Source organism: Crateriforma conspicua (genome assembly GCF_007752935.1).
In the GTDB taxonomy this organism is placed as follows: Bacteria; Planctomycetota; Planctomycetia; order Pirellulales; family Pirellulaceae; genus Crateriforma; species Crateriforma conspicua.
This window is the reverse complement of record NZ_CP036319.1, coordinates 6915839-6973509: the sequence shown is the minus strand read 5'-3', so window position 1 is coordinate 6973509 and position 57671 is coordinate 6915839. Positions and strand designations below refer to the sequence as shown.

45 protein-coding genes and 1 tRNA gene (1 of these 46 cut by a window edge) are annotated in these 57671 nt (G+C 55.8%); 27 read left to right on the top strand and 19 right to left on the bottom strand.

Going from position 1 to position 57671, the window contains the following annotated elements:
• Positions 1-44: 44 nt before the first annotated feature.
• Both hisA and Mal65_RS25375 read left to right on the top strand, forming a co-directional pair.
• Positions 45-773, top strand: a complete 729-nt coding sequence (gene hisA / locus Mal65_RS25380; protein WP_145305197.1) for a 1-(5-phosphoribosyl)-5-[(5-phosphoribosylamino)methylideneamino]imidazole-4-carboxamide isomerase — start codon at positions 45-47, stop codon at positions 771-773.
• Entirely contained in the window at positions 773-2920 is a 2148-nt protein-coding gene (locus Mal65_RS25375; RefSeq protein WP_145304200.1) for a prolyl oligopeptidase family serine peptidase, read from the top strand. The genes hisA and Mal65_RS25375 overlap by 1 nt, the downstream gene beginning before the upstream one ends.
• A gap of 50 nt (positions 2921-2970) precedes the next feature.
• On the opposite strand, the gene Mal65_RS25370 is transcribed toward Mal65_RS25375, so the two are convergent.
• Positions 2971-4116, bottom strand: coding sequence for a helix-turn-helix domain-containing protein (locus tag Mal65_RS25370; RefSeq protein ID WP_145304198.1), 1146 nt, complete (start codon positions 4114-4116; stop codon positions 2971-2973).
• A gap of 332 nt (positions 4117-4448) precedes the next feature.
• Between Mal65_RS25370 and Mal65_RS25365 the strand changes: the two genes are divergently transcribed.
• From Mal65_RS25365 to Mal65_RS25330, 8 genes are all read left to right on the top strand, one after another.
• Entirely contained in the window at positions 4449-7967 is a 3519-nt protein-coding gene (locus Mal65_RS25365; protein ID WP_145304196.1) for a hypothetical protein, read from the top strand.
• Positions 7968-8031: 64 nt separating this feature from the next.
• Positions 8032-9390, top strand: a complete 1359-nt coding sequence (locus Mal65_RS25360; RefSeq protein ID WP_145304194.1) for a dihydroorotase — start codon at positions 8032-8034, stop codon at positions 9388-9390.
• Positions 9391-9590: 200 nt separating this feature from the next.
• Positions 9591-10322, top strand: a complete 732-nt coding sequence (locus Mal65_RS25355; RefSeq protein ID WP_145304192.1) for a 3-keto-disaccharide hydrolase — start codon at positions 9591-9593, stop codon at positions 10320-10322.
• A gap of 660 nt (positions 10323-10982) precedes the next feature.
• Positions 10983-11924: a cysteine peptidase family C39 domain-containing protein gene (locus Mal65_RS25350; protein ID WP_145304190.1), complete on the top strand. Its 942-nt coding sequence runs from the start codon at positions 10983-10985 to the stop codon at positions 11922-11924.
• Between the two features lie 295 nt (positions 11925-12219).
• A complete protein-coding gene (locus tag Mal65_RS25345) occupies positions 12220-13146 on the top strand; it encodes a sugar phosphate isomerase/epimerase family protein (protein WP_165701529.1) in 927 nt (308 codons plus the stop codon).
• Between the two features lie 104 nt (positions 13147-13250).
• Positions 13251-15068 carry an arylsulfatase gene (locus tag Mal65_RS25340; RefSeq protein WP_231131248.1) on the top strand — a complete coding sequence of 606 codons (1818 nt, stop codon included), beginning with the start codon at positions 13251-13253 and terminating at the stop codon, positions 15066-15068.
• Positions 15069-15311: 243 nt separating this feature from the next.
• The gene (locus tag Mal65_RS25335) at positions 15312-16079 is read left to right on the top strand and encodes a TrkA C-terminal domain-containing protein (RefSeq protein WP_145304187.1); all 768 of its coding nucleotides are present in this window, start codon (positions 15312-15314) and stop codon (positions 16077-16079) included.
• Between the two features lie 123 nt (positions 16080-16202).
• The gene (locus tag Mal65_RS25330) at positions 16203-17084 is read left to right on the top strand and encodes a serine/threonine-protein kinase (protein ID WP_145304185.1); all 882 of its coding nucleotides are present in this window, start codon (positions 16203-16205) and stop codon (positions 17082-17084) included.
• A 105-nt stretch (positions 17085-17189) separates the two neighbouring features.
• Here the strand turns inward: Mal65_RS25330 and pnp are convergent, their stop codons facing one another.
• From pnp to Mal65_RS25310, 4 genes are all read right to left on the bottom strand, one after another.
• Positions 17190-19454, bottom strand: a complete 2265-nt coding sequence (gene pnp, locus Mal65_RS25325) for a polyribonucleotide nucleotidyltransferase (protein ID WP_145304183.1) — start codon at positions 19452-19454, stop codon at positions 17190-17192.
• Between the two features lie 356 nt (positions 19455-19810).
• Complete coding sequence (gene rpsO / locus Mal65_RS25320) at positions 19811-20080, bottom strand: 30S ribosomal protein S15 (protein ID WP_145304181.1); 270 nt, start codon at positions 20078-20080, stop codon at positions 19811-19813.
• Positions 20081-20200: 120 nt separating this feature from the next.
• Positions 20201-20881, bottom strand: a complete 681-nt coding sequence (cysC, locus tag Mal65_RS25315; protein ID WP_145304180.1) for an adenylyl-sulfate kinase — start codon at positions 20879-20881, stop codon at positions 20201-20203.
• Positions 20882-21004: 123 nt separating this feature from the next.
• The gene (locus Mal65_RS25310; RefSeq protein ID WP_145304178.1) at positions 21005-22162 is read right to left on the bottom strand and encodes an SMI1/KNR4 family protein; all 1158 of its coding nucleotides are present in this window, start codon (positions 22160-22162) and stop codon (positions 21005-21007) included.
• A gap of 425 nt (positions 22163-22587) precedes the next feature.
• Here Mal65_RS25310 and Mal65_RS25305 point away from each other — a divergent pair, with 425 nt between their 5' ends.
• Positions 22588-24210 carry a sulfatase family protein gene (locus Mal65_RS25305; RefSeq protein ID WP_196784443.1) on the top strand — a complete coding sequence of 541 codons (1623 nt, stop codon included), beginning with the start codon at positions 22588-22590 and terminating at the stop codon, positions 24208-24210.
• Here Mal65_RS25305 and Mal65_RS25300 read toward each other — a convergent pair.
• Positions 24177-25256 carry a carbon-nitrogen hydrolase family protein gene (locus Mal65_RS25300; protein ID WP_165701528.1) on the bottom strand — a complete coding sequence of 360 codons (1080 nt, stop codon included), beginning with the start codon at positions 25254-25256 and terminating at the stop codon, positions 24177-24179. The two genes, Mal65_RS25305 and Mal65_RS25300, sit on opposite strands and share 34 nt — an antisense overlap.
• A 179-nt stretch (positions 25257-25435) precedes the next feature.
• Between Mal65_RS25300 and Mal65_RS25295 the strand changes: the two genes are divergently transcribed.
• Both Mal65_RS25295 and Mal65_RS25290 read left to right on the top strand, forming a co-directional pair.
• Positions 25436-25509 (top strand) — tRNA-Arg (locus tag Mal65_RS25295).
• A gap of 171 nt (positions 25510-25680) precedes the next feature.
• The gene (locus Mal65_RS25290; RefSeq protein WP_165701527.1) at positions 25681-26892 is read left to right on the top strand and encodes a tyrosine-type recombinase/integrase; all 1212 of its coding nucleotides are present in this window, start codon (positions 25681-25683) and stop codon (positions 26890-26892) included.
• 91 nt (positions 26893-26983) lie between these two features.
• Here Mal65_RS25290 and Mal65_RS25285 read toward each other — a convergent pair whose 3' ends face one another.
• From Mal65_RS25285 to Mal65_RS25265, 5 genes are all read right to left on the bottom strand, one after another.
• Entirely contained in the window at positions 26984-27502 is a 519-nt protein-coding gene (locus Mal65_RS25285; RefSeq protein WP_145304172.1) for a helix-turn-helix transcriptional regulator, read from the bottom strand.
• 198 nt (positions 27503-27700) lie between these two features.
• Complete coding sequence (locus Mal65_RS25280; protein ID WP_145304171.1) at positions 27701-28246, bottom strand: hypothetical protein; 546 nt, start codon at positions 28244-28246, stop codon at positions 27701-27703.
• Between the two features lie 1069 nt (positions 28247-29315).
• Positions 29316-29594 carry a hypothetical protein gene (locus Mal65_RS25275; protein ID WP_145304169.1) on the bottom strand — a complete coding sequence of 93 codons (279 nt, stop codon included), beginning with the start codon at positions 29592-29594 and terminating at the stop codon, positions 29316-29318.
• On the bottom strand, positions 29591-30202 hold the full coding sequence (locus tag Mal65_RS25270) for a hypothetical protein (protein WP_145304167.1): 612 nt from the start codon (positions 30200-30202) through the stop codon (positions 29591-29593). The genes Mal65_RS25275 and Mal65_RS25270 overlap by 4 nt, the downstream gene beginning before the upstream one ends.
• A gap of 59 nt (positions 30203-30261) precedes the next feature.
• The gene (locus Mal65_RS25265; protein WP_145304165.1) at positions 30262-30585 is read right to left on the bottom strand and encodes a hypothetical protein; all 324 of its coding nucleotides are present in this window, start codon (positions 30583-30585) and stop codon (positions 30262-30264) included.
• A 641-nt stretch (positions 30586-31226) separates the two neighbouring features.
• Between Mal65_RS25265 and Mal65_RS25260 the strand changes: the two genes are divergently transcribed.
• A complete protein-coding gene (locus tag Mal65_RS25260) occupies positions 31227-31496 on the top strand; it encodes a hypothetical protein (protein WP_145304163.1) in 270 nt (89 codons plus the stop codon).
• A gap of 42 nt (positions 31497-31538) precedes the next feature.
• Here Mal65_RS25260 and Mal65_RS25255 read toward each other — a convergent pair whose 3' ends face one another.
• The 4 genes from Mal65_RS25255 to Mal65_RS25235 all read right to left on the bottom strand — a co-directional run bounded on the left by Mal65_RS25255 (position 31539) and on the right by Mal65_RS25235 (position 35065).
• Complete coding sequence (locus Mal65_RS25255) at positions 31539-32057, bottom strand: DUF6876 family protein (RefSeq protein WP_196784442.1); 519 nt, start codon at positions 32055-32057, stop codon at positions 31539-31541.
• A 217-nt stretch (positions 32058-32274) separates the two neighbouring features.
• Positions 32275-33446 (bottom strand): IS3 family transposase gene (locus Mal65_RS25250; protein WP_145295673.1). Its coding sequence is split into 2 segments (ribosomal slippage): positions 32275-33197 and positions 33197-33446, totalling 1173 coding nucleotides; the frame shifts between segments, so codons are not numbered across the junction.
• A 46-nt stretch (positions 33447-33492) separates the two neighbouring features.
• Positions 33493-34263 (bottom strand): hypothetical protein, encoded by a 771-nt coding sequence (locus Mal65_RS25240; RefSeq protein WP_165701526.1) that lies wholly within the window; start codon positions 34261-34263, stop codon positions 33493-33495.
• Positions 34264-34267: 4 nt separating this feature from the next.
• Positions 34268-35065 (bottom strand): hypothetical protein, encoded by a 798-nt coding sequence (locus Mal65_RS25235; RefSeq protein WP_145304159.1) that lies wholly within the window; start codon positions 35063-35065, stop codon positions 34268-34270.
• 307 nt (positions 35066-35372) lie between these two features.
• Here Mal65_RS25235 and Mal65_RS26745 point away from each other — a divergent pair, with 307 nt between their 5' ends.
• The gene (locus tag Mal65_RS26745) at positions 35373-35552 is read left to right on the top strand and encodes a hypothetical protein (RefSeq protein ID WP_165701525.1); all 180 of its coding nucleotides are present in this window, start codon (positions 35373-35375) and stop codon (positions 35550-35552) included.
• Positions 35553-35751: 199 nt separating this feature from the next.
• On the opposite strand, the gene Mal65_RS25230 is transcribed toward Mal65_RS26745, so the two are convergent.
• Positions 35752-35967, bottom strand: coding sequence for a hypothetical protein (locus tag Mal65_RS25230; protein WP_145304157.1), 216 nt, complete (start codon positions 35965-35967; stop codon positions 35752-35754).
• Between the two features lie 18 nt (positions 35968-35985).
• A complete protein-coding gene (locus tag Mal65_RS25225; RefSeq protein WP_145304156.1) occupies positions 35986-36669 on the bottom strand; it encodes a hypothetical protein in 684 nt (227 codons plus the stop codon).
• Between the two features lie 203 nt (positions 36670-36872).
• On the opposite strand from Mal65_RS25225, the gene Mal65_RS25220 reads away from it, so the two are divergent.
• The 5 genes from Mal65_RS25220 (at position 36873) to Mal65_RS25200 (ending at position 43074) form a co-directional block, all read left to right on the top strand.
• Positions 36873-37907 carry a tyrosine-type recombinase/integrase gene (locus tag Mal65_RS25220; RefSeq protein WP_145304154.1) on the top strand — a complete coding sequence of 345 codons (1035 nt, stop codon included), beginning with the start codon at positions 36873-36875 and terminating at the stop codon, positions 37905-37907.
• 86 nt (positions 37908-37993) lie between these two features.
• Positions 37994-40072 carry an AAA family ATPase gene (locus tag Mal65_RS25215; protein WP_145304152.1) on the top strand — a complete coding sequence of 693 codons (2079 nt, stop codon included), beginning with the start codon at positions 37994-37996 and terminating at the stop codon, positions 40070-40072.
• Between the two features lie 85 nt (positions 40073-40157).
• Complete coding sequence (locus tag Mal65_RS25210) at positions 40158-41495, top strand: hypothetical protein (RefSeq protein ID WP_145304150.1); 1338 nt, start codon at positions 40158-40160, stop codon at positions 41493-41495.
• Positions 41496-41545: 50 nt separating this feature from the next.
• Entirely contained in the window at positions 41546-42433 is an 888-nt protein-coding gene (locus tag Mal65_RS25205) for a restriction endonuclease (protein ID WP_231131247.1), read from the top strand.
• Between the two features lie 188 nt (positions 42434-42621).
• On the top strand, positions 42622-43074 hold the full coding sequence (locus tag Mal65_RS25200) for a hypothetical protein (protein WP_145304147.1): 453 nt from the start codon (positions 42622-42624) through the stop codon (positions 43072-43074).
• Positions 43075-44489: 1415 nt separating this feature from the next.
• On the opposite strand, the gene Mal65_RS25195 is transcribed toward Mal65_RS25200, so the two are convergent.
• Positions 44490-45944 carry a replication initiator protein A gene (locus Mal65_RS25195; protein ID WP_145304145.1) on the bottom strand — a complete coding sequence of 485 codons (1455 nt, stop codon included), beginning with the start codon at positions 45942-45944 and terminating at the stop codon, positions 44490-44492.
• Between the two features lie 550 nt (positions 45945-46494).
• On the opposite strand from Mal65_RS25195, the gene Mal65_RS25190 reads away from it, so the two are divergent.
• The 7 genes from Mal65_RS25190 to Mal65_RS26740 all read left to right on the top strand — a co-directional run bounded on the left by Mal65_RS25190 (position 46495) and on the right by Mal65_RS26740 (position 55296).
• Positions 46495-47322, top strand: a complete 828-nt coding sequence (locus tag Mal65_RS25190; protein WP_261343503.1) for a ParA family protein — start codon at positions 46495-46497, stop codon at positions 47320-47322.
• Complete coding sequence (locus Mal65_RS25185; RefSeq protein WP_165701524.1) at positions 47322-48218, top strand: ParB/RepB/Spo0J family partition protein; 897 nt, start codon at positions 47322-47324, stop codon at positions 48216-48218. The genes Mal65_RS25190 and Mal65_RS25185 overlap by 1 nt, the downstream gene beginning before the upstream one ends.
• Positions 48219-48352: 134 nt before the next feature.
• The gene (locus Mal65_RS27585) at positions 48353-48598 is read left to right on the top strand and encodes a MerR family transcriptional regulator (RefSeq protein ID WP_390621930.1); all 246 of its coding nucleotides are present in this window, start codon (positions 48353-48355) and stop codon (positions 48596-48598) included.
• Positions 48599-48641: 43 nt separating this feature from the next.
• On the top strand, positions 48642-50453 hold the full coding sequence (locus Mal65_RS25175; protein WP_145304137.1) for a type I restriction-modification system subunit M: 1812 nt from the start codon (positions 48642-48644) through the stop codon (positions 50451-50453).
• A complete protein-coding gene (locus Mal65_RS25170; protein WP_145304135.1) occupies positions 50450-51799 on the top strand; it encodes a restriction endonuclease subunit S in 1350 nt (449 codons plus the stop codon). The genes Mal65_RS25175 and Mal65_RS25170 overlap by 4 nt, the downstream gene beginning before the upstream one ends.
• Positions 51796-54906, top strand: a complete 3111-nt coding sequence (locus Mal65_RS25165) for a type I restriction endonuclease subunit R (protein ID WP_145304134.1) — start codon at positions 51796-51798, stop codon at positions 54904-54906. The genes Mal65_RS25170 and Mal65_RS25165 overlap by 4 nt, the downstream gene beginning before the upstream one ends.
• 9 nt (positions 54907-54915) lie before the next feature.
• Positions 54916-55296, top strand: coding sequence for a hypothetical protein (locus tag Mal65_RS26740; RefSeq protein WP_165701523.1), 381 nt, complete (start codon positions 54916-54918; stop codon positions 55294-55296).
• Between the two features lie 647 nt (positions 55297-55943).
• Here Mal65_RS26740 and Mal65_RS25160 read toward each other — a convergent pair.
• Positions 55944-57671: the 3' portion of a serine/threonine-protein kinase gene (locus Mal65_RS25160; protein WP_261343550.1), read on the bottom strand. 1896 nt of this gene lie beyond the right edge of the window; 1728 of the gene's 3624 nt are visible here — the last part of the coding sequence; the start codon falls outside the window, past its right edge; it ends in the stop codon at positions 55944-55946.

Here is a 57671-nt window from a genome sequence, read left to right as displayed (position 1 = left end):
ACGGGCCCAACGCGATCCATATCGACAGCAAACGAGTGAATCCCTTGGAAATTTGGCCCGCCATCGATCTACGTCATGGCAAGCCCGTGCGGCTTCGCCAGGGTGACTATGACCGTCAAACCGTGTTCGGCGACGATCCCGTCGAATTCGCACTCCGCTGGAAAGAACTGGGGGCACGACGTTTGCATTTGGTCGATTTGGATGCCGCCCGCGGCGATGACCCGACCGCCAATCGTGATGCCGTTGCCCGGATCATTCGCGAAACCGGGCTGCCGTGTCAGATGGGTGGTGGTGTGCGTGACGACCAGGCAATCGATGCCTTGATGGCAATCGGTGTCAGCCGGTTGGTCGTCGGTTCGGCGGCGCTGAAGAAACCCGACTGGTTTGCCGATGCGTGTGACCGGTTTCCGGGACGTTTGGCGGCCGGAATCGATGCCCGCGACGGGATGGTGGCAACCGACGGTTGGTTGGAAACCAGCAGCACGCCGGCAATCGACTTGGCAAAAGATCTGCGCGGCCGCACCGCCAACATCGCGGCGATCATCTACACCGACATCGCTCGCGACGGCATGATGCAGGGGCCCAATTTTGACGGGCTGGTCGCCATGGCCGAGGCGACCGACATTCCGCTGGTCGCCAGCGGCGGCGTGACCACACTGGACGACGTGTCACGGCTGACTGAATTGGGGATGCCGGCGGCGATCGTCGGCCGGGCGCTTTACGATGGTGCGATCGAATTGCCCGATGTCCTGCGATTGGCGAAAGACGACTGATGATGAAGTGCTGCCAGATTCGGCCACACGTTGCACCCTTGGCCTGGTGTTTGTCCTGCGTGGTGATGCTGCTGGCCGCCACTGTCGGCAACGCTCAAGACAAAGCGTCATCCACCAAAAAGCCGACCTACAAATCGTTGCCGCCACTCGGGATCGCGATCGATCCGGCGCGGCGCGATTCATTGGCGTCACGCGCCAAGAGTCTTCGGTCACGGCTGGCCAAGACGCAGTCTGCCGGCGACCGAGCGACAAACGCCGAATCGTCCGATGCGGAATGGCGGCCCCATGTGTCGGTGCTGGTCCGAGCGGTGGATCTGGCGTTGACCCAGAATCTGTTCTTCAAGCCCAATCAAGTCGATGCGGCAGATCGTCTGTTGAAAGAAGCTCAGCGTCGGTTGGATGCGGCGGCATCCGGGGATCGCGGCCTGCGTTTGTTGGGCTGGGAACCGTCCCGCAGCGACCAGCCGCAGCCGCTGGTCGGTGGTTTCGTCAGCCGAATCGACGGAACCGTTCAGCCGTTTGGCATCGTCGTGCCGGCGGGTTTTGTCGATGCATCGGATCCGCAGCACGACGGGGATCGGATGGACGTTTGGTTGCATGGACGCGGCGACACAAAGACGGAGATACCGTTTCTGATCGAACGGATGGACAAACCGGGGCAGGCATTGCCGCGCGATGCATTCGTGTTGCATCCTTTCGGTCGCCACTGCAATGCGTTTAAGTTTGCCGGTGAAACCGACGTTTACGAAGCGATCGAGGCGGCCGAACGATTGGTCCACATCGATGCGGATCGAATCGCGATTCGCGGGTTTTCGATGGGCGGTGCCGGTTGCTGGCACTTCGCCGTTCACGATTCGACGCGGTGGTTTGCCGCCAACCCCGGCGCGGGATTTGTCGACACATTGGTCTATCAAGGCTGGGGTGATCAGCCGCCTTTCGAATTGACCCCGGCGCGTCGTCAATTGCTAAATTGGTACGACGTGCTGCCGTGGGCCGGCAACCTTCGCAACACTCATGTGATCGCGTACAGCGGTGAAGTGGACAAGCAAAAACAGGCGGCCGATCGCGTCGCCCAGGCATGCGAAGCGATGGGCTTTCAGTGGCCTTATGTCATCGGTGCCGGCATGGGGCACAAAATTGATCCAGCATCGATGCAGCAGATCGAATCACAGTTGGCCAAGTGGGCTGATCCGACCAAGCAGACCGAATCGGGGCTGCCGCCGGCCAAACTGAATTGGACGACCTACACCCTGCGTTACAACCGGGCCGGATTCTTGTCGGTGACCGGTTTGCAAAAGCACTGGGACAAATCGGTGGTTCGTGCCGACTGGCGAACCGAAGACGTGGACGTTCCGCGGCTGGTCATCGACACGGACGGTGTGACGGCGATGCGGATCGACTGGGATGCGAATTCGTGGGCGCAGATTCGTTCCGTCGTCGGCCGACCGATGCAGGTGTTGATCGCGGAAGTCGACGATCGCGTCATGCCCCTGGTCGATGAGTCGTCCGAACCGGGTTTTCAAGCGTCGCTGTGGCACACCGGCGGCCAATGGAAACAGGGGCAGCCGGACCCCGGTGTGCTTCGCAAACGTCCGGGGCTGCAGGGGCCGATCGACGACGCGTTGACTGAAAAATTCGTGATGGTTTTGCCCAGTCGTCCGGCCAAGCACGGACCAGTCCAACGATGGATCGATCGTGAAATCCGGACGGCGCAGCGTCGATGGCGGGAAATCATGCGGGGCGAAATGCCGGTGGTGCAAGACACCGACGTCACCGAGGACATGATTCGCGATTGCAATCTGATTTGCTTCGGTGATTACGGCAGCAACACGGTGCTGCGAAAAATCAGCGGACGATTGCCGATCGCATGGAACCGCGATCGAATTTCCGTGGTCGCCAGGACGTTTGACGCATCGAATCACGTTGCGATTCTTTGCTATCCCAACCCGTTGAATCCGGATCGCTATGTGGTCGTTAACAGCGGGCTGACGTTCCGACAATTTTCTAACAACAGCAATTCACGACAGATTGCGATGTTGCCCGATTGGGCGATCGGCGAAATTCGACCCGGGTTTGACGATTCCATTTTGCCCGCACCCATTGCGGCCGAAGGATTCTTCGACGAATCCTGGCAATTGGCACCTTAGGACTCGGCCGTCGCGTCCGTGTTCGCGACGAGGCCTGAAACTGACCGTGTCTAGCGTCGCGCCAGACGTCGAGCGATCGCTTCGGTCGGCAGCGGCAGAATGGTTGCCGCACCGCCGGGGTTGTACAGCAGATCGTCGCGGCTGGGTTTGCCGTCGGTGTTTTCGTAGGTCACCAAATAGGCGCCGATTTGAGTCCCGCCGCGGTGATACACGGGCGGCCAAAACTCTTCGCCGCGGATCGCCAGCGTTTTGGCCAGCAAGCGGGTGGCCCGACCGGAAAATCCGCTCAGCACCATGTCCAGTCGGCCCAAGGCTTCGCGAAAGACGTAAAACACCAGTGCCGTGTCCTGGTCTTTGCCGCCGGCGTATTCCCAAGACCCGTCATCTTTTTCGAAGTAGAACCCGGGTTCCGGGGCGTCCTCGTTCTTGCTCAGCCGTGTCCCCGCGCTGGCCCCATCGGGCTTGGGGTCGCTGTCGCGGTAGCGTAGGTAAAACGGGCAGCTTCGGGCCGACGCATCGTCGATGTCGTCTTCGGTAACAAACGGGGTGCACCCGAACAGGTCGCTCATCATCAATTCGACGACCGGATTGGATTTGACGCTACCGATACAGACCAATCCGCGGTCGCCCTGGGCGTTGACAAAGCTTTCGAAGACCTCGGTTGCACGGGCACGGGCGTCTTCCAACGACACCTGACCGGGGCTCCAAACCAGCGTTTGTTGCAAGCGATCGGGCATCAAGACTTCTTTTTCGGCTTCGGCGTTGCTTTCGGCTCCCGCTTGATGCTTGGCACTGCCGCCCAGGGTGCTGACGCCGTTCAGCAGTTCGCCGACCAGGACGCTGTCACTGGCGACGACCATCGCACCTTCGGGGGAATCGTTACCGTCCGCCTGACGTACACCGACGACGATTTCGATTTCGCCGCGACGGGCCAGCAATTCCCAAAAGTTTTCCGCGTTGACGGCGAAAAGGGCGCCAGGCAGTTGTTCGGCGGTCGCATAGCCGTGATCGATCAGGTAATCGCACAGACGCGAAAGTGCTTCCAGCGGGATGTATTTCGCTTCGTTCTTCAGCAGCGAAGCGACCTGGTGGCGGTCCAGCCCGGTGTGTTCGACGATGGATTTGATCGTTCCGGGACGTTTACGGCGGTCCGGAGTGTGTCCGAGCAGTTCGGCCAACCTGAATGCGTATCTCATAAAGCGATCGATCGACTAGAAAAGTTGACGGGTTTGGATCGGGGGCACCCAGTCATGTGGCTCTTGCCCTCCCATCACGGCACTAGTTTACCCGGGAATTCGGTTTCTGCTGTCCCCCCAGCTGTGAGTTTCCAAGTTCTAACCGAAACGGGGGTACCGGGCGGGTGATGACGGCAAGCTAGAATAAAGTCAAGAAGTTCCCCACCTTTGGGGACGATCTGCGGTTCGACGAAATGCGGTGGTCGGGCCGCCGGGCTTACGACCAGTGGTGTCGGATCGCAGCCACCTTCGTGACACCCGAAATCAATCCTCCCCTTTTCTTGCCGTCACGCATGACACGTACCCCATCCAATGCACTCGGTTCATCGGCCGGCACCGGCGGGATGCCAGCATCGGAGATTGTCGACCGCTGGATCGGTGATGTTCGCGCGGCGCTGTGGCGGACCGACGCCACCCGCTGTGTTCTGGCTGTCGTTCTGTGGGGCGTCGGGGTCTGGCTGACTTGGCTGGTGGTCGACCATTGGGTGGCCGATACCGGGGTGGCCGGGCGGTTTTTCTTCTGGATTCTGGGAATCGCAGGGACGGCGTTCTGGTTGTACCGTCGCGGGTTTCCGCTGTGGTCCCAACAGATCGATCCCGCCTATGCCGCCGCGGCGATCGAACGAGATCACCCCCAGCTACGCCAAGCCCTGACCAGTTACATCACCTTGCGTCGCGAGGGAGATGCCAAAGGAATCCGCGCATCGGTCATTCGCGGTTTGGCCGTCCGATCGGCAACGGTGCTGCAGAAAGTCGATGCGTTGCCCAGCGAAGTGACCGGGCTGTTGCGTTTTTGGTTGCTCGCGTTGGCTGCCGTGCTTGCCGTATTGGTGTACTGGGCGGCCAGTCCCAAAAGCAGTTGGCAATCCACCCAACGTCTGTTGTTGCCGTGGTCCGACATTCAACGTCCGACACGCGTTCGCATCGGTCAAGTTTTCCCCGCAGATGAGACCGTCATGGTGGGACGCCCGGTCGCCATCCGTGTCGATCTGTCCGGGCTTGGCGATGACGACACCGTCGTGTGTCACATCCACCAAGGCGAATCGCGGCAATCCTTGCCCATGCGGCTGTCCGAGGAACCGGCCGAATCGGGAACCCAACGTTTCGAAACCGTCGTTGTTTTGCCGCCCGGACGAAGCCAGCATGCGGACTATCGCATCGACGCCGGGGACGCATCCACGCGTGCTTACCGTTTGACGCCACGCGATGTTCCGGTGGTCAGCTTGGAATCGGTTGAACTGGCGCCTCCGGAATACACCGGGATGGATTCATCGCGACAGTCATCGGGACCGATTCGCGCCGTCGATGGGACCAAGGTTCGCATTCAAGTGCGGGCCAACCGACCGCTTCGCAAAGCCGTCGTGGAAACCAACCCCGCCTCGGTCGGTGATCGCGTGGTTGCGACCGGTCGATCGTTCGCGATGAAGCGCGCTGATTCGGCAGAAGACGACAGGACCTGGGAAACCGAATTTGTGCTTCGCCGATCGGATACGGACACCAATCCCACGTCCTATCGTGTCCGTATTTGGGATCAGGACGATCAATCAAATCCCGATCCGATTGTGTACCCGATCGAATGCGTTGCGGACTTGAAGCCGGATGTCACCATCGTCGTACCGACGCAAAGTCCCAAAGAAATTCCGCTCGATGCCCAGCAGGTGATCGAAGTCCACGCCAGTGATCCGGACTTTGGATTGAACCAAGTGCGACTGCAGATCGACGTCAATGGTCGGCCGATTCCACCACGCGTGCTGTGGCAAGCCCCGCGAACTTCCGAGTCGATGCATCCGTCGATGGCAGGGAAGACTGGCAACCAAATCGCAGAATTCGCCGTCCGCGCCGATCGGATGCGTTTGGATGCTGGCGATATCGTTCGGGTGCGCGCGATCGCCACCGACAATCGGTACAGCGTTACCGACGATCAAGTTCGCCCCAACGAAAACGTCACCGATCCTGTGGAGTTGCGCTGGGTTGAACCGGAGCCGCGGTCGGACAACACACCGGTGGGCGATGATGGTATGTCTCGTCCGGAACCATCAAGTGACGAGTCATCATCGGCCCAAAGCGACGCATCGTCCGGCGGCGACGAATCATCGGATGAAACCGAAGGCGGCGGCGACACTGACGGTGCAAACGAAGGCGGTGATGGACAGGGTGCCGGCGATCAAGAGGGCCAAGATTCCTCCGGGACCAATGGCGGTGGTGCTTCCCAGGCGGGCGAAGGTGCCCAGTCCGACCGGTCCGGCGACGGCGAACCTCAGGATGGTTCCGGTGACGGTGGTGATGATTCGTCAGCGCAAGATTCCGGCGAAGGCAATTCGGCCGATGAGCGTTCCCGTGGTGACAGTTCCGGCGGTAATCGTTCAGGCAACGCGGGTGACGACAGCGATGGGACGAGCGAATCCGACCCTGGCGAATCGTCCGCCGGAAACAGTGGTGGTGCGGCGGATCCCGAGTCCGGTCAAGCCGACGCAGACCAGCGGGGATCCGGCGGCAACCAGAACGCGGATCAAGATTCCCAGGCCGGTACGGGGCAGGGCACGGATCGTGACCAAGCACGTGATGAAGCACCCGGGGATTCGTCCGATGCCGATGGGTCGGCGGCATCTGACCGCGAAAGCGATAACGGCGAACCATCGAATGCACCGGAGAGTTCGGATAGCGGCGGTCGTTCGCCGAATTCGGAAGGGCAACGCGCCGGCGGACAACCGGATCCGGACGCAACACCGGACACGCCGCCCAGCCACGACGGCGATGCGTTCGAGCGGATTCAAGAATTCTTGAAGCAAAACCAGGACTCGGGTGGTTCCGCCGGCCATTCGAAATCGCAAACCGACCAATACGATCCGTCGTCGCCGAATCAGGGTGCCGGCGGTTCGAAGCAACAGGGTGAAGAATCGACCACCACGCGCGACACAACCGAGGAATCCTCCGGTGCCTCGCCGTCGAACGAACCGGGCGATGAATCGACCTCAGAGGTTTCGTCCGATCAAGAGTCGCCACAAACGGGAACCGCCGACTCGGGGCAATCCCCAAATGATCCGCCATCGGGATCGCAGGGGCCAACCGCCGCCGACGAATCCACCGGCGAGGCCGCCACGCAAACTTCTGGCGATGAAACGGACGCTGCCCCTGATGCCGGCACCGACGGAACATCCGCACCCCAGGACGCCGGCACAGCAGAATCCAAGTCACCGGAGAACAATTCAACGGAATCAAACCCGGCCGGACAAGGCGACGGGCCGTCGATGCCGGGCGATCCGGGATCCCCAACCGATGCGGCCGGATCGCCCAGCCCCGGCGGTGCCGGCGAATCGTCGGACGCCAACGATGAAGCCGGGACGCAGGGGACCGCGTCGTCAAATTCCGGTCGAGATTCGGCGACCAGTGCGACATCGGACACGGCGTCGCCTCCGGCCACGCCACCGGATCCGGTCGATCTGGACTATGCCAAACAGGCGACGGATCTCGTGTTGGACTATCTGGAACGGACCAAGGACCAGCCGGACAAGGAACTACTGCAGCAGTTGAATTGGACCGCTGATGACCTGGAACGTTTCCGCCAGCGATGGGCACAGATGCGCGACATGGCCGATCAGGCCGGCCAGCCGGGCCCGAGTGACGAGTTTGAAGATGCGCTTCGCAGCCTGGGGCTTCGACAATCCGATACCGTGCGTTCCGGTGGTCGCCAGGACGGCGTGATCGATCGCGGGTTGCGTGATGCCGGTGAACGTTCGCGGCCTCCGGCGGCGTTTCGTGAAGCGTTTGAAGCGTTCCGCCGCGGCGTTGGCCGATCCGGCGCGGGGCGATAAGCTGCGCGGTCAGTCGAAGCCCCGCAACCGATTGCCCCTTTCACGCTGATTTTCACCAATCGCCATGTCCAGCCTGCTGATTCGCGGATCTCAAGTCGTCTTTCCGGACGACGTTCGAACTTGCAATGTGTTGGTTCGCGACGGCCGCATCGCCGATACCGATGCGTCACCGGATGCGGCGGCCGATGAAGTCGTTGACGCCAAGGGTTTGCATCTGATGCCCGGTGTCGTGGATGACCAAGTGCATTTTCGGGACCCTGGGCTGACCCATAAAGAAGACTTGGCGACCGCATCGCGGGCCTGTGCCGCCGGCGGTGTGACGACGTTCTTGGAAATGCCCAACACCGTTCCGCCCGCGGTGACATGTGACGGCATTCGAGCCAAGGAAACGCTCGCTGCCAAAAAGTCGCTGGTCAATTACGGCTTTTACATCGGTGCCACGCCGGACAATGTTGACGAGCTGAAAGCCGCGTCGGATGCCAATTTTCCTGGCATCAAGATTTTCATCGGCAGCAGCACGGGCAATCTGTTGGTCGATCAACAGGAGGCACTGGAACGGATTTTCGCCGAAACCGATCTGCCGATTTGTGCGCATTGCGAAGACGAATCGACGGTCAATGCCAACCGTGCCAAGTACGCCGACACGACGGATGTCCGTGACCATTCACGGATCCGTGATGAATCGGCCGCGTTGATCGCCACCCGACGTTCGATCGATTTGTCGGTTCGCCATCAGCATCGTTTTCACGTTTTGCACGTATCGACCGCTGCGGAAGTGCCTCTGATTCGCGGTCAACAACCGTGGATCACTGCGGAAGTTTGCCCGCATCATTTGTTTTTCAACGTCGACGATTACCAGCGACTGGGAACACGGATTCAAATGAATCCGTCGATCAAAACGGCTGCCGACAATGACGGGTTGTGGAAAGCATTGTTGGATGGTGATGTCCAAGTCATCGCCACCGATCACGCGCCGCACACGTTGGATGAAAAATCCGTCGCCTATCCGAAATCACCCAGCGGCTTGCCCGCCGTTGAAAACAGTTTGGCGTTGATGCTGAACCAAGTCAGCCAAGACCGCTGTCGTTTGACCGACGTCGCTTCCTGGATGTGCGATGCACCGGCACGGGTTTGGGGCATCACGGGGAAAGGTCGGATCGCAAACGGTTACGATGCGGACCTGGTCTTGGTGGACATGGCACTGTCCCAAACCATTCTGGATCAACACCAGCACACCAAGTCGCGGTGGACTCCCTGGCATGGCGTGACGACGACCGGTTGGCCGATCGCAACTTTCGTCGCCGGGCACCGCGTCTGGAGCCGGCGTGACGGCTTTGACGTGAATCATCGTGGCCGAAAGCCGCTGTTCGATCACGCCCGTGGCGGGTTCTGGGCCACGACCGATGGAATCGGGCCCCGCTAGGTTTCCCGACTCTGGCGCAAGTCAGGCCGTGATTGTTGGCACCGGCCAAAGCAACGGTACCGGCGCCGATCGCGTCACCGTTTCAGCTAAGCTGTGGGGACGAAACGAATTCGACACCGTTGCGTTCGCATCGGTTCGACGTCGATTCCGTTGTCTTCCCGCCCCGCAAATTTCCCTCCCCATCTTGTGGACTGATCAACATGTTGGCCCTCCTGCGTCGTTGCGCCCTGTTCTGTGTTTGCACCTTGATTGGACTTTCGGCATCCGTCGATGCGGACGATGTTGCCGCGGGTGCGGATGACCAAACGATCACTCAGCCGGTGATTCTGTTTAACGGCAAAGACTTGGACGGCTGGGAAGGCCGCGATGATCTTTGGTCGGTCGAAGACGGTGCGATCGTCGGACGTACCAGTGAAGATGACCCGATCGACGGCAACACGTTCTTGGTCTGGAAAGACGGCCAGCCGTCGAATTTCCAATTGGTCCTGATGTTCAAGATCGAAAGCGGCAATTCAGGGATCCAGTATCGCAGCCGCGTGATCGACCAAGACAAGTTCGTCGTTTCGGGTTACCAGGCCGACATCGATTTTGCCAACAAGTTCGCCGGCATCCTGTACGAGGAAAAAGCACGCGGCATCCTGACGTTGCGCGGGACCAAGGTGACCATCGGTGCAGACGGCAAGAAGACGCCGGAGACGTTTGCGGATTCCCAAGCGTTGGCCGCCGGGATCCATCCCGGAAAATGGAACGAGTTCCGCGTGGTCGCCGACGGAAATCATTTGATCCACTACATCAATGGTGCGAAGGTCAGTGAAACGATCGACCAGCAATCCGACAAAGCCGCCAAGTCAGGTGTGATCGCGCTGCAGCTGCATCGTGGACCCGCGATGGTGGTCCGGTTCAAGAACATCAAGCTGTTGCCGCTGGACTGAGTCATCGCCCCATTGGGGCCAGGCCAATCGGTCCAGATCTGAATCGGCCATCACCCGCTCGCTCGGTCCGACACAATCGGGCCGAGCCCAAAGCACCCGCCTGATTTCAGGGCGATTCTTTCGCCGCGCTTACCAACTGGTTTCGCCGGCGCTCTGCCGCATTTGTCACCCGGCGTTGTCCCTCAAAATCGGCATTCGGTCCCGGCCGGGAACTCTGACGCGGCTGGCAAGCCCCGTATTGCTTCGCGGCGGCCATCCGACCATCCGAATCGCGACCCCAGACCTGCCTCCGCTTTTGTGAGGTATAGAGAACTTGAGAAGACTGGGCTCCGGCGGCCCGGGACGCTTCTTCAAAAAAGTTTCATGCCAGGCGCGTGATTTGCGACGCCAGGTGTCAGGAACGTCGCATCCACGACATGCAGCGGTTTAGAGGCTCAAATGGCGTGGACTGGCGATTTAATGGTCGGTATTCTCCCTCCATTGTCCATTTTTGAGACTTCAGGTCACGAAAACAGTCGGATTTCATCCCCGGCAGTGCATTTCTCGTGAGCTAAACTTGGATGGAATCCCGATCATTATTCACGTAGAATGGCCTAAATCTTTGCGAAAACTTCACAAAGAAAACGGAGCGTAGTTACCACCCGTTGGAGGAGCCGTGTCATGACCTTAGAGACGATAGCAGCCCTGTTTGCGGCAGCCGGTCTCGGTCTAGGCGGCTGGGCGGCCGGACGGCGTCTGGGACGCCAAAATCAGGTTTCGCCCCTGTTGTTTTCGATGGTGGTGGTGCTGGCGCTCGTTGCGGCTTGGGCTTTGAGCGGCCGTTTGCTGTGGGCGGTGATTCTGCCCAGTGCCGAGGCGATTTTTTGGGCCAACTGGATGCCCGCGATTCTGTGCTTCACTGCGGGTTTGGCGACGTCCACACCAGGGCTGCATCGCTGGCACCGTCCGGCGACGGTCGGACTGTTGTGGATCCTGGCGGCCTGTTTTTGGGTCGGCCCTTTCGCCCGCCCCTGGATCGCGCCGGCGACGGTGCTGGACGATGACTGGATCGGCTGGCGACGTGGTGTTTGTTTGCAGTCGCATCCGTCGACTTGCGGACCGGCGTCGGCTGCCACGTTGTTGTCCGAACATGACATTCGGTCCAGCGAAAAGGACTTGATGGCGACCTGTTTCACCAGCCGCTGGGGAACCGAGCCGCTGGGTTTGTACCGTGGTCTGACACTGGCCAGCGCCCATGCGGGGCTGAAGCCTCAGCCGGCATCCCCCGATTCGCGACAGTGGGTTCATCGAGGTCAAGTTCCGAACGTGGCGATCGTCCGACTTGGGGTCGAAGATTCTGACGGTTCGCTAAGCCGGTGGTTCGGGGCGGCGCAGGAGCGTCATGCCATCACCGTGCTGGGGCGAACCGACGATGGTTTGTGGCTGATCGGCGATCCGGCGATTGGCTTGGTCAGCTGGACCGATGCCCAGATGCAGAAGCGGTTCACGGGCGAGGCGATTTGTCTGGTTCCCGATCACTCGGTTCGATCGCGCCACCGTGCGGTCGCGGGCAAGCGTTTTGAAGCGATGGTGTCGGATTTTACGTCTGAACAGTCGCGGTAAAGCGTCATGGACCTTTCTTCTGGCGGCCGGGTGACATCCGTTGCCGGGGCCTGCATCGATGTTCGGCGGACGGTTGTTCGTGTCGTCCGTGGCGGCGCAGATTGACCCAATTGCACGTCGATTGCCCCATCGGAACGTCCGCGCGTTTATGCTGATGGCGTTCGGTTTCGTGGATGGCGTTTTCAGGCCATTCCCGCTGTGCATCCTTCCCCCCCTCCTTCCTCTCAGCCAGATTCCCGCCGTCGTCGGCAGACGCTGTGCGCCTCGTTCGGCTGGATTCTTCGATCGGATCATCATGAAAGCGCAACGCCGCACTTTTTTGGTTTCCTCCGCCGCGATGACGTTGGCGGCGGCAATGCCCAAGCCCCGCCGTGCGTCGGCACAATCGCCCGACCGGCCCGCCAAGCGATCGATTCCCCTGTGTGTTTTCACCAAGCCGCTGACATCGCTTTCGTTTGACGACTTGGCGGCTCGCGTCGCCGATTTGGGGTTCGATGGATTGGAAGCACCGGTCCGACCACGCGGTCATGTCGAACCGAAAGACGCTGCCCAGAAGTTGCCGAAGCTGGTGAAAGCACTACAGAAACGTGATTTGGAAATCACCGTGCTGACGTCGGCCATCAACAATGCCGATGACGCCACCAATCGTGAACTATTGAAAGTCGCGGCCGACCTGGGTGTGCGTCGCTATCGACTGGGTTACTTCAAATACGATTTGTCCAAGCCGATCGTGCCACAGTTGGATCGGTGGAAAGAGAAACTGATTGACTTGGCCGAATTGAATGAGCAGCTGGGGATTTGTGGTCTGTACCAGAACCATGCCGGACGCAACACGATGGGCGCCCCGGTGTGGGATCTACGGTACATCTTGAACGGCATCGATCCGAAAGACTTGGCGGTCGCCTACGACATTCGGCACGCCACCGTGGAAGGTGGAACCAGTTGGCCGTTGACGTTCCAACTGATTCGGCCCCACATTGATACGGTGTATGTCAAAGACTTTGATTGGGACGGCACGAAAGTGATCAACGTTCCGTTGGGGCAAGGCATGGTCGATCCCGCGTTCTTTAAGATGCTGGCTGAATCCGAATTCAGCGGACCCGTTTCATTGCACGAAGAATACTTGGATCATGCCGATCCGGCATTGGTCCCCAAGCATATCGATGCGATCCGCGATGACCTGGCGACGCTTGATCGCTGGATGACCGACGCCGGAATCTAACGGCGTTTTCTTTTTCCCTTGCATTGAAAACCATCGGCCCACCCTGCACAGTGTGCGGCCCGCTGTGTGCGTCGCTCGCACGATTGATTGATAGGAATCCAAGCATGCTGAAAATTCATCGCTTCGCAATGTTGATGCTTTTTGTTTTGGTCACAGGCGTCGCCAGTTTGTCGGCCGCCGAACGTCCCAACGTGGTCGTGATCCTGGCCGACGATCAGGGGTTCGGTGATCTTAGCTGGACCGGAAATCCTAACTTTCAGACGCCCAACATTGATTCATTGGCGCGTGACGGGGCGCGGCTTCAGCACTTCTATGTGTGCGCCGTCTGTTCACCGACGCGAGCCGAGTTTCTGACCGGTCGTTATCACACACGCATGGGGGTGACTAGTACTTCGTCCGGCGGCGAGCGGATGAATACGGATGAAGTCACCGTGGCCGATCTGTTTCGCGATGCCGGTTATCGAACCGCCGCCTATGGCAAATGGCACAACGGTATGCAGGCACCCTATCATCCGAATTCTCGTGGGTTCGATGATTTCTATGGGTTTTGCAGCGGTCACTGGGGCAACTATCACTCCCCGATGTTGGAACACAACGGACGTTTGGTCGATGGGCACGGGTTCATCGTCGATGATTTGACCAATCATGCCATCGACTTCATCCGCCAAAGCGGGGACCAACCGTTTTTTGTCTACCTGCCATACAACACGCCGCATTCGCCGATGCAGGCCCCTGACGAATACTGGCAACAGTATCGAAACCGTGACATCACAAGCGATCCGGATCCCAACAACGCGAAGCAGGAAAACAAAGACTTCACCCGCGCCGCACTGGCGATGGTGGCCAACATCGATGACAACGTCGGGCGTGTCCTGAAGTGTCTGGATGAACAAGGCGTCGCCGATGATACGATCGTGATCTATTTCAGTGACAACGGGCCAAACAAGGCGCGTTGGAATGTCGGGCTTCGGGGTCACAAAGGTTCGGTCAACGAAGGCGGTTTGCGGTCGCCGTGTACGATCCGGTATCCGGCCAAGATCAACGCGGGAACGGAAGTCACCCAGGTCACGGGCGCGATTGATTTGATGCCGACGCTGATGCAGATGGCGGGCATTAGCGAACAAGACCGTCAGCGGTTCGCGGCGAAGCATGACGGGATGAACGCCCACAAAATCGATGGTGTTTCCCAAGTCGCGGTACTGACCGGTGATTCACCGCAATCATCGGACGATCGGTTGCTGTTTTCATGGTGGAAGAACAAGGCCAGCGTTCGGTCCAACCAATATCGCTATCACAGCACCGGCCAACTGTTTGATATCCAATCCGATCCGGTCGAAGACGTCGATTTGGCTCAGCAGTTACCTCAAGTTGCATCCGAGCTTTCCGATGCGCTCCGCCGGGCGACCGAATCGACCGTGGCAAGCAACACGATTGATCCCGAATCGCGACCGTTCATCATCGGACATCCCGACATGGCACTGACGCAGTTGCCCGCACGCGATGCGACCAGCACCGGCGACATCCAGCGGTCCAACCGCTTTCCCAATTGCACGTTCTTCGGAAACTGGACGTCCACGGACGAAACGATCGACTGGGATGTTCATGTTGCGGACGCGGGGCGTTACAGGGTCATGATCAAGTACGCTTGTCCGGCATCGTCGGTCGGCACGCGTTTGAAACTGACGGCGCGTGAGGCGAGCGTTTCCGCCGTCGTGCAGAAGCCCAACGATGCGCCCCTGATCGGAGCCGATGAAGACTTGTTTCCGCGACAGGAAGGCTATGTGAAGCGGTGGGCCGATCTGCCGGTGGGGGAAATTGATCTGCAGGCGGGGCCCCAAAAGCTCTCGCTGCACGCGACCGAGATTCCAGGCGACGAAGCGATCGAGTTTCGGTTGATGATGTTGGAGCGGGTGTCGCCGTGACCTGACGCGTGACTGCCAGCGGCAGCGGAAGTCTTGTAGTTGCGTTTTTCAGGTAACCCGAAGCGTAAGCGAGGAAAAGACGATGTTGGCATCGTCTCGCTCACGCTTCGGGGCACCAAGAAACCAATGCCACGGGTAAGAGGGCAACCTCAAAAGGCGGTAACGGGCGTATTTTGAAGTCCCGATTGATGGGAATGCAACCGTTTGCCAAGCTTCACCGGTTCCCTTGTGAAGGATCGATCGGTGGCAGCAATCATCACCCTGTTATTGACGCTTTCGGTATCGCTGTTGATCACCCGAGTCGCAGCGATGGCCTTGATGTTGACCGGCCTGAGTCGCGAGGCGGCTCGATTCCAGGCTCGCAGTGCTTTCAGCGGCGTCGGTTTCACGACGACCGAGGCCGAATCGATCGTCAATCATCCCGTCCGACGTCGCATCGCGATGATGTTGATGCTGTTCGGCAACATCGGTTTGGCCACCGTGGGGGCCTCGCTGATGGTGTCGATGTTGGACGCCAAGAACAACGAGACCTGGTGGACGACCTTGATCGTGTTGTTCGTCGGTGTGACGTTTTTGCTGCTATTGGCCCGCAGCCGCTGGGTGGAACGACGGTTGAACCGAATCATCGCTTGGTCGCTGCGTCGATTCACCGACCTGGACGTTCGGGACTACGTCGCGGTGCTGAACCTACAGGAAGGATTCGCGGTGACGGAAATGCGCGTCGATCCGGGCGACTGGTTGTCGGACAAAACGTTGATTGAACTAGATCTTCCTCGCGAGGGTGTGTTGATTTTGGGCGTCCACAGCGTCCAGGCGGATCAGTACATCGGTGCGCCCGTGGCGACCACAAAGATCTGCGTCGGCGACACATTGGTCATGTACGGACCGATCGAGCGTCTCAAGGAACTGGACCAGCGACGCACGGGGAATCGTGGCTATCAGGCGCACCGAAGCGCAGTGCGTGACTATCAGGAAATTCTGGCCGATCAACAGCAAAAACTGGCCCGGTAGACGTTTGATCCGCAACTGAAGAATTCCCGTCCAGCGGTCGATAACCATTCGAGGGAAGACAAGCCGATTGGAACGCTTCGCCTGTCTTCGCCCCCTGCGTGCTCGCGATCCGCGGATGTGCCTGTGACCGCCCGTTTACGACTGTTTCCCGGCTCGATACACCCCGATTCGATTCGATCGGGGACGCGGCTGGACCGTTACCGGTTGCAAAGCCGATTGGGCGAAGGTGGTTTTGCGACCGTCTATTCGGCCTACGACCAGCTAGAACGCTGTCACGTTGCGATCAAGATTCCCGACGCACGCTATGTCAGCAATACTCAGTCGATGGACGACCTGCGTCGTGAAGTCGACATCATGGCATCGCTGGAGCATCCTGGGGTTTTGCCCCTGCACGACGCACGTGTCATCGACGGCTTGTTCGTGATGGTGTTCCCGCTGGGCATCGAAACCCTGGCGGATCGAATGATGCGGCGGATGTCGCGTGCCACCGCAATGGTGATGATTTATCAGATGGTCGATGCGGTCGCTTACGCCCACAGCCATGAGGTGTTGCACCGCGATCTGAAGCCGGAAAATTTCATTCTGTTTGACGACAATGAAATTCGTCTAACGGATTTCGGCTTGGCCCGTATCGAACACGGCTGTTACGACGATTCGGCATCGGGAACGTTGGGCTACATCGCGCCGGAACAGGCGATGGGTCGGCCGGCCTATCACAGTGACGTGTTTTCGCTGGGGCTGATCATCTATCGCATGCTTGCCGGTGAATTGCCCGAGTACCCGTTTCAACCACCGTTGCCGGGGTTCAACAAGCTTCGGCGCGGCGTTTCACGCGACTTTGTGGCTCTGGTTCGCAAGGCGATTGATCCGGTGCCGTCGAAGCGTTTTCGCACTGCCGTGGCGATGCATCGTGCCCTAAAAAAAATCGCCCATCCGCTGAGCGGAAAGGGCGATCGAGAACGTTTCAGGACGTCGGCCAAACGTCAATTGAATCGGGCGGCCTAGCCGAAAAACCAGAGGCCGCCGGTAAACCAGTCCGCCGATCTGCCGGTTTTCGATGTTGACCGGATGATGCGGCGGTCGCCGAGCAGTGGCAACAACCTGTGGCCGCTACGAACGACGGTTGCGACGGCCACCGCCGCCGCCACTACCACCACTGCTGCCGCGGCGTCGACGCGGGCGATCGTCATCGCGATCGCCTCGGTCACGGTCGCCACGATCGCGATCCCCGCCGCCTTCGCTTTCAAAGGCACCGGCCAATTCGTCTTCCTCGCCCAGTTCTTCCAGGGCGCGACGACGGCTCAGCTTGACGCGGTCGTGTTCGTCGACATCGATGACCAAGACCTTCATCGGGTCACCGACGCCGATGACGCTGTCGATATTGCTGACGAATCCGCTGGACATTTCACTGATGTGAACCAGTCCATCGCGGCCGGGCAGGATTTCGACAAACGCGCCGAATTCCTTGATGCTGCTGACCGTTCCGTCGTAGATCTTGCCGATTTGAACGGTGGCGGTGCAGGCTTCGACCTGACGCATCGCGTCTTCGGCACTTTGCTTGTCGCTGCTGGCCACCAACACGGTACCGTCGTCGTCGACTTCGATCACGCTGCCGGTCGTTTCTTGGATCGTGCGGATGTTCTTTCCGCCGGGGCCGATCAGGGCACCGATCTTGTCGGGGGAAATCTTGGTACGCAGCAAACGCGGCGCGGTGGCGGCGATTTCACGACGCGGACGCGGGATCGTCGTCAGCATCTTCTTCAAGATCTCGATGCGAGCCAGACGTGATTGCTTCAGCGTCGCACGAATGATTTCTTCGCTGATACCGGTGATCTTCAGGTCCAACTGGATACCGGTGATACCGTTTTGCGTTCCAGCGATCTTGAAGTCCATGTCACCGAAGTGGTCTTCGGTGCCCAAGATGTCGGTCAACAAGACCCAGCTGTCTTTGTTGTCCTTGTCCTGGACCAAGCCGACGCTGATGCCGGCGACCGGGTTGCTGATCGGAACACCCGAAGCCATCAAGCCCAGCGTCGCACCGCAAACGGTGGCCATACTGCTGGACCCATTGGACTCGGTGATATCGCTGATCACTCGAATCGTGTAGGGGAAATCGTCGGCGCCGGGCAACACCGGTGCAACGCTTCGTTCGGCCAACGCACCGTGACCGATCTCGCGACGTCCTGGTCCACGAATCGGGCGACATTCACCAACCGAGAAGGACGGGAAGTTGTAGTCCAGCATGAACTTCTTGCTGTACTCATCCTGCAAGCCGTCGACACGCTGTTCGTCGCGGGCGGTTCCCAGTGCGATCGTGATCAATGCCTGGGTTTCGCCACGTTGGAACAAAGCCGAACCGTGGACTCGCGGCAACAGGTCGGTTTCGCAGTAGATCGGACGCAGGCTTTCGCGGTCACGTCCGTCGGGTCGGGTGCCGGCGATGATCAGATCGCGGACGACCTTTTCTTCCAAGTCATGCCAGACGGACTTGAAGCGATTGACGTCGATCGCGCCTTCTGCGCTGGGATCGGGGATCACTTCGCCCATCGCACGATCACGCAGTGCGCGAACGGCTTCGGCACGTTCCAGCTTGCCGGACGTTTGTTGGGCAGCCTTGAATTCGTCGTAATAGGCGTCCGTCAGACGTTGCAACAGGCCGTCGTCTTCCGGTTCGACATATTCGATCTTTTGCGGATTGACCTTTTCATACAGCTCTTCCTGCAACTCGATCACTTCGCGGATCGCCTTGTGGGCGAACTGGATCGCTTCGACCATCTGGTCTTCGGGCATTTCGTTGGCGAAGCCTTCGATCATGGCGACCATTTCGCGGTCACCACTGACGATCATGTCCAGCTCGCTTTCGACCAGGTCGTCGTGCGTCGGGAATGCGATCAGTTCGCCGTCGACTTTGCCGACGCGGACGCTGGCGACCGGACCCTTGAAGGGCAGGGGGCTGATGTGCAGGGCGGCACCGGCACCGTTCATGGCCAACACATCGCCGTCGTTTTGAAGATCGCTGGCGATAACAAAGGCTTGCACCTGGACTTCGTCCTTGTAGCCGTTGGGCCATAGCGGACGAATCGGGCGGTCCATCAGCCGAGCGCTCAGCGTTTCCTTGGTGCTCGGCCGACCTTCGCGTTTCAAGAATCCGCCGGGGAATTTACCGGCCGCGGCCAATCGCTCGCGGTAGTCACACATCAGCGGGAAAAAATCAATTCCCGGTCGTGGCGGGCCACTGGCGGCGGCGACCAGCACCGTCGTGTCGCCGTATTGCACCAGCACGCTGCCGGCGGCTTGCTTGGCCAACTGGCCGGTTTCGAACGACAACACTTGACGTCCGATCTTTCGCTCCACGCGAACTTTATTCACAGTCACTTCTACTTCTCTCTAATACAAACAGACAACAGATTCCGGTTCCACCCAGACCGGACAGCCGCATTCGCGACGGGTTGCCGAATGTCAAGACAGCGGCACCCCAGCCCGAAAAGCGACGGGGGGGCGGCAATTCGATCAGCCAGAGACTGCAAGAAGGTCGTGCCGAAAGCTGCCCAAGATCAGGCGGGGCATTCCGAGCCGACGGTCAAGCCGGGCGCGAGCCTATCACATCGCCGCGTCAGAAAGCCGGCGCCCGAACGAAAGATGATGGAAAACAGGTGGAAGCCGGGCCGCCCGACTCGGGCGAACTGAAAAGCGGCTGTTGCCATCGTCGCTCGGGTCGCGGCCCTTTTGGGCTATTTACGAATGCCCAGTTTTCCAATGATATCCAGATAACGCTGGGGATCGCCGCCACGGACGTAATCCAACAGGCGACGGCGACGGCTGACCAGTCCCAGCAAACCACGACGCGACGCGTAATCCTTGCGGTGCGTTCGCATGTGTTCGGTCAGGCCGTTGATCCGCTCGGTCAAAATGGCGATTTGGACTTCCGGGCTTCCGGTGTCACCGTTTTCGTGGCCGTGTTCGCCGATCAGTTCTTGTTTACGTTCTTTCGAAATGGTCATTCGACTGAATGTCTCGTCCTAATACACTGCTTTATTCAAAGATTCGCCGCGTAGTGTAGCGTCAGGGCTTGGCGACGCAACGTCAAAAACCGGCAATTGTCCGTGATCCGTTTCCGCCGATCAACCCGCCGATTCGGTGGTCGCGGTCCGGCGTCCAGGCCCGGCCAAAAAATCGAAGATCTCTTGGGCCTGTTCGGTGGGCGTCCGGTCATCGCCACCACGCAGGTGAATTTCCGGGTCCGCGGGCGATTCGTAGGGGTCGCTGATGCCGGTGAAGTTCTTGATTTCGCCGGCACGTGCTTTTTTGTACAGACCTTTGGGGTCCCGCTTTTCACAGACCTCCAGCGGTGTGTCGACGAACACTTCCAAAAAATCGCCCTTCTCGCCCGCCGCTTCGACGATCTTTCGCGCCCGGTCGCGGTCGCGACGGTAAGGGCTGACAAAAGCCGTCAAAGTGATCAGCCCGGCCGACGCCATCAGGGCGGCCACTGATCCGATCCGGCGGATGTTCTCCTCGCGATCGATTTCGCCAAACCCCAGCCCGAAACGCTCTGCAAACGCATCGCCGTGTTCGCCGGCCAACATCGCCGGCGGTGCACACAGGCCGTGACGAATGTTGTCTCCGTCCAGCAGCATCGTCGCGCGGCCGGCCGACGTCAGCAGCCGGTCCAGTTCGTTGGCGATCGTGCTCTTGCCGCATCCGCTCAGTCCGGTCAGCCACACGACACAGCCTCGCTGGCCCAGCAGTTTTTCGCGGTCCTCGCGGCTGACCGTGCCTTGGTGCCAAACGATGTCGGTCATCTCGATTCTTCTTGCGCTAATAAAACGTTGAAATTCATGGTCGCCGTCGACCAGGCCCCACCGCGACGTTTCGGCGTCCAGTGTTGCCTTGCAGCGGGGCCCGCCATCTGGCGACCGGTTGTGTCAGCCCAGTCCCTGGTACCGCTGGCGAAAACAGTCAGCGTGGATTTGGCACAGCCGCGCACGGCCATCACCAAAGCGACCCGCCATCGCGGCAAGCCGATTCAGGACGTCACCATAAACCGACAACGGCTGGATGCCCAAATCCCAGCCCGATCGAATCAGACAATTCACCGCTTCGGTTCCGTTTCCACCCTTCGCGGACGCTTCGGCGGCCTCCAGCCAAAAATCGTGGGCGGATTGTTGCCAGCGTGACGGGTCGGTCTGCACCAACATCGACACATAGCGCTGCTGGATCGACGAGATTTCCGCCAATTCATCGACACGCGTGTGCTGCTGACGCAACCAAGCCACTGACAGCTTGGCGGCTTGATTCTCCGCATCGCCCAATTCTACGCCCGGAGGTCGCATTCGAACCGCTTGATCGGTGAACGCCGAACAGCAGGCGGCTTTGGCGAAACAGTTGGCCGCCGAAGCCGGTTGTCCCAGAGAATCGTGTGACATGGCCAGCCATTCCCAGGCCCACGCCAGATCGGGATCCGTTTGGGCAGCCGCCGAAGCATGCTTGCCGATCAATGGCCAATCATCACGATGGTTCTGAATCATTTCGCATCGCACCGCCACCTCTGCGATGCCATGCCGGATCATCCCGTCAGCCAAGCCCAAGGATGCCGTCGCTTTCTCATCGCCGGAAAGAGATGTCTGTGCAAGAGCGAACTGCATCAACTCTCGTGCCCCAGGATGCGCGGCGTCGGCTGCCCACTGGATCCACGGATGATCGCCGCTCAAGCAGGCACCGGCCCGAGGATCATCAGGCTCAATCGCGTGACGTCGGCCCGGTCCCGGCAACAACGGGCACCAAACATCGAATAGGACCGCTTCGCCCAAGCGGTTGCCCCAAGGGATCCAGTCGCCGCCGCCGTGATACCAGTGGACGAATCGATCGACGGTGCCCGCGGCACTGACGCGGCCGCAGATCCAATCACCACGACCGTTGCCGATCAACGGCAGAAAATCGGGCGGCATTAGACCGGGCCAAATCGTGTCGGCCGGATCGTCCATCAAGGATGCGGGATCAACGGCTTCGTGGAATTCGCCGCACCCGGTGTGCCGCCACAACGCTTGGTCGATCCAGTCGATCAGGTCGCTGGAAAGCGTCAAGCCGAAGTGCCGGGCAAATCCAGACGCATCGCACGCCGCCCGACGCGAATCGTTGGAGCCGCCAAAGGGTAACGAGTCAGCCAAAATGCGCGGGCGTCAGCAAAAGAAACCGAAAAGATGAAAAGCATCGAAGCGCAGGCGATCGCGCCGGCACCGCCGTCATATTACCGTCCCGGTCGCTCGGCGGCCTAGACCAGCCGGCGCAAGTCGGTATTTCACACCACGCGATGTCGCCAACGGCATTCCCCACCGCTTTGCCTGGTCACGTGGCGGATTTGGCGGCCTCGTTTCAGGGCGGCTAGACTGGACCGATCCGTTTCCCCACCTGCCCATCGGCATCGCCAGAGCGACACGCGTTTTGATCGTCGCGGCCCGTCCCGCCTGAAACTCTCCTTCCCTCCCTCGCGGCACTCCCAGGTTCCGTCATGTCTCTTTCAAATGCTCCGCTTGCAATCCACGGTTCCCTCCGCCGACGGATCTGCATCGCAGTGAACTGGCACGCGACCATCCCCTTGGCAGGTGCGATTCGCTTCGGCCTGAACGTCACACTGTTTGCCTTGGGCATGTTGGCGTGCACCGCGTTGCCCGTGGTCGCCGATGATCGCCCGAACATCGTTTTGCTGATGGGCGACGACCATGGTTGGGATGAAACCGGATACAACGGCCACCCGCATTTGAAGACGCCGGTGCTGGATCAGATGGCGGCCACCGGCCTGCGTTTGGATCGTTTTTACGCGGCTCATCCGACGTGCTCGCCGACTCGCGGCAGTGTGCTGACCGGACGTCATCCGAATCGTTACGGAACCTTCACCCCGAACTACTCCATCCGCCCGGAAGAAATCACGATCGCGGATGTGCTGAGCGATGCCGGCTATGTCTGCGGTCACTTCGGCAAGTGGCACGTCGGACCGGTGAAGGCCGACTCGCCAACCAGCCCCGGTGCGATGGGATTTGACACGTGGCTTTCGCACGACAACTTCTTCGAACTCGATCCCGTCCTGTCACGCGACGGTGGTCCGCCAAAAAAGATCGAAGGTGAAAGCTCGCAGATTCTGATCGATGCGGCCAAGCCTTTCTTGGCCAGTGCGAAGAAATCCGGCAAGCCTTCGTTGACGGTGATTTGGTTCGGATCACCACACGAACCATACAGTGGATTGCCAGAAGACTTGGCACTGTACGACAACTTGCCCGCGGAGTATGCCAAGAAGTCGTTTCGATTGACCAGCAATGAAACGGGTTCGCCAACGACACGGTCACTACGCGACGTCTTGCGCGAACGCTATGCAGAGATCACGGCGATGGACCGCGCGATTGGTGATCTTCGTGACTGGCTGACACAGAATGGTCTGCGCGACAATACACTGATCTGGTACTGCGGCGACAACGGAACGCCGGGCGATGGCATCATCACTTCGCCGCTTCGTGGTCAAAAAGGCAACCATTACGAGGGCGGCGTCCGCGTGCCGGGAATCATTGAGTGGCCCGCCAGGATCAAGACGCATGCAAGCACCGATTACAACTCGGTCACCAGCGATATTCTGCCGACGATCTGCGACATTGCGAATGTCGATGTCCCCGACCGTCCGCTTGATGGAATCAGCCTGATGCCGATCCTCGAAGGACGCTTGGGAACTCGCTCTCAGCCGATCGCGTTCTGGAGTTTTGACACGAAGAACGTGTACAAGGGCCAGCCGTATCTGACCCAGCAGCAACAGACCGGAACGACGCCTTTGGTCAAGTTGATGAAGGGCATTCCGACACGCAATTTCGTCAACTACTTCCATCCGGACACGACAGATGCGGACTACGGCGGCACGCGGGTTTGGTTGGCAAACCATTACAAGCTGATTGTCACCGGCCTTGGTGACGATCAAGCTCTGGAACTTTACAACCTTCGCAACGACCCAAGCGAAGCTGATAACTTGGCCGAACCGCGACGCAAGATAGCCGACGAGATGCTTGGCGAATTGACGCAGTGGCAAACGTCGGTGCTCAGTAGCCTTACGGGCAGCGATTACGATTCGTCGTCCGGCGAGATTCGAGACTGATTTTGCAGCCTGGTGTTTCGCATCAACATGTCGCGTGATGTCTCGATCGAAAACTCTTCAAGGACCGAATCAACGTCGATCGAATCGTCAAGGCTTTCGATTAACGCCCAGGCTTCATCGTGCTTGACCGTCATCTTCACCCCGCGACCGTACTTGGTCACCGCTCGTTCCAGTTTGGCGATCTCTTGCCAACCTTGAATGACCGCGGATTCCAAGTTCAGCGGGCCGCAGATGACTTCGCCAAACCGACCCGTGGAAAAGATGTCGTCGCCCATGGGGCCGATGATCTTGGATGACTGGATTCGCGTTGCCGACACGACGTGGTACTTGTAGGTCGCTGCCATCGCGTTAAGCATTTGCCCGCCGGCGAACGCGGACGGCCAAAAGACGATCTCCGCGCCCTTTTCAGCAAGTCGCTGCCAATTGGATTGCCAATTGATATCGAAGCAAATTTGCACGCCGATGCGACCAAAATCGCAATCGAATACCGGTGGGTCGACGGGGCCCGGCGTGATGCCGTTTTTCAGTTCGTCTTCGGTCGGATTGATCTTTCGATACTCGCCAACCAGTTGTCCCGCCCGATCGATGACGACGGCACTGTTGTAATAGCGTCCGGAATCGATCGTGTGGATCGGGCAAATCACATAGCACCGGTGATCTCGAGCAAACTTAGCGAAGGGGCGAGAAATCTTTCCGATGGGGACTTCCGCGGTATCGGGCAACGGTGGGCGACCGCTGCCGTGAATGTTGGCGACGTGAAAACACTCCGGCAAACAGATGATGTCGGGATTCGTGGGGACGACTTCCTTCATCCGCCGCAGCACTTTCGCGGACATCTCTTCCGGTGTTCGGGCCGATAACTTGTGCTGGCAAATACTGGCCACCCAAACGTTTCTGCGATCGACTTTCTTCTCGCTTTTCGTGTTCCCGTGGTCGGATCGCTGCGGCGACTCGGCCGATCCCGTGGCGGAAACCGCCAAGCCGGTGCTCAGTCCGACCGTCGCATGTCCAAGGAAATGACGACGATCCAGGGGGCGGTCAGGCATTGATCTGATCCGAAAGGAGGGGCACGAACCGCGCATTGCACAAGCCGAAACGAATTGCGAAAACTCGCCGGGCCAACGGACTTGGAGTTTACCCCAGATGCGGTACAATCGTTGCTTGCTCGGTGGGTACCGGTCATTGCCGGGGCCACGCCAGCCAAACAAATTGAACTTGAACAGCTGCACCCGTGGCACAACTGGATAGCGCATCGGTCTTCGGAACCGAGGGTTGGGGGTTCGAATCCCTCCGGGTGTACTTTTTGCAAGTCTTTACCTTCCAGTAACTTGCAACTTCTCACGCGTCACCGACTCGCTATAAGTCAGTGCAGCTGGCAGAGATTCTGTCAGAGATGAGCTTCCCAAGTTCATGCGAGCCACCCGGCCCACTTCGGTTGCATCCCATTTTCTCGGTGCCCGGAGACTCGCTATGCACTACCACACCCCAAAACCCTTTTTCCGAAAGAGCCGCAAACGCTGGTACGTCCAGATCGGCGGCAAACAGATCAACCTCGGCCCGGACAAGGAGGAGGCATTCCGTCGGTACTACCAGCTGATGGCCGATGCCGCTTCCGGCATTCCGGCCGCACCCAAGACAGACGACAACCATTTGGTTGCGTCTCTTTGTGAGTACTTCCTCGAATGGGTTCAGAGGAATCGATCGCCCGACACCTACGAGTGGTATCGATACCGGCTTCAACGCTTCGTCGATCATCACCCCGACCTGACCGCAGCGAAGCTTCGGCCATTTCACGTCGAACGCTGGGTCGATTCCTACGAGCTTTCGAAAACGAGCCGGCGAAATTACTACCGCAGCATCAAACGCTGCCTAAAGTGGGCCGTTCGCCAGGGCTACATCGAGAAGAATCCGCTCGAGCTCCTGGAAGTTCCGAGCGGAGAGTCCAGAGAAATCTATGTCCCGCCGGATGAATTCAAGCGAATGCTTGAATTCGTCACCAACGACGACTTTCGGGATCTTCTCGTCGCGACCTACACGACCGGATGCCGCCCCCAGGAATCACTTCGTGTTCAAACCAGGCACGTGCAACTCGAACATCGTCGCTGGGTCTTCCCGACCAGCGAGTCGAAGGGAAAACGAGAACCGCGAATCGTCTATATGTCCGACGAATCGCAAGCGATCGTGGAACGTCGCATCCGGCAATCCGCTCCGAACGCCCACATCTTTTGCAACGCAAAGGGAAAGCCATGGACGACCGAAGCAGTAAACTGTGCCTTTGACCGACTTCAGGAGCGGATGGGGCGAGCCGTTTTGAAAGACCTCAGTCTCGACGTAAGCGATGAAGAGGTGAGGGCGTTTATTCCCAAGCTGTCGCCGACAAAACGCGAAAAGGGAAAACTTCGAGAGAAACGCCCAGCTGAACTTCGGTACGAAGCCGTTGAGAAGCTTCGCGGGAAGCTCAGACGAAAACATGCACGACGCTACTCGCTCTACGCGTTCCGGCACGCCTTCGCCACAAACGGGCTGAGGAATGGACTAGACTCGATTTCAGTTTCGATTCTCCTCGGCCACAGAGACGTCTCGACTCTGGCCAGAACTTACCAGCATCTTGGACAGAACCCCGAGCACATGCAGGAGCAAGCGAGAAAGGCTGCCAACAACAAAAAGAAGAAAGGGAAGTAGGGGAGACACTTGGGAAAAAAAGAACCGACCGCGATGCAAGACGCTCGCGGTCGGTTCCAAGAGCGAGTCAAAGACCCACTTCGGTGCATCGCTACGCAACGTCGCGTCTAATGTGCTTGCCGTTGGGGCCTTGGGTCAATGGCTTCGGTACAGGCAAGCTGGGGCTACCCGGCCCATCGGGGTCATCATCATCGTCGGAGGGATAAAAGCCGTCTCCTCGCCGCCGCTTGTTGACGAACTCGATCAAGTCTGATTCAAGCACGCGAATGGATCCATCACCGATTCGGATGTGCGGTAATTCGCCGTCGCCAATGTGCTTGTAGGGCCCTTTCGAGCCAAGCTTCAGCTGCTCCGCGACTTCCCTGACCCTAAGCAAGGAACCGAGTTCGTCGAGTTTTCGACATTCAAGACGATCTGGTATTCGACCTCGCAGACGACGCTCACAGATGTAGCGAGCGAGATCAGATTCAAGCACCCTGAGTGAACCGTCGCCAATCTTGACGAATGGTAACTCACCGGACTTGATCAATTTATAGGGGCCTTTCGGTCCCATCAGTAAAACTTCCGCAACTTCACGGATTGTAAAAAACACATCGAGATTTGACTTCATTACGGACCTCGTATGAAGGTAGGCTCGGAGCGTGGTCACTTCGTATGGTTTGTCTGGGTCAAAGGTTTCTAATGTCTCGACCTAGGCGATCGTGGCCGCGCTCCACCACAATCGCCATGACTACCCAAACGGAGTAGCTCCCAAAGAATTCGGAAAAACAACTTCAAATGGTCTGGGGCGACGGCCCAGTCCCAAAAGTCATTCGATTTCCGAGCGCGGAGCAACGCGAAGAGAATTGATATTCACTTCCTGCCACGGAAGGAGCGCGTACTCAAAGGTTCCGACTGAATCGTGTCGGGACTGGAAGAGCGAAGATAAACGCGAGTCAGTATCGCAGACGATTTCTGCGAACACCCGACACAAGAATGACCCCACGGTCAGAAAGTCCTGCCGTAAGGAAGTCAACGTTCTCGAGATCGCATGAAAGATTTCGGTCTTCTGGCAATTTAGCGCGTCCAAGAGAAAGACGCCCATACTTGCCGCGATGAGCGCGTACGCCGTCCAGCTGTAAAGGCTTAGAGTCTCATCCGGAACCGCACCTTCCCGGCAAAAAGCTACAAGAAACAGGCTGTAGCCGGCAAGGGATAGCTGGCTCCACCCAAAGGCCCGCAACGAGGTCAGTGGCCCCATCCAAGTCCGTTGATGTCTAGCAACGAATGCCACCAGCATTGCAGTCAGAACAATTGGCAGCATGACCATCGCTACCCAGAGAAACCGCACTAAGTGCCAAGGCATCTTCAGCACATGAAACGTCCGCGACTCACCCGTTCGTGGTCCAGCACAAACGCAGCGGCGAAAGCGAAGAATCTCCGCTTCCCACTCTCGAAATGCTGTGTCTGTGTTCCAATCGATTTGCACTGTGCAACCATCAAGACTCGTCTGCACCGGATGACCACGAGGTGAGTCTACGGGCACCCACAAGCCAAATCAAGCTTTCGGCGAATACTTTGCACCAATGAGGAAAGATTGAACCGCCAAGAACGTCCAGCAGACGCACTTTCGAGACGATCAACGATCCCGCGTGCGATTCCGTGCATTCGCGTTTTTCAGCGACTTCCTCGCCAAACTCAGCCGCTAGAATCCGAGCGGCTTTCGCCAATCGAAAACCCCTAGCGGGTTATTGCCGCTCGTGGACTGACGAGCAGAAAAAACCATCAGTCCGGTAGGTCTCACCTCGACTTGCTGCCGAATTGTTCGATCGATTGTCCCTCGTTCCTTCTGTCTTGCACCGAGCCGCTAACGTTCGGTGGAGGGCAGCGTGCCGCCTTCCATCTTGGATAAACGCACGCCCAGAACAGGAGAAGAAATCGAATTAACAAACGAACAAGGAGGACACCATGTTGAAAGCAGACTTTCCACAAGTCGCCCGGGTCCCTCGGGCACACATCCCCTAGCGGGTTAGAAACGCTCCCGGTGTTGAGCACGAAAAAACGACACCAAAACCGAGACAATCAACGCCCATCTGGGTGTGCTCAACGTTTATCGAGCTGTTCCTCAGTCGAGGTGCAGCTTTGTGAACGAGAGTAAGGAGTAACGCATGCTGAGCTTCATAGCCTCACTGGTTTTTCTTTGGGTTGTCTTTTGGACGGTGAAACATGCCGTCGATTTCGTGATTGAACGCGAGAGAAAGAAAAGGGAGAAGCGTCGCAACATAGAGTACAGGATTGGTTTCAATGTCCTCGTCGTGATTCTTCTCCTACTTGCGATTCGTATATCACAATAGGTTTTAGGAGGGAAGTTTGTTCGAAGAATGAGCTTCCCTCCCTTTTTTTCTTGTCGAAGCGAGCCATGGGTTGTTTACTCTCATGGTCGTTTAATGGCTTTTCTGAAGCCTCTTGAGCTTCGCACGGATGTCTCGTTGCTTCTGCGTTAGCCGGCCATCAAGCGGTTCGGCCTCGGTAGCGGGTTCTCCCGCTCGACTCTCAAGACCCGCTGCTCGAATCTTCGCCACCCGTAGCCGCTCTTCAAGATCCAAGGCAAGCAGCTTTCTTTCCAACTGCGACAACATTCTCTGCTGATGATTTGGGTTTCGCTGGATCTCGCCCAACAACGTATCCCATTCACGCAGCTCGCCGTCCGTCAAACCGTTCATATCAACCCCACAAAATCATCGACTACCGACACATCGACAGCATCCGTGATGCTGTCCTCCCGTTCCAAAGCTGTCTGTAAAGCGACTCGTTTTTCATCACGTGCCGTGAGAACGTTGACCGAGAACGCATTCCCATCGATCAGGTCACGAAATCCAATAATCTTCTTCCGCTCCCCGAGTGCTTTCCGGCATTTACGCACGATGCGACCGACATCGGCACCGAGATCGACGAGAAGAAACACCAAGCCTGGCGACTCCCCATCATCGTGCAGGCAGTACGGCTCATTCGGCAAGCCTGTTGCGACGCATTCAGAAAACTCTGAACAGAATTCATTGGCCGTAAGGAATTGGCGTTTGCTCTTCGAGCAATGTCTCAGAACCGCGTAGCGAATCGGAAGTGCTTGTTCGCCGAGCGGACGAGATAGGGACGGGGCAACACCGATCGCTCGCGTGGCCCTAGCGGTTAGCCGATAGTAGCATCTGCGTGGTGGAGCCAGATCCGATGAGCAGACGTAGTCCGCCTCACGAAGCCTTCGCAATGTGCTTGTCACGGCATCGGCTCCCTTTCCAGCAAAAAACGTCTCGTGAAGCGTTTCAGCCGTCGTCATTCGATATCTCGCGATGTGCCTAAGGATCGCATGGTCCCTGTCTTGAAGTCGTATTCGCTTCACCATAGCTCGTATGCAACCTCGTTCTTCTCACAGTAGGAATGAAACTGCTGGACTCGTCGCTTGTCGTAGCTTCCTCCAAAGTCAATCACGAGGTCAGCTTCGCCCACGCCGTTTGTGAGTAGGGCGTCTGGAACCTTTTCGCCGCGGGTGTCTCGCCCGAGAATCTCTTCACCAACCCAACGCTCCCGCACGGTTGCATCCATTGCCGTGCGGCGAAGGTAAAGCTCCGCGACGTGCGTGTCGTGTGTGAGCTGGGTTCGGTGTTTGAACTTCCCGCCAAAGCCAGCGAAGGTGTTCGCAGCTTTCTTTGATGCGATCACGACCGCGGTCAGTTTCAGCGAACGCGTCCACCGGTTCCGCAGCCGATATGCGACGGCCCCGAAGTCTGGTCGTGGCTGTCCAGGCGACCAACAAGCTTCCGGCTTCTCCATCCGCAACAGCGGATGGATGTTTACCCGGTGACATTCAACGAGTCCCATCTTCTGCAGGGTGCGAACACGTTCCAGGGCGGAACGTCCCGGCTCTCGACATCCACCCCACCAGCCCCGTCCGATCTGCTCGGCCGTTGCAACGTGGACGCGATGCGTCAACGTTTTCAGAAGGTCTTCGTCCCGCTTTGTCAGTGCTGTCCTCATACCGGGATTCTAGGCAAGGAATTCCACGGGGCTGCTTTCGAGGGTGGGCACACATCGCGGAGCGACAGAGCGGCTCCCCGAATCGACGAAAACGCGGCAAAAACCGGGACAAGACTACATCAGGATGGCAGCACTGACGGCAGCCGATGACCGGAAGAAAAATGCCATGTTTTTTGTGCGGTAAGTGGTCACTTTGTCCGCCATGAATCCGGGTCTCGGCGAGCGTCCGCCGTGCAGGTGAGGGGAGGGAATCGGCGCGAGACCAAACTTGCAAATTGTGGTAAGCGGAACCTGTCCACTTTCTCGGTTTTCCCGCAGGTACCGCCATGACTCCGCGATTTGAGATGGGGTTTCTCGGCATCACGCCGGGTGCCCAGGAGGCGATTCCCATGGAGGAGGTTCAAGAAGCTCTGCACCGCCACGTCACGGGTGACTGGGGCGATGTTTGCAAAGAAGATGCCCAGCAAAATGAATGGGCTCTGAAGAACGACGCGAGGCTTCTTTCGAGCTACAAATCGAAAGACGGCGAAAAGTTCTGGATTATCACGGAAGCGGATCGATCTTCGACAACGATCCTGCTTCCGTCAGAGTACTAGGGTTAAAAAAGCAGCCCGGAGCGATTGCCCCGGGCTTCTCTCTCAGTACTCAGAGGGCAACATCAAGGTAGTGTGAACCGAGTTGCTCACTCCCCAGATATCAGCCCGATCAAGAGGGAAATCTGTGTAGTCGATAACTTGTCGAATGAATGTCGGCTCGCCGGCATCGGCACGAGCCGTAAGAACTCCGGTCTGGTCTCTGACATCCAATCGCCATATCTGCATGTCAGCTACACGGATGTCCTGCTCGATTGCCTTTCGCATTTCTGGCGAGCTGTAATAGCTTGCGATCGTGTTGACGAGCCAGAACGCACCAGCGTTTTCGGCCAAGTAGTGAATTCCGGGGGTGCAAATCACTTGCGGGTGAATCGAGCGATACCGAACTGAGTCTCCGGTGAACTGCCTCAAGTCGCTGTGTGTGATTGTTCTCTTTTCGTTCATGTTGCCTCCATTGAGTTGACGTTTTTCTGTAGTGACGTCAAGGCATGGAGAGGCGAGATTAGCATGGAGGAACGCAGGAAGTTCCCCTTCCGAGTAGTCCTTGCGAAGATCGGTGACCATGCTAGGAACGAAAACAGAAAAGCGGTGACTCAATTGGCAGGCAATCTTTATTTCGGTGGTTTTGGAAACATCACATCGAGGAGTCCTGGGACGACTTCGATTTCAAGCGGCGGCGGATAAGCCGGCGCCCGACGCCGTCTTCCCCCTCGTGGAATTGCCCACGAAAAGTTGACAGTGGAACGATCCTAACGGGAAGGGAAATTGTGAGTCCTGACGATCAGGATTCACTGACGAGTGAGAGTTTTTTGAAGGCTTGCTCAAACTCGATGGGACTCTGGTATTCCAACGATGAGTGCAAGCGAATTGGGTTATAAAATCCTTCGATGTATTCTGACACGCCGCGCGTCGCATGCTCGTGGGTGTCGTATATCTCTTGAACTTCTTCGGTTTTGTAACTCTTAAAGAAAGATTCCATTGGGGCGTTGTCGTAGCAGTTGCCACGACGGCTCATGCTTTGAACGAGCCGGTGGCAATTCAATCGACCTCGGAAATGTTCGCTCGCGTACTGGGAACCACGATCACTGTGGATGATCAATCCTGCTTTAGGGGTGCGGATCGCAAGGGCCTGATCCAGCGCCGCGACCACCAGATTTGAGTCGATGTGGTGACTGGTTCTCCAGCCAACGATCTTTCGTGAATGCAGGTCAACAAACGCGGCCAGGTAGGTGAATCCTTCTTTAGTGGGGATGTACGTGATGTCTGTCAGCCAGACTTGATTGAGCGTCTCAGTCGAAAAGTCCTGTTCAAGAAGATTGGGAGCAATCGGTGAATTGTGATTGGAGTCGGTGGTGGAGATTCTAAAGTTGGCACGGCGATTTGCTTGGATTCCTGCTTTTCGCATGCACTTGGCAACTGTGTTTCGGCAGCACTGGATGCCGCGTTTGACAAGCTCGCGATGCATTCTTGGGCTTCCATAGGCATCGTGATGCCTTTGCGAATGAACCGCTTTGATTGCGTCGATGACCTGTGATTGCTTTGCCTGTGTCGGCGTATCTTTACGGTTGGCGAACTTGTAGAAAGCCGCACGCGTCACTTCGAGAGCTCGGCAGAGCACCGCGATCGGCCATCGTTCGCGGTGCTCGTCGATAAACTGAATTCTCAGCTGTTTTCTTTGGCGAAGAACGCCGTCGCTTTTTTTAAAATGTCGCGTTCCATTTTGAGCTGTCGATTTTCTTCACGGAGTCGCTTCAGCTCGGATTCGACTGAACTGCTGCTGGTGATTTCACTTTCCAGCGAGCCGTCGGCTTCAAAGTTTTTCTTCCACTTGCGAATCAGATTCGCACCGACATCGAGGTCTTTGGCGACCGCTGGAAATGACAAACCGTGCTCCACGACTTTTCGGACTGCCGCGAGTTTGAACTCACGACTATAAATTCGACGCTTTTCCATAAATGGGTTCTCCTGTCAGATGAGTCTGACATGCGCCGCCCCACTGTCAACTTTTCGTGGGCAATTCCACTCGATCATTCTTGTGCCACTGTTCGAAGACCATCTTCGCCGCATCAGCTTCTTCGCGAGAGCGAGCCTTCGTGTTATTCCGTGAGATGTTCCGGTGCAAATGGTACAGCCGGTTTCGATCCTGCATCTGATCAAGCTCGAAACGAATGCGTTTTGCCTTGTGCTCAAATGCAGTGAGCACAGTAACGACAAACTGTCCTCGTTTGACGAGATCTCGGAATTCAGGGAGGGAGTCTTGTTTCCGCTCCTTTTTGCTCTTGATCGGTTGCGTTCTCTTGTGGACATCGCGACCCGCACGCTCGATCAAGCGAAACACGTCCCCGTTCGTGTTTTCGCGGGTATCAACCCGAATGAGGCCGAGCTTTGCGCCCTCGGTGTAGTAGTTGATCTTCGCTCCCGGCCGATACAGCTCTGGGAAGGAGGTTCGAAACACGCGAGCATCCATGAGTGGCCTGAATCGCTTGCCTCCGCAACAAAAGCAGGCGGATGCATACGCTTGCACCTTTGCCGTGCCGTTAATCGGCCCAGCGTCGACTTTCTCAACGCGAAGCACTTGGGCGGCTTTGTGCTGCAAAAAGAAGTAGGGATCGGAGCCGTTCAGATCGGCTGACGCGACAAGCCCTTTCTCTCTGAGCGCTGCAAGAATCTCGTTGCTCTCGTCCACAGACAAGCCAAACAGATTCGCAGCTATTTCTGGCGTCGTGAGTCGGTAGGTGTGGATGTGCCGGAGAAATTCGAGATCGATCATTGGCTTAAACAAGCAGGTATTCAGTTCCTTGCGGGTCGGGATAGAGACGCGTTTTCCGGTGAGGGTAGCGAGCTTTCATTCTCTTATAGGCTTCACCCGAGCAGTGTCGATGTAAATCTCGGAGGTGCTTCTCGTCGTACGCACCGGCGAATTCGATCACGGTTTCGGCTTGCTCTTTTTCGTCGACCAAGAAAAGGTCTGGATCCTTCATCCGAGCGATCTCACGACCCAGTTTCGGCAATGCTCCCTCACCGATGATTTGTTGAGCCTTATCGGGATTTGCGGCTCGAAGCTGCATGTACGTCTCTGCAACGTGGATGTCGTGCGTCCACTGGTCATCTTTTGGCGGATCCACAAGATGACTTCCCCACAGGTTGGCCGCCTGCTTTGTTGCAGTGAAAACAGTGAACGGAACCTCTGCCTCACTCCAACGGCTTTGGAAGTAGTCGGCCAGAGCCCGGAATTCATCGCCCGTAGGAGGTGGATCACCGGGCGTCCATTGGCCGGCAGCGGCACCGTCATGGAACACGTCAATAATTGGATGCGCGAAGACTTCACGCCGATCGACAAAACCAACGGAGCAAAGCGGCTTCATCAGGTCGATGACGTCTGATTCTTGGGAGCCAGGCCAAAACTCGGTGAGTTGTTTCGCGGTGAATACCCGAACCTTTAGCGTCAGGGCTTCAATGATCTCGATTTCTACAGGTGACCATTTCATGGTCGCAATTGTTGACAAATCAATGTCTGATCCAACGGCCAAAATACCGGGAGAGAAGACTTTGAACAGTTTCGCATCAAACATCACGGCAGTCCGTCGACTCGTCTATTCGCTATCGCGCACGCGAAGAGACGGGTCGATTCAAATGTCCGAAGCGGCCATCACATTCGACCCTTGGAAGAGTGTTCCGCCATTGCATTCACAAGCCGGCCAAGGCCCCGTCTGGTCATTGCAACGGCTTCACAAGAAGAAGGGCGGCTACGCCCAAGATTCTTTTCCTGCATTCCGAGTGCTGTTCTGTGCATTCGTGTTTTTGCTCCGTTTCGTTCGTGCTGTTGCCCCCGTTCACTGGTGAGGGGCATCCAGACACTTTCCAAAAGGAGCTTTAACGATGACAGAGAAACAGAACACACCGGAAGCAGCAGAGATCAGCAAAGAGGATTCTCAGACTAAAGCCGAATCAACCGGCGCGAACGACAAGGCGGAGCAAGAACGGCTCCAGAAGCTTTATCTTGAGCAGCAACGACGCCTTGCGTGCCCAGGGTGTGGTGAGTCACCGTTTCTCGGGTAGCAGGCCTCACTCAGCTGCATTGCTTCCACCCTACATCCATCGACCCCATTCGCTTCGCCAGGGGTGAGGGCCGATGGATGACAGGGGAGGAAGCAGACGAACGAAACTCAAACTCCGTTCGCCATGTCCAATTCGGTGCGGCTTCGCCGCTCGTTTCCTTGAGGGCCTCAGGAATCTGCTAAAGAAAGCAGACGTCGCGTCAAGCACCAAAGCGTCTTTCGCGTTCCATTTTTTTCAGTTCACGTTCGAGCAACTCGGCACCAGTCGACTCTCCATTTTGTCCCGGTTGCGTCTTTCTGCTCCTGCCTTCAACTTTCATCCCGATACCGAAACCGTGGATGTCGACCTCTCCGCTGATGATCAATTCGGCACGAACCTTGCCCTCTTCTCGTGAGTTTCCGAAGTTATTTGCCAAATGCTTTTCCAGGAACTTTCAAATCCGCTCAGACACAAGTCTCGGAAGAGACAATCGGTCCCTCTCGCTCAGAAAGCTCTCGTAAAGCAGCCTTGCTACCACACGTCCTTTCAAGATTTGCGCAACGCCGGGCTTTTCATCAAAGCGAAATCCGACTTCGCAGCCTCTTTTAAGCATATCAATGGCCGAAGCGTCGTCTTCCAAGGGGGTTAACGTGACCCTGTTATCAATTCTGGTCGAATGAGGATCATGCACGCTAATGCATGCTTCAGTGAAATGGTCGGAGACCCATTGTATAAACTCAGGAGTGACTTCTTCCCCAACTTCGGTATCGCCCTCAATCGATTTTTCGCTCGAAGCCTTCGAGCGGCTCTCGGATCTTTTATTAGTTTCTTCCTGCATCAGTTCCACTTTGGCCGCCTCGAAGAGGGCAACACCTTGACCGTTGTCGCTTGAGCCTTCACCACCGAAATAGTCGTTGACGGTGGTATTATCACGGATGATCTGCTCTACAAGCTTCCGACCTTCCTCACGTGTTTTGACAATCGGAGTATCAGCTCCGCCGATCAACTCATCAATTGCTTCTGATGCCGGTACCTCTGGATTCGCAAAAGAGTCAGATGCAGCTCCCGCTGGCTCTGCCGGTTTGAAGTCCAGATTTTGCTGCCTTTCGTTTCGCTTCTTCGGAATGTTCAGACGCATCGTTGTCTCCGTCGAGTAATTGTGATCGGGCACTGGCGACCCGGGCTGAATACGCCCATCAGCCAACTCCGCAATTTACGATCAACACCGTCGGAAAATCAAACGTTCCATTCTTTCTTAAGCTGTTCAATTCTTTCCAATCGTGGTAGTTCTTGGTTCGTATAACGCACTTTATACGTACAAAAAATTTTGGGACGGATCTCATGTCAAAACACGAGCTGATTGATGCAGGAACACTTCCACCAGTGTTCGGTGGAAACCAACCGCGAAGCGTCGCCGAACTTCGAACAGTCATCCAACAAGCGATGGATGCTTGGCTTTCCAAGACAGAATCCGAGCGAACGCGACAGGCTTACCGACAAGACGTCGAACAGTTTCTCGATTACCTGGGAATCAATCCCACGCACATCGAACACATGACGCGTGTTCTTCCAGAGGACGTCACCGCTTGGCGAGACCATCTTCTGAAACAAGGTGGTCGAGCCGATTTCGATGGGACACCTAGTCCAGGTGCAAACTCAACGGTCGCCCGAAAGATGACTTCGATTCGATCCTTCTTCTCGTTTCTTCAGAGCTACGGTTACCGCGGAGCCAATCCAGCTCATCCGCACTTTGTTGCAACTCCGAAGGTTCCAGACGAAGGACAGACGCCGGCAATTCCGCCCAAAATGATGTCCGCATTGCTTCGAGCTCCCGACATCGAGAAGCCCACTGGGATCCGAGATCGGGCGATTCTTTCCGTTTTTGCGTACATGGCCGTCCGGGTCGACGAATTGCACCAGATGAACGTGGGAAACATCACACAGGACGGTGAACACACCGTGATCAAAATTCGCGGGAAGGGAAATTCGATTCGAAAAGGAGTGATTCCGCCCGTTGCAGCTACCGCCGTCAATCAATGGATCGAAACGGCCGGAATTATCGAGGATCGTCGTGGTCCCCTATTTCGCCCGGGCAATAGCCCGCGAGGTGGTGGAGCCGATGGTTTTCGCCGTAGTCACATGACCATTCGGGCGATCCAGAAACTCGTGAAGAAGTACTGCCAGGAGGTCGGCATTGATCAGGCGGTAAGTGTCCACTCGCTTCGTGTGACTGCCGCTACGGAAGCCGACCGAGCAGGTGTTCCGCTCAATCAGATCCAGCAGTGGCTTGGACACCGTGATCCAAGGACCACGCTCCGGTATATTCGCACAGGGCAAGACTTGGATCGCAGTCCGGCTTACACGCTTCGGTATTAGCCAGCCATTAGGAGATCCAGAGTCCTTGACTCGAAGAGAGCACCGTAGTCTAAAACGAAGAAACAGCACACCGAGGGGCCGCCGACATGAAACTTAAAGCCGTACACGTAAAAGATTTTCGTTGCGTCCGTGATTCAGGACAATTTCAGATAGGGGATGTCACTTGTCTCGTAGGCAAGAACGAGTCTGGTAAGACAGCATTGCTCCAAGCTTTGTACCGATTGAATCCAGTTGAGGGCAATGAAGGCACATTCAGTGTGACTGACGACTATCCGCGATCGGAAGTTTCCGACTACGAGCAAGAGATCGAAGACGGAACGCGCGATCACGCGATTCCGATTGAAGCAACATTCGCGATTGACGACGAAACTGCATCTCAAATTGAGTCTGCTTTTGGCGTGGGCGTCTTACGAAATCGCGACTTTACTTTGTCGAAAGCCTATGAAGCAACCACACGGATAGTGGGCGTGCGAGTGGATGAGTCTGTAGCAACTCAGCATCTAATCGCAAGTGCTGGCTTAGACTCCGACGTCGTTTCGCTTGTATCTGAAGCGAATGACATTGATGGACTATCAAAGATTCTAAATGAAGATGCAAAACGAAGATCACAAGAAGTGAATGCTGCACAAAGCGCAGCCAATGCAATTCAAGATCCGACGGAAAAAGCGAAAGCCCAACAAAATGCTCGAGCACTTGGGGAGTCTCTGGCTGCCAAGTCGCTTCGCGAACTCACCGAGACAATCGCAGGTAACAATGGGCTCTCGCTCCATATATGGCGCGAATTCCTTGAGCCAAATCTTCCCCTATTTCTGTATTTCGACGAATACTACCAGATGACGGGTGAAGTGAATATTGAGCAGCTAAGACAACGTTCTGCTAACAATCAGCTTAGAGACTCAGACAAACCGCTTATTGGGCTGTTGGAAATGGCGCGGCTGAAACTCGAGACAATTCAGGATACTTCAAAGACCGAAGATTTGATCAACAAGCTAGAGGGTGCATCGAATCGTTTGACAAACCAAGTATTCAAGTATTGGTCGCAAAATCACCATCTTCGAGTGACCTTTGACGTACGGACCGCAAAGCCAGACGATCCTCCAGAGATGCAATCTGGAACAAATTTGTGGGGGCGTGTCCACGATTCGTTGCATTCTGTCACTACTCGACTAGCGTCAAGATCCAAAGGATTCGTTTGGTTCTTTTCGTTTCTCGCTTGGTTTTCTAAGCAAAAAAATCGGAAGCAGCCACTGATACTTTTGCTTGATGAACCTGGGCTATTTCTGCACGCCAAGGCTCAAGGTGACTTGCTCCGCTACATCGAGACGGAGCTAAAGCCGCACCATCAAGTCATGTACACAACGCACTCGCCCTTTATGGTTGACCCGCACAACTTCGAAAGAATCAGAATCGTCGAAGACCGCACAACGCTCGCTGACGGCCTGGTCAATATCGATGAGCAGGGCACCAAGGTTTTTACAGAAGTGCTGGAAGCAAATGAGGCGAGCTTGTTTCCGCTTCAAGGGGCGCTTGGGTACGACATTGCCCAGACGCTCTTTGTCGGTCCATATTCTTTGATAGTTGAAGGAGTATCTGATCTGATCTACCTGCAGGTGATATCATCTTTGCTCGCCCAAAATGGACGAACCGGACTCGACCCTCAGTGGACAATTACACCGGTCGGCGGATGCGATAAGGTTGCGACATTCTGTGCCCTGCTGGGATCTCAGGCTGGACTAACCGTTGCAACGTTGATCGATCGCTCGAACAAAGACGCTCAAAAGATTGACAATCTATACAAATCTCGGCTGCTATCGAAAAAGCACGTCCTCACGTACGCAGACTTTACCGGTGGTCAGGAGGCCGACGTTGAAGACATGTTTGAAATCGGAGTGTACTTGCAACTCGTCAACGGTGAGTTCTCTGACGTTCTCTCCAAGAAGATTACGCAAACAGCATTGAAGAGCAAAAAGCCAAGACTTACACAACGGCTTGAGGATTACTTCGATGCCAATCCTTTGGATAAAGGACAACGCTTTAACCACTATCGGCCAGCCCGGTACCTTTCGGAGAAATCAGCGACTCTCGCGAAGAAGATTCTTGCGAGCAATAAAACCGTAGACAGATTCGAGAAGGCGTTTCAACAACTGAACTCGCTCGTGTCTTAGCGCGAAGCTTGCCCATCAAGTATTGCTGCGTAGAATCGCTTCCGGGTGGCGGAGGATCGCGGCAAAACTCTGATGGATTGGCTTCATGTTTCACAAGGCTCGGCGTCGTCTTCGGCTTGAATCTCTCGAGACACGACAATTGCTTGCGGCCGAAGTCCTCTTCAACGAGGACTTTCAAGATGGCGCGGCTGAGTTGACCGGCATCGTTTCGAACGCTGAGTCAACCCAGCTGGTTTCCGGTGCAGACGGGAACCGGTACCTTGAGTCGCTCTTCACGAAGAACGAAACACAGACGCTTATCGGCGATCGCTTTGGTCAAGTCGATGCTGTTGAAATCTCATTCGACTTCCGTCTTCCTGATGGCTTTCCAATTGAAGACGTAGAACGGGGGTATGCGTCGACCAAACTGTCGCGTCTTCTCGCACCCGAAGGGGCTCCCCCACTCCATGCCATGCAAAATAGCCTGGACGTGTTTCACGACGGTAACGGGAACACGAGCTACGAAATCGTGTTCTACGCCGAGCAATCGGGAATCGCTGACTGGGTGAAAATCGACTTCACCCCCGAGAAATGGGTCAACGTTCGCTACCGGGCAGAGTTCAACACGCCCGGCCAAAGTGACGGGGGCTGGACAGCATGGGTCGATGGTGAGGAGGTCTTCGACCACCAAAACGTCGTGTGGGCATCGGATCCAGCTCATCGCCCCGAAAGCTTCTGGGTCGGCGGAAACATCTCGTTTGGCAGCGAAGAGCCAAGCCGCCCTTTCCGTCGGCAGATCGACAATATCCAAGTATCTGTCGATCGAGAACTACCAGTCGATGAAACCATACCTGATGGACTCGAGATCGATAACAGACCAGAAGGGCGAGTGCTCGTAGTTCAGGGAACGGATCAAGACGACCAAATACGCGTTAGCTCTGATCAGCATTCAGATGTTCGCGTTTCTCTCAACGCCGTCGATCAGTATTTTTCCGACATCGCGGCCGTCGAGATTAACTCTGGCCAAGGCGATGACCGGATCGACATTGATACGGATCTACTAACAACCGTTCTCGCTGGTGACGGAGACGACTCAATTGTCGCCCTTGGCGAATCTGTGGCGATCGATGCTGGTAATGGAAACGACTTCATTTGGTCTGTAGTTCAAAGCGGAGCAATTCTAGCAGGTGCCGGCAATGACCTCGTCATTGCTTACGGGGGAAGTCAGATCATCGTGGGCGGTACTGGGGCGGACACATTGGTCTCAATCGAGAAAGAAACGCCGCATCTGGTAAACGGAGGATCGATCAATGTTACACTTCCGGCTCTGCTGGCTCTCACGCCAGCAACCCCAGTCCTGGCGTCTCGCCCGGAATTGGTCGACGTCACCCTCCAAGTGACAGACGACCTCGAACGTGATCGACTCTTTGAGTTTCGCGTGTGATCATCACGTGTTATTCTCCTATCATGTCCATTCCTACATACCAAGACTGCATGCTTCCCCTACTTCAGGCAATCGCCGATGGGGACGAACACCGATTGCGGAGCCTCTACGATCAATTAGCGGATGTTTTCTCGCTCACCGAAGATGAACGTTCCCAGTTGTTGCCCAGCGGCCAACAACGACTGTTTCACAACCGCATCGGTTGGGCACGTACTTACCTGAAGAAAGCCGGACTCCTCGATTCGCCAAAAAGAGGCTTTGTGAAGATCACTGGGCGAGGATCTGAAATCCTCGATCAAGAGCCGGAACGAATAGACTCAGCTTTACTCAATCGGTTCGAAGAGTTCCGCGAATTTACTACCCAAACTCGTGAACAGGGCAAAACTGACTCCGAGTCACCGGATGTCCCACAAAAATCAACTCCGGAAGAGTCGATCGATTCGGCGTACGCAGAGATAATCACTCAACTCACGGGCGAACTCCTTGAAACTCTTCGCAATAGCGATCCATTTTTCTTTGAAAAGGTCGTAGTCAAACTACTCCGAGGGATGGGATATGGGGGTGTCCGAGGCCGTGGAGTTGTAACTCCGCGTAGTGGTGACGGCGGCATAGACGGCATCATCTACGAAGACAAGCTTGGTCTTGATACCGTTTGCATCCAGGCGAAACGCTGGGCGAACGTTGTGGGAAGAAAGACCGTGCAGGAATTTGTTGGAAGCATGGATTTACACCGGAGCAGAAAGGGGGTGATCATCACCACAAGCCACTTCAGTCCCGACGCTCAGGACTATGTTGATCGAATTGAAGGAAAAAAGGTGGTGCTGATCGACGGAGAAGAGCTGGCTCGGCTCATGATTGATCACCGCATCGGTGTTTCTGTCTCCCGATCGTACGATATCGTTGAATTGTCACAAGATTTTTTCGACGAAACAGACTAGCTCGGATCTCGATAGATCTTCACCTGCCCTCGCCTCAGACGAAGTGCTTCGACGGGAACTGGCTGATACCCCTGCGACTGTCGCTTCTTGTTTGCCGTTCGAAGCAAATTCAGAAGCTGTCGCCGCACTGGGGCGTACCTCGCGAAGGGTAGCTTTCCAAGCTCTTCCCCCAGATTCTCCGGTGACCGGTGACAAGCAACGCCCGCAAAGTGGGCTTTCAGTTGCTTGTACGTTGGCCGATCGATGCGGACATGGGCGTGCCACTTCAATGGCTTCCCCTTTTCTGTCACACCCGATCGCCGGTACGAGATCGAATAGCCGGCAAACTTGATCGGCACCCGGCGGCAATCCCGAAGCTGGTTCTTTTCCCCTCCCCGATCCTCAGGCTGTCGGATCTGGTGATGACCTTCGGTCACGAGGAGAATGAACCAGTCTTTAAACCGAGCATACTGAACGTTCGCGAGCCCAGCCTTTCTGCGTCTGGTTCGCTCCCATGGGGAGACATCGATTCCGTATTTTTCGATCAGTTTCTTGTCAGTTTTGAGCGGATCTTTCCCGACCGGGATTCTCCCTGTCACGTACCAAAAATAGCCGTGGCGAAGATAGTTCGTGGCAATCAGCTGAACCATTCCCTCGGCTGAATCTACTTCGCACCGATAAGCCATAGATGGCTATTGCCCGAAATCGCAGCGAAAGGAAAGAGAGCTGATTGAGGCTCAGCTCTCGAAGCCAAAAACCGAAAGAGGAGGTCGAGATTCAGGCCGGCGAATACGAAACGCCGATTCCCGAATCTCGCTGCAAACGTGCGGCGCACGCTGTTTTCCTCTGTGCTCTCGTGCAATTCATAGCACTCGAGCCTGGTTCCCTTTCTTCGAACCTTCGCGGTGCGCGAACGCACCTCGGGTGTTCGTAGTCAGAATGGCTATCAGTAGTGGCCGCTCCTCCCGAAGGAGCCACTACTGACCGCTTTCTGCTGCCCGCCAGGGCAAACGACTTTCGTCGTTTCTCAATCATTCGTCGAGGCAAATGCCTCTCACCCCTTTCGTCGTCCGACCAAGACATCACCCTTGGCCATGGAACGGGTCACGACTGCCGTGCCGCAAAGTGTCGCTTTCGCTTCACTCGAAAACCCTTCGGCTTTCACACCGCCCGGCTCCCGCCGGCTTCTACTTGGGACACACTCCCCCACAGTACGGCTTTTTAATCACTTGGCTGACCGAGCCAAGCACCGGGACGCTACTCCCGGAGGCCGCAGTGGTTCCGGCGTTAGTTCAAGGACTTCATCATCTGGGTCACGTTGTTAGGGAGTGTTACCTCCCGGTCCGTTGCGGTATGTGCTGCCTTCCGGCATGCCATAGTTTCCGGTGGCAGAACTGCCACCGATTTCCCCCTACGAAAACAGAAGCTTGGGGTACCCATGTGCGAATCGTCCCTCGCACACCGCAGCAGATTTTCACGGTTTGGCACCGTCTCCGCAGATGATTCACTGGCAAGCCCTCCCACACCTAAGTTCGGTTGGGCCTTTCATCGTTGAGCTTTTCACGGTCAGGTTTTTAGCCCGATCCCCGAAGTGGTCACACTTCGGTCTGGCCTGTCACCAGGCTCAGAGCTCCCGACGCCAGCACGGTTGAAGGATCTCGCAATTGCAAGACCTCGACCCCCGTCGTGGGATTACGCACATCCATTGCCTCACCCACTTTGTCCGAGAACGGCCTAGTTCCACTGAGTGAACTAGGTCTTTCCGCCTCGCCCTGATTCGTGCTGAAAAAGATCAAACACAGCCATAGGATAGAACGCCGGTATTACTCCAGAGAATTGGCTGCCTTCCATACCAGGGAAGACGAGGCCGGATCTGGTATTACTCCGACGAGCCTCCTTTGAACTGGACAAGCGCGTCTCCACGCATCCAGCTCGAAAGGCGGCGACAAGGGGGCGGTAGCTGCCGCCCCTCCCCTTAGCTCGATTGATGAGATCGAGTTTACCGGGGATCGCCTGCCCGACGAATGATCGTCAGCGTGTGATTTGACCCACGCGCATTCTTGCACGCAAGCTTCCATCACGGCGTTTTTCTAATTCGACGACCACGTAAAACTGTTTCCTTAAAATGATTCTGAAGAATCTTCGCGAGGATGGATGATGCGTCGTCGTTCTTGCCGGCATCGATTGCCCGCTGAAAGAACTCCATCGCAAGGCGATTTTTTGCTTTTGCCGCTGCATAGAACTGATCCAGCTCTGCTTCTGAGAGGCTCATTATGTACTGATCGAGTTCCCGCTGTGCTTGTTCTTCTTGTGCGTTCTCTCTGAGTTTTCGAGCAGCGTTTCGCTTTTCTTCGAGCCGCTTCCGCTTTTTCTCGACGGCAGACTTCGCCTTCTTCTCCACTTCAGAGATGAATCCTTCAGGCGGTGAATAATCACCCTCGATCGCTGCCACGAGATAGCCGCCCGTCCCCTTCTTCGGCTTCCAGCCCGAGGCCAATTTGAATTCGAGATACTGGATCTGGCGATCACAGCTTTCTGCCTTCGTTTCTGCCAGCCTTGCTGCCACCTTATTGCCGACACCGAGATCAACGAGACGCTCCAAAATTGGCGATGACGGCGTTTTCTTTTCTTCTTCGCGTGGCAGTTCTCTTGGCACTGAAACAGCTCGCCTTCGACCGCTACCGCGCTCAAAGTTGACGTACAGGGTGCCGTCTCTCTTCTTCGTGTAACGAGCCGACTCGGGAAGCTTTTTCAGGAAGCCACGATCGGCCAAATCCTCGTACGCTTCATTGATCACTCGCGGGTACTGCGACGGGTACTTCTCACCTAATCTGAGTTTTTGGGTGCAGAAATCTTTGATCGGATAGTTGTAGCTGACTCGGTTCCAGAATCGCTTTTCCAAGAAGCGAAACATCCTGCGTGTCGTTGGCTTTCCGAGCTCGAAATAGAAATCGGCGTCGAATGGTTTTCGGTTCCCGTCCTGCATCGCCTCGAAATAGAGCCTGCTCCAGGTGAAAACTTGTGGGGCCTGGGGCTCTCGATTGCCACGGCGAGTGAGATCGTAATCCTGAATCAGAACGGTGGCACTTGGATTCGTCCACGAATCCCCTACTCGCCAATGTGACCACTTGAATCGAAGGCCCTGCCAGTTGTCGAGTGACTTCGCGATTCGAGCATAGTTCGCACCAGCATCTCGGAGCTTCATCAGTTTCAACAGCTCGTAGATGGTGAAATCGACCGTGATCTTTTTGAAACCGTTCTTCCTCCATGCGAGCGTGCTGAGGCCAACGAGTGCATCTTGGTCGAAGTAGTTCGGCAGATCGCTTTCGACGTTCGCCGAAATCGTAAGTGATCTTTCGATCTCTTCTTTGGTTGAAGAGTCTCGAATTGTGTCTTTGAAGGTAATGCTTTTCTGACCTTTCACCGATCGTGCGAGAAGAGCGAATGGGAACTCGACCAGGTTCAGCCCTTCCTGGTCCATTCCCTCACCTAGTCCATAGAACCAGTGCTTGTCTTTCTCGTTTGCCTTCATACAGACCAACCCAAAGACAGCAACTTCCCTGTTGTTGCTTTTCTTGATTCTTTTCTTTCTTTTAGGCCAGCATAACCCGCTGGAATCGCAGCCGATCCAGCCCGCAACTGTGTTCGAAATGCCGGTAGACTGTGTTCGAAATTACGGTAGTACTGTGTTCGAGAGTACGGGAAACTGTGTTCGAAATTACGGTAATGGAGTGGGCCTGGAATCTCTCCGTCACCAAGTCGATGGTGTTCTGCAATGCCTCTCTCGTGGTCGCTTTTGATGGACATTCCGATCCCCGTCTGATACTTCAAACCACTTAAAGCATGTGTCCAGGTTCGATGCAACAAATCTTGTGGTGAGGTGGTTTTTGCCAGGGGAAATTGAATCGCCTGCCCCGGGCAGGCGGTCACATTCTGCTTGCCATCCCCGACTTTCTTGGTGCATAAGTGAACTCAGGCACGATTTCAGAAGTTGAACAGCGAAAACACGCGCAACCAACTGGAATCATTTAGAAAAACAGCACGCCTGCCACTGGCAGGCGCAAAAGAAGCCAAGGAGGATCGTGTCAGCATTTGTTCTTACCCTCTATGCCAGAAAAGGCGGTGTGGGCCGAACTTTGATGAGCCAAAACCTTGCCGGAGCCTGTGCAGAGCACGGTGGCAAAGTCCTCGTCATTGACCTCGACCCCCAAGCGAGCGTCAGCAAAAACTTCTTCGGGCGAGACTTCGTTTCACGACTTCGCCCCTACCAGACAACGGCTGCCCTGTTCGACGAATCAAGAGACCCCGAGTACTCAGAAATCATCCACAAGACGAAAGTGGACGAAATCGACATCGCTCCGAGCTCAGATTTTCTTGAGCCATTCGATCTTCCAAACCCGACCGAACGTGGCGAGATGCAGTTTGCCGTTCGAGACCTGGTTGAGGCGGTGAGGGGAGACTTCCATTTGATCCTGATCGATACTCCGCCAAACGTTTCAAACCTGCTCGCCTGGGCTGCCCTCATGGCAAGCGACTTCGTCGTCACCCCAGTGCAGCCAGAGAAAAATTCCTGCGAAGGAGTGCTCGACGTGAAGCAGCGGCTTCACTATGCCCTTCGAAACGGGAACTCAGAACTCGTCGATCTTGGTTACTTCATCAACAACATGGATGCGAGGACCACCCAGCACCGCATCATGGAAGAAGAGCTCCGCCAGCTCTATGGCTCCCAGGTCTTCGACACGGTGATCTATCGCCGCACGGAATTTCAGAACACGCAGCACGCCCACAGGCCGATCACGCACGAGAGTCCGAATTCGTCGGAAGCCGGCATCATTCGGGATCTTCTCCATGAGATCGTCGAGCGAGTGGATCTGGAAACGCAAAAATCAATCGCAAGGGGGGCAGCGTAGTGGCATCAAAGGCAGAGAAACTTCGATCAAGATTCGGTGGCAGTTTTCGAGAATCAGTCGGAGGCGGTGAGGGGAGTGGACCCAACATCGTCGAGCACCCGACCAGGAACAAGAAATTCGAGGGAACCACCCGAGCAAAAGGCTTTCAAACCATACCCCTCTCTAAAATCGTCGCAGACGCCCAGCATCGGGAGATCTTCGACGAAGAGGAGCTGAGGGAGCTAGCAGACAGTATGTCCTCTGGCGGGCTTATAGCGCCGATTCTGGTCAGGTGGGAAAACCGGCGAGCGAGCTACGTGATCATCGCCGGCGAAAGACGATACCGGGCTGCGACCATTCTCGGATGGAAGACCATCACTTGTGACGTTCGGCCAGATGACATTTCAGAAGGGGAGATCGCTGAACTTCAGCTTGCAGAGAACCATGCCCGGAAGAATTTGAACCCAATCGAACTTGCGAAAGCTTTTAAGGACGTCATTGAGAAGAACGGATACACCACGCGCGATCTTGCAAAGCGAGTAGGGATCAATGAAACGACCGTAATGCGACACATTCGCCTCCTGACACTCGATCCAAGTGTTCAATCCGACATCGTTGCTGGAAGAATTTCGTTTGGTGTTGCAAGAGAAGCTGCCCGACTGAAAGACAAAGAGGAACAGGCGGCCTTCATTGAGGAAGCGCGTACCAAAGGGATCTCGGCCGCAGAAGCGCAGAAGCGAGTGTCAGCGGCGACAAAGCAGAGGAAGTCGGGTCGAAAGAAACAGTCCAAAGAACGAATTTTTTCGAAGACGATTAAAACGGAAGCAGGGGAGGTCATCGCGAAGATTCGCGGCGCGAAGAGTCCATCAAATGCCGACGTGAAGAGAGCCCTTGAGTTGGCCCTTACTCAACTCTAGGGGTGCGGACATTGGGTAGTCGAGTCTTTTCTGTCGCCGGATATGGCAGGGCAACGAAAATTTCGGTTTGCGGAAGACAAACAGTTCTCTCTGTGATCGAATCCGTCTGCAGACTTTGCTACCCTTTGAGTCTGATGCGATTCAACCGTCTCCCTCGACCGACAGGGAAGCAAATGACTGAAAAGCTAAGCGAGTACCTGAAGACGGCAGAGGCAGCGGAGTTTTTGGGCGTCAGCCAGAACACACTTCGGACTTGGGCTAAGCACGGGAAAATCCCAGTCCAAATCAACCCGATGAACAACTATCGTCTGTTCCGCAGAAAAGATCTGCAGAAGCTGCTCGACTCCGTGGCTAAGCCAGTATCGCGGAGGTCGAAATGATGGAATTCAACGAAAGAAATGCACACAGGAACCGATTGACCATATGAACCAGCAAAACCTTTCTTCTTTCATTTGGTCCGTTGCCGATCTGCTGCGAGGCGACTACAAGCAGTCCGAGTATGGGCGAGTGATCTTGCCGTTCACGGTCCTGCGTCGACTGGACTGCGTTCTGGAGCCGACAAAAGAGGCCGTGCTTGCAGAGAAAGAAAAACGGGAAGCCGCGGGACTCAACCCGGAGCCATTCCTGCTGAAGAAGGCGAAGCAGTTGTTCTACAACACTTCACCTCTCGACATGAAAAAGCTGATGGGCGACCAGGATAACATCGCCGAGAACATGTTCTCCTACATCCAAGCTTTCTCGCCGGCAGTGCGAGACATTTTCGAGTGCTTCGATTTTTATACCCAGGTGCAAAGGCTCGACAAAGCTAACCTGCTTTATCTGGTCACGGAAAAGTTCGCCAATATCGATCTTCATCCCGAAGTCGTCAGTAACGAAAAAATGGGTTACGTCTTTGAAGAACTGATCCGCAAGTTTGCAGAAATCAGCAACGAGACCGCCGGGGAACACTTCACCCCGCGAGAAGTGATACGGTTGATGGTCAATCTGCTTTTCATCGAAGATGATGACGCATTGACCAAACCTGGAATTGTCCGTTCGCTGTATGACCCCACCGCCGGAACCGGAGGCATGCTGTCGGTGGCGGAAGATCATCTGAGCGGTCAGAATCCGGATGCCCGTCTCGTGATGTACGGCCAGGAACTCAATGGTGAGTCCTACGCCATCTGCAAAGCCGACATGTTGATCAAGGGGCAGGACATTAGCAACATCATCCACGGCAATACGTTGTCGGACGATGGCCTGCCGGACGAGCAATTTGACTACATGCTTTCAAATCCGCCGTTTGGCGTCGAATGGAAAAAGATTCAGAAAGCAATCAAGAAGGAGCATAAAGACGACGGCTTCAACGGTCGCTTCGGCCCAGGGCTTCCTCGAGTCAGCGATGGTTCGCTGCTGTTCCTGATGCACCTCATTTCCAAAATGCGACCAACCAAAGACGGAGGTAGTCGCTTTGGCATTGTTCTTAACGGCTCGCCGTTGTTTACCGGGGGTGCGGGTTCGGGTGAATCAGAAATTCGCCGCTACGTTCTGGAGAACGATTTGCTCGAAGCCATCATCGGTCTGCCGACCGACATGTTCTACAACACTGGAATCAGCACCTACATCTGGATCGTGACTAATCGCAAGCCCAAACACCGTAAGGGCAAAGTACAGCTGATCGATGCCAGCGAGATGTGGCAGAAAATGCGAAAGAGTCTCGGTAGCAAACGAAAGGAATTGAGCGACCAACACATTGCCGAGATTACACGCCTGTTCGGTGAAGCAAAAGAAGTCCACGTCGATCCCGAAACCCGCGAGCCCATTAGCCCGAAGAAATTAGCTGCAGGTTACAAGAGCGAAAACGGAAGGCCACCCGTCCCCATCAGCCGCATCTTCAAGACCACCGACTTTGGCTACCAGACGATCACGGTCGAGCGACCGCTGCTGGATGAAGACGGCCAGCCGCAGCTCGAAACGCGAGGCAAAAAGAAAGGCCAGCCCAAGCCCGACTCGAAACTGCGAGACACCGAAGAAGTCCCATTGGGGGAAGACATCCACGAGTATTTTGAGCGAGAGGTTAAGCCGCACGTTCCTGACGCCTGGATTGACGAAGAGAAGACGAAGATCGGCTACGAGATCCCGTTCAACCGTCATTTCTACGTGTTCAAACCGCCTCGTGAGCTGGCGGAGATCAACAAGGAACTGAAAAGAGTCACCGATCGGATCGTCGAGATGATTGGAGAACTTTCGCAATGAGTTTTCCAGCTTACACAGACTACAAGGCGACCGACATCGGTTGGTTGGGTGAAGTCCCTTCCCACTGGGACGTCCCACCGTGCAGGGCGATCGTTACTGAACGAACTGAACGAAACGATGAAGGCAAGTGCAATGACTACCTGTCTTTGATGGCGAACGTAGGCGTCATTCCGTATGCAGATAAAGGGGACATTGGGAACAAGAAGCCGGAAGACCTGACGAAGTGCAAGGTGGTCAACGAAGGCGACTTCGTCATCAATAGTATGAACTACTACATTGGTTCGTACGGCGTATCTACATATCGTGGCGTTTGTAGCCCGGTGTACATCGTTTTGACACCGAGTGAAGACGTTATTTATTCTCGCTATGCGTTCCGGATCTTTGAAATAGGCGGCTTCCAACAATACGCACAGTCTTACGGAAACGGGATCCTTGAACATCGGCGATCTATCAGCTGGGACATTCTAAAGACAATCCCGATTCCGCTTCCACCGCCAGACGAACAAAAAAATATCGCCTCATTCCTCGATTCTGAAACTTTAAAGATTGACACGTTGGTTTCGGAGCAGCGTCGTTTGATTAAGCTGCTGCAGGAAAAGCGTCGGGCGGTCGTCAGTCACGCAGTGACTAAAGGATTAGACAAAAACGCCCCAATGAAACCTTCCGGAAACCAATGGCTCGGCCATGTCCCGCAGCATTGGGCCGTTGTTTCCGTTCGCCGAGTACTTGCTGGGATTGAACAAGGCTGGAGTCCACAATGCGAGTCTCGTCCCGCAGGTGAACACGAATGGGGAATATTGAAGACTGGATGCGTCAACCGAGGCGTGTTTTCGGCAACTGAGAATAAGGCGTTGCCGGAAGACCTGGAACCGATTGTCGAGTACGAAGTAAAGCGGGGCGACGTGCTGATGTCGCGGGCCAGCGGATCATCCGATCTCGTTGGTGCAACCGCATTCGTCTACGACGTTCGTCCTCATCTAATGCTGTCAGACAAGACGTTCCGGATTCACCTCGCGGACACGATGGAGCCCGAGTTCTTTGTCGCAGTTTTCAACTCAAAATTGATGCGGGCACAGATCGAGCAATCCATTAGTGGCGCAGAAGGACTTGCGAATAACTTGCCGCAATCAAAACTGAAATGTTTTGCGATAGCATTGCCGCCGGTTTCTGAGCAAGTGGAGATTGTTCGTGAATTAGCTTTACAGTGCAAGCGGTTTGACACGCTTCAGTCGGAAGCCGAACGAGCCATCGAACTTCTTCGAGAACGCCGCACCGCCCTCATCTCCGCAGCCGTCACCGGAAAGATCGATGTTCGTGAATTTGGTTCAAAGGAGGCTGCGGCATGAACCTCCACAAAGAGATCGAATTCGAGAACGACATCTGCGATCACCTCGCCTCACACGGCTGGCTGTACGCGGAGAAAGCTGCAGATCAATACGACCGTAAGCTCGCTCTTTTTCCTCTAGACGCCGTCGCCTGGGTACAAGAAACCGATCCGGACGCTTGGAAGACGCTGACCAAGAACCATGGATCTACCGCTGAAGCCGTGTTGCTCCAACGTCTGCGTGACTGTCTCGACCAAAGCGGTACGCTCCACGTCATCCGTAACGGATTTGACGTATTAGGACTTCGAAAGCCGTTGCGAATGGCCCAATTCAAGCCGGCTCTTGCGATGAACCCGGACATCATGAAGCGGTATGCCGCCAATCGGCTGCGAGTTGTCCGCCAAGTTCGTTATTCGCTGAATAACGAGAACAGCATCGACCTTGTGCTGTTTCTAAATGGCATCCCTGTCGCTACGGTTGAGATTAAGACAGACAACACGCAGAGCATCGACGACGCCGTCTACCAGTACAAGAAAGATCGCAACCCACATCCGAAGGGTCAAGGTTCAGAACCACTCCTGGCATTTCCATCGGGAGCCCTCGTACATTTCGCGGTGAGCAGTAGCCATGTGAGAATGACGACGAAACTTGCCGGGTTCGCGACCGACTTCCTTCCATTTGATCTAGGTGTCAACGGTGCATCCGGCAATCCCCTCAATCCGAATGGTCACCGCACCTCGTATTTGTGGGAGCAGGTGTGGAATCGTGACAGCTGGTTGGAGATCCTCGGCCGATACATGGTGGCTGAAAAAGACCAAAAGAAGCAAATCAAGAAGTTGATCTTCCCTCGCTACCATCAACTCGATGCAACTCGAAAGCTTCAGCAAGCAGTTCTCCGCGAAGGGGCTGGTCAGAAATACCTGATTCAGCACTCAGCAGGTTCCGGAAAAACGAACTCAATCGCTTGGTCGGCCCACTTCCTCGCGGATCTTCACGATGAGAACAACAAAAAGATCTTCGATACCGTGCTCGTCGTTTCTGACCGCCGAGTCATCGACGGACAGCTCCAGGATGCAATCTACAGCTTCGAGAGAACGGCGGGCGTTGTGGCTACGATCAAGGGCGACCAAGGCAGCAAGAGTGCCGAGCTGGCCGAAGCTTTGTCCGGGGACAAAAAGATCGTCGTTTGTACGATACAAACCTTTCCGTTTGCGTTGGAGGCGGTTCGGGAACTCGCTGCGACCCAGGGAAAGCAGTTTGCGGTGATCGCGGATGAGGCTCACAGTTCGCAAACGGGAGAAGCTGCTTCCAAATTAAAGACAATCCTCTCCGCCGAAGAACAGCAGGAACTTCAAGACGGAGGGACGATCAGCAGCGAAGATATTCTCACCGCGCAAATGGCGTCCCGATCAGCCGATACCGGAATCACCTATGTTGCTTTCACGGCAACACCTAAAGCCAAGACCCTCGAGCTTTTTGGTCGGCGTCCAAATCCAGATCACCCTGCGGGGGAGGGGAATCTTCCGGAGCCGTTTCATGTGTACTCGATGCGCCAGGCAATCGAAGAAGGCTTCATTCTGGACGTTTTGAAGAATTACACGTCTTACAAGTTGGCTTTCAAACTGGCCAACGCTGGCAAAGAACTGAACGACACGGAAGTGGAACGCAGCACCGCTGTGAAAGGTCTGATGAAATGGGTCAGACTGCACCCACATAACATCGCCCAGAAGGTGCAAATCGTCGTTGAGCACTTTCGCGAAACCGTTGCTCCGTTGCTGGAGGGCCGGGCCAAGGCAATGGTTGTGACAAGTAGCCGCGTCGAAGCCGTTCGCTGGCAGCTAGCAATCAACAAATACATCCACGAGAAAGGCTATCCACTGAAAACGCTCGTCGCCTTCTCCGGTGAGGTAAACGACAAAGAATCTGGGCCAGAGCCGTTCAAGGAAAACAGCAAGGAGTTGAACCCTGATTTGAAGGGACGCAACATCGCCGAAGCCTTCAAGGATGATCAATTTCAGATTCTGCTAGTTGCAAATAAGTTCCAGACGGGCTTCGATCAGCCGTTGCTTTGTGGCATGTACGTCGATAAACGGCTTTCTGGGATCCAGGCGGTGCAGACACTCTCGCGGCTCAATCGGTGTTATCCCGGCAAGGACGACACCTACGTGCTCGACTTCGTCAATGAACCTGCGGAGATTCTCGATTCATTCAAAACGTATTTCACAACGGCCCAGCTCGCCGACGCGACTGACCCGAATCTAATTCTCGACCTTCGTACGAAACTAGACGCACAAGGCTACTACGATGAGCACGAGATTGATCGTGTCGTCAAAGTTGTACTCAATCCAGACTCAAAGCAGAAACAACTGGAAGCTGCGATCACGCCGGTTGCGGATCGCTTGCTGAAGAAATTCGCTGCCGCGAAGGCAGCTCGGGTCGAAGCCACTGAGAACAAGGACGACAAAGCAGCCCAGGCGGCCAAAGACACAATGGACGCCCTCGTGCTATTGCGCTCCGACATTTCGACTTATCTCCGGGCGTATACGTTCCTGTCCCAGATCTTCAACTACGGAAATACAGACTTCGAGAAGCGAGCAATCTTTTTTAAATACCTGGTCAAACTTCTCAAATTTGGTCGAGAACGAGAGGGCGTGGATCTATCCGAAGTCAAACTGACTCACCACAAGTTGAGAAATCGTGGAAAGCGGAATCTCGGGCTATCGGACAAGGATGCTCCGAAGCTTAACCCCATGACCGAGATCGGCAGCGGTGTGGTGCGTGAGAAAGAAAAAGCCTATTTGACCGAAATCATTTCGAAATTGAACGAGATCTATGGCACGGACACAACCGATGGCGATCAGTTGTCACACGCAACCACATTGAACGAAAAAGTCCTGGAATCGGAAGTGCTCCAGCAACAGGCTGCCAGTAACTCCAAAGAACAGTTCGCGAATTCACCAGATCTTACCAACGAAATCATGAACGCCATTATCGATGCCATGGATGTACAGTCTGAACTTAGCACCAGGGCACTAAACTCAGCCGAAATCCGCGAAAGCCTGAAAGGTCTGATGCTGAATCAACTGGGTTTGTATGAGAAGCTGAAATCACGGGCGTCAGAATCATAGCCGCGAATCATGAAGACAAGATTTAACTCGGTTGACGAGCTCTACCAGGCAATGGGATCGCTTCTGGGGATCGATGCGGAACAAGTTGCAAAGATGTGTGGCCCTCGCCAGCCGTTAGAGCCGACGTTCGAAGAACTCGAGGCAGAGCCGAAAGAGATCGAGCGAGTTTGCCACTGCTGCCAGCGTTCGTTTCTTGTGAGTAAACGCTTTGCTGACGAAGTTCCTCCAGACAGCCCTTGGAGTTTTTGCGACCGATGCTTCGACTACGCATCCACGGGCGACCTCACGCTCTCGGAACAACAACGGTTTCCGGTTGGCCCACCGCCGGCAGAAATTGAAAAACGAATTCGCAAACTGAATTCGTCGAGTGGCAGAGATCGTCAGAGATAGCTCTACACGGGCCAGGAAAACGCTGTAAAATAGCGACCAGTTCGAAGTGGGCGTGTTCAGCCCGCAAACGACAGAACCATTTGTCAGTCAACCACTTACTGCGACAAAGTCAGGTATTGAGGGACCGACCTTCGGAACCGAGGGTTGGGGGTTCGAATCCCTCCGGGTGTACTCTTTTCAATTTGCGAACTCGGCATGGCCCGCAAGTTCGCTCTCGGGTCCGAACCGCTGGACCCGCGAAAACCGCCCTGTTTTGCGGTGTTTCCGGCACCGCCTACGATCCTGGGCTCTCTCTTGTTGGTAGGGCGTGAGTCAGTTTTCGGCAAAACTATCGCGCTCTCGCCATTTTGATGCGCTCTATGTTCATTCGCCGTTTGCTTTGGCTCCTGCGGACCGGACGCCGAATCTCGTCGATCGTGTGAACGGATCAAGGCGTTTCATAATCAGCGGGCGCGGCTGACCAAGAGGCAGCGGCATAGATAGATTCTTGAAACTGACTGTCGATGAACACGAAAAAACCGTCATCCCGATCAAGATTGTTGAGTCAGAGTTTGATCCGAGCGTTCGATTCGCCTGATTTCGTGATTCAATTCATATTGCAATCGAATCTGAGTTTGGGGCAGTTCTTGACGTGATTATCACCGTGGTCACCGGCCAGTGTTCACGTCAGCGAATGTGTGCAGCGTTTGATTATCGTCGCCGTGATGGCACACCACGATCAGTGAATCAGCAGCCGCGAAAGCTGATCCGGATGAGGTCGATTCAGCCGGCATCCATTGGCCGCTTGAAGATTGAGAGTTGCGAATCATTCGGTCGCTTCCTACTGCACTCTCCGTCTGGTCGATGATGCGACCGTCCGGCGTCAACGAAATCCAGCGGTCATTCCCGCATGCGAACACGAGGCATTGCAGCTTGACATCCGGGCTCCAGATTGCGAGTGGTTGGACATACTTTGTTCGGGGCCAACTGATGATCGACTGATCGATGTAGCTTTGCCTGACACGGTCTTGGCGAAAACCAAACATCAAACGAGTATCGATGGTCTCGATTGCTTTGCCCGTTTCTTTGTCCAAGACGAGCCACTCTCGTTCATTGCAAACAAGCAGGTTTCCCGATTCGGTCATTGCGATTTGGGCCAGATTTTTCAAACGCGTGGATCGATAGCGCCAGATCTCTTGAGCGTTTTGGGCCAGCAACGCTACGACGGTGATGGAATCACTTCTGCTTCCCGCAACAAAGATCGTTTTTCCGTCGTGACTGATTCGTGCATTTGTCCAATTGCCGAACGGCGCGAGGTAGCCCGATGCTACGGAATGAAAGTGTTCATTGTCAGCTTCGTAGATGCGATACCTCCCCTCTCCGGTGTAGTGGCAAAACCTGTCGGCATCTCGTGAAAAAGCAAGTCGATAAGTCCGTTGCGTCGAATCAAGCAGAATGGTTGATGAGTTGCCTTGCGAATCTCGGGCTGCTAGCCGGCAATACCCCCAAGGGCGATTACGGTGTGCTTCGGGAACCTGCGTAACGTCATTCACGCCATACCGCACAAGACTTGGGATGAAACTAAACGCGTGACGAGTCTTGCTTTGGTCCCAATTCAGCAAGTGATCGACGGGGCGAGAATAGATTCGACTCGACAGCGTTCGCGACTGGTGCAGCGTCCCCGTGAAGCCATCGAGAAAGCTCTCTTGAATCACTTTGCAATCTTGTTCCCCGGGAGCGAGACTCGGTACTGGTCGACTGATAAACTTCCCATCCGATCCAACGAAGACACCCGAGCCATCGTTACAAAAAATCGAAAAGCCGCTTTGATTGGGTAGTGGGTCGGCAAGACGAAAGGCGCGGGTTTGGGGAAGCGACGCGATGGTGCGAAGATCACTGTCCCAAATCTCAGCGGTGCCGCGCCAGAAGGCAGCAAGCTGAGTCGTGTTGCCGTTCGTTGTGGGGTTCAGTGCGAATAAGGAAAGGTAAAGTTGGTCGCCGGCACAGCGAGTTTCCCGAAGCGGTTTGTTCACCGCGATCGAGTCACCGGGCGACAAGTCGTCAGTACCAAGCAGTCGAGCGCCGACAAGGTCAGCCAGCAAAAGGCGGCGATAGCTGCCGTCCGACGAGGGCAGCCACTGATGATGGAGAGGTCTTGCTTGTCCAAAATCGTGGGTGGCCAGCGATTGCAAGTCATCCCATGAGTGAACGACCAGGTCGGTCTTTCGTGTGACAGAGAAGCACTTGTTCCCGGCGAGGAACCGGATGTCTGAAACCTCTCTCCAACGATCCAGTTGGATCGGGGTCCGCCAAAAATTCCACCGTTTAGTACTACCTTGGCCGCGTTCTTGTTTCGATGCGACCCGCTGTACCGTCCATCGATCGATTCCAAGTGG

Excerpts from the sequence above, each read along its gene's own strand:
- Mal65_RS25375 (WP_145304200.1), top strand. The coding sequence starts at position 773 with ATGATGAAGTGCTGCCAGATTCGGCCACACGTTGCACCCTTGGCCTGG.
- Mal65_RS25370 (WP_145304198.1), bottom strand. The coding sequence starts at position 4,116 with ATGAGATACGCATTCAGGTTGGCCGAACTGCTCGGACACACTCCGGAC.
- Mal65_RS25365 (WP_145304196.1), top strand. The coding sequence starts at position 4,449 with ATGACACGTACCCCATCCAATGCACTCGGTTCATCGGCCGGCACCGGC.
- Mal65_RS25360 (WP_145304194.1), top strand. The coding sequence starts at position 8,032 with ATGTCCAGCCTGCTGATTCGCGGATCTCAAGTCGTCTTTCCGGACGAC.
- Mal65_RS25355 (WP_145304192.1), top strand. The coding sequence starts at position 9,591 with ATGTTGGCCCTCCTGCGTCGTTGCGCCCTGTTCTGTGTTTGCACCTTG.
- Mal65_RS25350 (WP_145304190.1), top strand. The coding sequence starts at position 10,983 with ATGACCTTAGAGACGATAGCAGCCCTGTTTGCGGCAGCCGGTCTCGGT.
- Mal65_RS25345 (WP_165701529.1), top strand. The coding sequence starts at position 12,220 with ATGAAAGCGCAACGCCGCACTTTTTTGGTTTCCTCCGCCGCGATGACG.
- Mal65_RS25340 (WP_231131248.1), top strand. The coding sequence starts at position 13,251 with ATGCTGAAAATTCATCGCTTCGCAATGTTGATGCTTTTTGTTTTGGTC.
- rpsO (WP_145304181.1), bottom strand. The coding sequence starts at position 20,080 with ATGACCATTTCGAAAGAACGTAAACAAGAACTGATCGGCGAACACGGC.
- cysC (WP_145304180.1), bottom strand. The coding sequence starts at position 20,881 with ATGACCGACATCGTTTGGCACCAAGGCACGGTCAGCCGCGAGGACCGC.
- Mal65_RS25305 (WP_196784443.1), top strand. The coding sequence starts at position 22,588 with ATGTCTCTTTCAAATGCTCCGCTTGCAATCCACGGTTCCCTCCGCCGA.
- Mal65_RS25300 (WP_165701528.1), bottom strand. The coding sequence starts at position 25,256 with ATGCCTGACCGCCCCCTGGATCGTCGTCATTTCCTTGGACATGCGACG.
- Mal65_RS25290 (WP_165701527.1), top strand. The coding sequence starts at position 25,681 with ATGCACTACCACACCCCAAAACCCTTTTTCCGAAAGAGCCGCAAACGC.
- Mal65_RS25285 (WP_145304172.1), bottom strand. The coding sequence starts at position 27,502 with ATGAAGTCAAATCTCGATGTGTTTTTTACAATCCGTGAAGTTGCGGAA.
- Mal65_RS25275 (WP_145304169.1), bottom strand. The coding sequence starts at position 29,594 with ATGAACGGTTTGACGGACGGCGAGCTGCGTGAATGGGATACGTTGTTG.
- Mal65_RS25270 (WP_145304167.1), bottom strand. The coding sequence starts at position 30,202 with ATGACGACGGCTGAAACGCTTCACGAGACGTTTTTTGCTGGAAAGGGA.
- Mal65_RS25260 (WP_145304163.1), top strand. The coding sequence starts at position 31,227 with ATGACTCCGCGATTTGAGATGGGGTTTCTCGGCATCACGCCGGGTGCC.
- Mal65_RS25255 (WP_196784442.1), bottom strand. The coding sequence starts at position 32,057 with ATGGTCACCGATCTTCGCAAGGACTACTCGGAAGGGGAACTTCCTGCG.
- Mal65_RS25240 (WP_165701526.1), bottom strand. The coding sequence starts at position 34,263 with ATGATCGATCTCGAATTTCTCCGGCACATCCACACCTACCGACTCACG.
- Mal65_RS25235 (WP_145304159.1), bottom strand. The coding sequence starts at position 35,065 with ATGTTTGATGCGAAACTGTTCAAAGTCTTCTCTCCCGGTATTTTGGCC.
- Mal65_RS26745 (WP_165701525.1), top strand. The coding sequence starts at position 35,373 with ATGACAGAGAAACAGAACACACCGGAAGCAGCAGAGATCAGCAAAGAG.
- Mal65_RS25225 (WP_145304156.1), bottom strand. The coding sequence starts at position 36,669 with ATGCGTCTGAACATTCCGAAGAAGCGAAACGAAAGGCAGCAAAATCTG.
- Mal65_RS25220 (WP_145304154.1), top strand. The coding sequence starts at position 36,873 with ATGTCAAAACACGAGCTGATTGATGCAGGAACACTTCCACCAGTGTTC.
- Mal65_RS25215 (WP_145304152.1), top strand. The coding sequence starts at position 37,994 with ATGAAACTTAAAGCCGTACACGTAAAAGATTTTCGTTGCGTCCGTGAT.
- Mal65_RS25210 (WP_145304150.1), top strand. The coding sequence starts at position 40,158 with ATGTTTCACAAGGCTCGGCGTCGTCTTCGGCTTGAATCTCTCGAGACA.
- Mal65_RS25205 (WP_231131247.1), top strand. The coding sequence starts at position 41,546 with ATGCTTCCCCTACTTCAGGCAATCGCCGATGGGGACGAACACCGATTG.
- Mal65_RS25195 (WP_145304145.1), bottom strand. The coding sequence starts at position 45,944 with ATGAAGGCAAACGAGAAAGACAAGCACTGGTTCTATGGACTAGGTGAG.
- Mal65_RS27585 (WP_390621930.1), top strand. The coding sequence starts at position 48,353 with ATGCGATTCAACCGTCTCCCTCGACCGACAGGGAAGCAAATGACTGAA.
- Mal65_RS25175 (WP_145304137.1), top strand. The coding sequence starts at position 48,642 with ATGAACCAGCAAAACCTTTCTTCTTTCATTTGGTCCGTTGCCGATCTG.
- Mal65_RS25170 (WP_145304135.1), top strand. The coding sequence starts at position 50,450 with ATGAGTTTTCCAGCTTACACAGACTACAAGGCGACCGACATCGGTTGG.
- Mal65_RS25165 (WP_145304134.1), top strand. The coding sequence starts at position 51,796 with ATGAACCTCCACAAAGAGATCGAATTCGAGAACGACATCTGCGATCAC.
- Mal65_RS26740 (WP_165701523.1), top strand. The coding sequence starts at position 54,916 with ATGAAGACAAGATTTAACTCGGTTGACGAGCTCTACCAGGCAATGGGA.